Here is a 57,671-nt window from a genome sequence, read left to right on the forward strand (position 1 = left end):
GAGCTGATTTTGCTCGGTGGCCGTGAAGCCAATGACAGCGGTGGGATTGCACTCAAGAAAATCAGCGGCACGGCCATTCCTGCGGGGCTGGGCACTTTCGCCCTTGCCGGTGAGGCGTTCAAGGCATTGCCCGCGATGGCGTCTGCTGCCGTCATCAGCCCGTTGCTCGGTTTGGTGGCGATGTTCATGCCATCGAACCTGGGCGACAGCGCGCTCTATACCGAAGACCAGTTGCTCGCCCTCAAACAGGCCCGAACTCGCGTTCGCCTGCAAGTCGAACAGCAGGCGGATGGCAGCCTCAAGGGTTACGGCTTCTACACCGGCAAGAACCGCGATTGGGAGATGGTCGATGTCGTGCAGTTCGCTGCACGCGGTAACCGGTTTATTGCAGATCTTGGCGAAGGTGTTGAGCTGGTTTGGACGCCAGCTGTAGACGGGGCCGACATCCTCGGTATTCCGGCGCTGGAGGCTGCTCCGCAAGCGCCGCATATTTGGGTGTACCCGCCGACGAAAGCGGCGGACGGGATTCTGGTGAGTCCGGTTTATCCGCCGGAGTATCGGGATTTCATTTTGGTGTTTCCGGTGGGGTCGGGGGTAAAACCGTTATACGTTGTATTGAGCACAGCACGTAAAGGTTTGGCACCTGCAGGCCATAGCTACCATAAGCCGCCGACTACAGAGCAAATCACCGCATTTCCAGACCTGAAAAAAGCTAAAGACAAAAATCCGGTTCAGGGTGGAGGAGGACTTCGCAAGCGTTGGACAGATGCCAAAGGAAAGAAAATTTACGAATGGGACTCAAGGCATGGAGAGCTAGAAATGTACCGAAGCGATGGAACTCACCTGGGAGCCTTCGATCCCTTCACAGGTGAGCAACGCGAAGGGCCTATAAAAGAAAGAAGCATCAAAAAAAGATATCTGTGAGGAAGAGATGGGACTGGAACTGAGACTGGAGTGGTACGACACAGCAACCCTGGAATTCCAGGGCGAGGAGACGTCAGAAGATCTGGGGGATGATGAATCAGTATTGAATGCCTTAGGCATTCCAGTAGAGGGCAACATCAATAATGGCAGCTTCAACGTCGTCGAGAAGTGGGTCGTGACTATTCAGCCGTACTTTCAGCATCGGATCGCTCTGAGTACCAACGACTATCAAATTTCGTTTGATTACAGTTAGTACCGACAGACGGCTGATTGACAGTAAATGGGACACCCATTAGCTCGCTTCCCGCATTTTTGCCTGGGCGCGGCGTTCAACGGATTGTTTTCCATCGCCTGATCCGCTTCACTGTGGCTCTTTTGTCTGAGCGGAAATCAATCATGGAACGATGCGAAGCACTGGTCATCGGCCTCGGCGCCATGGGCGCGGCCACGGTGTATCAACTGGCGAAAGCCGGGGTCAACGTGGTCGGCATCGACCGCCACCATCCGCCGCACACGTTCGGCTCCAGCCATGGCGACACCCGCATCACCCGGCTGTCGGTGGGCGAGGGCGCGCAATACGTGCCCATCGTGCGCAACTCCCACCGCATCTGGCGCGAACTGGAAGCGCTGTCAGGCGAGTCGCTGTTCGAACAGTCCGGCCTGCTGGTGCTGACCTCCAGCCCCGACTTCGATCCCGCCGACGAAACCGACTTCACCCTGCGCACCATCGCCCTGGCACAGACCTACGGCATCGAACACGAAGTCCTCGACGCCGGCCAGATCCGCCAACGCTTTCCGCAGTTTGCCCAGGTGCGCGACGACGCCATTGGTTACTTCGAACCCGAAGGCGGTTTTGTGCGGCCCGAACGCTGCATCGACGTGCAACTCAGATTGGCCGAACAACACGGCGCCACGCTGTACAAGGGCGAGACCGTGACCCACATCAGCTCGGACGAACAGGGCGTCACCGTCACCACCGACCAGCGCACCGTGCGAGCGGAAAAACTGGTGGTCACCGCCGGCAACTGGGCGGGCGGCTTGCTCGGCGCACCGTTCGACAAACTGCTCAGCGTCTATCGGCAAAAACTGTTCTGGTTCGAAACCGAGCCCGACGCGGAACTGGTCGGCCACTCACCCACGTTCATCTTTACTCACGGCCCGGACGACGATTTCTATGGCTTTCCCTCGTTGCCGGGGGAGGGCAGTTTGAAGGTGGCGACGGCGCAGTATCACAGCACGTCCACGCCTGAGACTCTGGATCGCACAGTCTCGGCCGAGGAAGAACGCGAGATGTACGAGCAGCAGGTGAAGGGGCGCATTGCCGGGCTGACGGATCGGGTGGTGAAGTCAGCGGTTTGCGCCTACACCGTTACGCCGGATCGGCATTTCATTATTGATGAGCATCCACGGTTGCAGCACACGTTGGTGGTGTCGGCATGCTCCGGGCATGGGTTCAAACACTCGGCGGCGCTGGGGGAGGCGTTTGCGCAGTGGTGTTTGCGGGGGGAGAGTGAGCTGGATCTTTCGTTGTTTTCGGTGGGGCGGTTTGAGGCATAGTGCCAACATTCAAAAACAGATCCATTTCACGAAAACAGATTCGCTCCTCTCATGGAGAGCGAACCGAAACCCCGCAAGGAACGCACATGAATTTCTTCAAGAAGCTTCTCGTTTCATTGAAACGTCCTAAAACCGAAGACGTCCAGCCCACATCACAACCCCTTGAAGTCCATGAGCCGGATATCTACGACAGCATGACCGAGGCGGAAGCGGCAAATCTGGCTGCCCGAGAGGCCAGCGCAGCGTGCCTGGATCGTCATTGGGCATCAGTCGGCACAATCGAGCGCGATGTCCTTGCCTACATGATCAGTCCGAGCTTTTCGGGTGGCCCTTACTGGCCATCGACCCGTCAGGCCTACCGGGTAGTTCGCCGTAACGACACAATCATCATCGCCACGGAAGGTCTGTCAGACCCGTTCGATGACGCGGAAGAAACGGGCAATGGATTCGAGATGGAGTTGTTCGTAGAAACCGCCGATATACCCGAACACGCCCGTGGCCCGGTGGGTGACGTCGATCCTTTTCAGCGCAGCTGGGCATTCGAGCTGGTGGAGCACGTTGCCAAAACGGTTGCGGACGCTGGAGGCTACACTCGCGGACTCGACAAATACGGTGCGATGTCCATTGAAATTCCCGGGTTCAGCCTCTCGAACCACATGTGTGATCAATTCCCCAAACACTTCGTGACCGAAGATGACTCGACCGGCGTCCTGCTGGGCGCCCCGGAACCGGATTTCCCTACCCGGCTGGATGACATGCCCTTATCCCCGGTGAGATTGGTTCCGGTGGTACTGATCACCGCGTCGGAGCTTGAGTACATTCGTGCTGGCGGGCGGGCAGCACGCGATGACCTGTTGGTCCGATTGAAGGCTGCGGGTGTCGGGCATGTAAGCAGTTTGCAACGTGAAAGCGTTGTTTGACGCCGCAGGGTTCTCAGTCAATTTCGTTCATGATGACGGTGCAGCAATGCAAGCAGAATTAAAGCAACAAGATGGGCTGACCCTGACCGTCATGCCGTGCCCAAGTGGCCGGGCTGACTGTATCCGGGTTCGACTCACGGGTACTGACCTGCACGCAGAAATCACGTCGGAAAGTATCTCTTCTTCGGATAACCGGCATCGATTGGACGCGTTCTTCACCTCTATAGCGCCGAGTGAAGACGATTCGAAATACTGGCGTTCCGAAACCGAAGACCTGGCTTTCTCTGCCTGCCTGGATCCGTCCTTTTCGGGTTTCGTTTTTCTGCGTGTCTACTTGGGCTCTACTTCAGATGACGACTGCGATTGGCAGATAAATGGTTCGTTGCTGGTCACGCCTGCCCAAATCGAGATTTTCGCCAAAGACTTGTCCGCCTTTTAATGACGAGGGCAACCTCAAAGGTTTGAGCAGCAAATGAGCAAATTAGGTTGCAGATGTGGGCATGTGATTGTCGATCAGACTGACAGCTTGCCCTATAAGGCGAGCCTGCTTCGCGACGAAGTAGAAGATGCATTCTGGGAAGAGGTAAACCAAGAACTCAAGCCCGTGATGACTGCTGCCGAATCGGGAGACAAGGCCGTGATCGCGGAGGCGTTCGGTGAGTTTGCACCTTGGGTCAACGCGACCGACGAGTTGGTAAGCCGATTATCGAGCCTCCACATCCACCGGACGTTAGATGTTTATGAATGCACGAATTGTGGGCGTCTTTGGATGCAAAAGGGTGCGGGTAATCAGTTCGTTTCATATGTTCCGGAAGAGGGTGGATATCAGGCGATCTTGTCGGAGAAGTCGGGCGATTCCGAGAGCCGGGATTGAACGGGGCGTTGCAGAAAACTTCGTCTTTCCCCCACAGATCTTTAAGGTCATGCGATGAAGAGAAAAGAATTAATGGCGGCCCTTCTGGCCAGCGCGGCCGCCGAACCCCCTCGCGTGTTTGACCCTGATTGCATGACCCGGATACCCGATTGTCATTCGATCATAGAGGTCCTTCGCCTTATCAAGCATGGCGGACCGGAGTGGGCGAGTCGTTATGTCTCGATGTGGTTTGACGGTGCATCGAATGGCTGGGTTCTGGTGTATCCGCTGCAAGATACGGGCGAGCCATACTTCGACTTCATGTACACAGGTGAATTGGCGCCTCAGAAGGTTTTTGCCGCGCTGCTTGCGAAGTATCCGCAGTGCAGGGTCATGGATTGGGCTGTTGGGCGTATTGCTTGTGTCATTGTCGAGTGTGGGGAGGTTGAGATGCTGGGGGAGATTATTCGGTCGTTTACTGAAGCAGCCTGGGGGGAGGGCGTGGCGGTTGTTGATGTTTCGTATGAGGAGATGGGGAGGGCGTGATCAGAGTTTCAAAGGAGGCGCATGGAGGGCTGTGTATTTTCTGAAGAGCACAGTTCTTTCCTCGGATCGACATTTCCAGGTAGAGAATCACATGAGCACATTGTCGACATTGATCACGCAGGCGCGTGAAGGGTTATGCATCCAGCAGGGGATTCCTCAAGAAAAATGGGAGGCGATCGCCGCTCACTGCGGACCTGCAGAGATCGAAGACCGAATAGCCGCATTGAGGGCAGAGTTGAAAACCATCGAGGAGTGGGATGGTGAAACCATGGTCGATATAAACATCGCCATTTCCCGATTAACTCAGTTGTTGAAACTATCCAATGGCTCATCGTGAGCAGTTGACTTGTTCACCTATGGTCGAGAACCGCCGTTCGTGAGCGGCTGCTTTCGGCCAGAAGCAGACGCTTGATGTCTCCGCGATCAAAAGGGCGATTCATATTCTTCAATAGGTCGATAGCACATGAGCTTTAATGAATGCTGATGGATACTAAAAGCAGAGTTCTTAGGGATTTTTTTAAAGTTTTCGCAGTTAGGAGGCGTAGTGGACGAAGTAGTCAAATTCTCACTCCCTGTAGTACTGGCTATCCTTGCGTGGTGGCTGAAGCTAGCTCGGGAGCACAGTACTGTTGGTAGAGCCATTTACTCTGAGATCATGGCGCTCACGGAGATAACTAGGCATCGTCACTTCTTGCAGGATTTAAGACTGCGAGCCCACCTTTATCGCAATGACCCGTCGAAGCCGGCCGAGGAATACAGGATATCGGTGGCAGACCATTACTGTAGGGTTTATGCGGGAAACATTCAGAACATCGGTTGCCTAGACGCTGAGCAAGCGGCCCTCATTGTTAGGTTCTACCAGCTTGCGGATAGCGTGGTGAGAGATGTTTCGGAGGGCGGGCAATTATACCAAGGCACCAATGACCCATGTGCTTATGAAGAGAACGCATTGCTTCTTGAGCAAGCCATGCAGGTCGCAGAAGACCTTAAAAAACTGCGAGAGAGGCAGTCAAACGAGCGCTGGTATCGACGCTGTTGGAGAGCGATCACATGATCGTACGTTGCCTAGCTACGGCCAACCTTTCACTTGTTTTGCCGAAAGCGTCGGTGTTATCTGGATTGGATAGAAGTTTGTGGATCTGCGACGGACGCTTAACTGACCCTACTCAAGCACTTTGGTAAAGTGGAGATCATGTATGAGTGGGATTGTTTCCAGAATCAACCAAGGAAGATATGACTCCGAGCAGAGTCTGCTGAATCTTCGAGATAATGCTATTAGTAAAGATCGAATTGATGTTTTGGACTCGGTAAATCAACGTCTTAAAAAGTGCCATCCAAAAATTTATGAGCGACTCGTAGGGCCACTTCATGAGCGTAAAAGAGACAAAAAATTCAAATGTTATTGTAATAATCCTAAGAGTTTGCATGCGATCTATCAAGACATCATGAGTGACAACGTTCATTTTCATTCATTAATGTGTGATGCCTGTTGGCAGCAGGATATCGCCAAAACGTGGGGGTACTACGGGTGGACAAGCAAATTGATTCCAAAGAAAACATGGGATGTCTTGTGTGAAATACGTGCATATGAAAAATTCGTTGAGTAATTCACCTCCAGTTTATTAGATATTCTCTACGACAGCTAATCGCCGATCACTGCCTGTAATGAACGCTGAAATGATCCGAGAGCGAACGTTCGCGAGTTACCGTTAACGGTCAAAAGCGCACGTTTGAGATCGGCACCTTCCGGCCAGTAGCGGACGCTTACGAGCAACCGCTACTGGCTAGGCGACGACCTTTATGCGAACTATTTTCGACCTGCAACTCTAAACTTATTAATTAAAATATCTCAGTTCAGGAAGAGGGTCAGAAATTGCCTGGCCGATCCACATTCTAGCTACGGTTTTTATTTCGTTGCTATCGATGTGCTGTAGAGCCTTTGCCAATCTTAAGCATCCAAGTCTGAGCTCAGGAACGACCTCATCAGGTATCCCCGTACCATTTGGTCGATTGTCATATCTCAACTCCTCAAGCAACATATTTAAACCACTTGCAAGCATTATGTATGAGCTAATGTTTAGCCAGCGCGGGTGACGCACCACTAGGTCCGCCATTAGGTTCAAAACGCTGAAAAGAACAGGCATTCGCCGTGTTGAAATGATTGCAGTGATAGTTTCAACCAGTGCAGCGGGAGGGGAAAAATTTGAGGATTTAGGATGCTTTAGCCAATACCAAAGTACTGATAGAGACTTATTGGCACGAGAAACATAAGAGCAGAGTATACCCGATGTTAACTTCTTCTCCACTTCGAGCAACTCGTCATTTTTTTTCTGGCTAAAAACCTCGGCGATTCTAGTGCGCAAAAACTCGGCACCAACTAACGAAGACTCCTTACGTACATTGGACACCCATGAAAAAACTTCGGAATTGCAAAAAGCCTCATATCCATGCTCATCAATTAACCGAGCCACAATTATATCTAAATCATCAAGTCTCTCAAGCGTCATTTCTACGAGCTCATTAATTCGCTCTATATTCTGTCGAATCAAATTCCACTCATCATCCCACCATTCCTTAACGATAAGAATGCTCTTTATAAAATCTTTTCTAGACCACTTTGACCTTTCCAGTGAAGCTGCCATATTCACGAAAAAATCATCATTTACGCCTAGTCGCCATGAAATACGTTTGTCAGTGTGGCTTCTCTCATTATCTGAAAGTACTCGAAAAGGCTTGAGCTTTTGATTAAACAACCATTTTTTAAAGGTGCTATTCTGCGCTCTTATAGAGCCAGTCATCCAAAGCAAAGGCGCCCAATAATGGTGGCCCGGTATGATAGACTAACTTTCCTTGCTAACTAAAAGCGCATATATTTCTTGCGCCTGCAGCTCATTTATAAAGCCCCACTCCCTCATCCAAAACAGGCGCTGCCATATCCCAGCTAAATTTGAACGCGGACCAGTGTTGTTTTCTTCAGAATCTTTCAAAATAAAAATCAGTTCATCAATATCTTTTCTAATTTCGGCTGAGACAAAATCAACAGCAAGATCATCGGGCCGCTTTTCGATCTTATGAAACATCACCCAGCTATTCTGATAAAAGCTTCTAATTGATGCATCATGTGTCAAGGAAGGGATTGTTGCTATTGATCTTGCTAGTCTACCCCTATCAATTAAGTTTAGGTTTTCAAAACATCTAGCCAGGCAAACTGCCAAAGTTTTCCATATCTCACTATGACGACCGATAACCTTTCCATGATGCAATGCCACAATCCGTTCACCAAACGAATAAACCACTTCTGAGTCAGTTAGCCGAACAACAAGTCGCCCCACCAACTCAAGGTGAAACTCGGCAATCCTAGCAAGCTCATCATCGTCATGAGAACTTTCAAAAAAACGTTCAACCACACTCAAGGATCGGGTACAAATCGAGCTCGCAAGATTCTCTTTAACCCGAGCAACTTGATAGCGAGATAACCAGCCTGCTGAATGCATCAGTTGATTATTAGTTCTTGGTTCGAGCATTTTTTGTTCAAAGTGCGGATCATCACACTTAGCACTCGCTCCATTGAATCAACATACTGTACCCACCAAGCAGCTTGACTGAAAGTACTTATGTCGAAGGTCGTATTACCAACGCGCGGAACAAGGGAAACACGATCACTTAATGAAAGCCACGCGAATGCTGCATCAGTCTTTTTATCGAATGTGCTGGAATTTCCGATATGTCGCGTCGTTGAGTAGTTTCCCAATTCGAACAAAGGAATACGGCTTACAGGCTGTGACGGAGTGGCGTCTCCGCGTTGAGATCAGCCATTAGCAACTGAAGCTCCTGCATAACATCATGGTCAATAGCCGCCAAATCCGCTAATCGCTGGTTTAGTTCATCAGGGTGAAACTCATACTCCAAACCCCCTTCTTCTTCATGGAAACTCACTGACCACGCTAGGGATTTCTGTAAATAGCTTATTGTTAAACAAGCCCAGGCCTCTTGGGAGAGATAATATACCGAACTGGTTTTGGATCGTTGATTCTTTCTTATCTTCTTCAGCCCAACCAAACTGATTGCTAGCCCAAGCGAAACATCTCCAACCTCACCAAGCAACATCCCTTTTCGAACGTACATATATCCATCGGGAGATCGAATTTCCCAGTTCATCAGCATTGTTTTTGCCACATCACGATCGCCTTTATAAAGGGCCAAAAGCACATTTTCGTAAATAAGCTCATCCTTTATGTGCAAATCGTTGGCGAATTTGTTTACAATTTTCGCATGCAGACTTTCGTATTCGTCCGACCTTAACTCCTGCCTAGCCCAGCGAACTAAACTAATTGCCACCTCTTTCCACTTCTCATTGAAAGAGGATTGCGACTGTATGGAAAATTCACTTAGATATTCGTGCTCCGTTATTGCATCTTTAAATTTCAAATCCTCTGTTTCTGATAAAAGCCTGATGGAAAATTCAGCCAATCCATCATCAAAACATTGAAGTAAAATTTCATTGTGCCATGCATAATCCGCCATTATGGCCACGCCTACATGCGGCATAATTTGGATTATGTGATCTTGGAGTTCTGCAGAGTATAAATATGTGGAAATTCGCCTAACACTTGATGAGAATCTTTGCCGAACATCTCTCGGAGCAACCAACCATCCGGGATAACTTGCTCTTGCTTGCTGAAGATCTAGATAGCTCCTCAATACATAGTCTAGCTTTTCATCATTAGAGACTGTAGAGGTGTTAGGTAGCGCTATGTTGTTGGAAAATATCCCCCAAGAATTTTTATCCGCACATAATGGCTCCTTCAGTATTCTGAATAACTCGCTATATCTAGCAGCGTAATCTGACTCTTCTATTCCTTCCGCCATAGGCAGCACCACAGGTGTAACGCGGCGCGCTTCTAGCAATCGTTGCTGCCCAAGAGTCGGAGCGCTTCCTAAAAATAAATAAATAGGCAGAGCGTGTTGATCGAGCACATCTCTGACCCACCCAATCCAATGTAAAAAATTCGGATCATCGCCCGAGAAACCTATCAAACAAAAAATATTTTCTAGTATAGATTGTCGCACTAAATTAACGAACGGAGCAGATTGATCCGGGTAACGTCGATAATCCTCTTCGGTGAAGATAAAAGGACGCTGAGATGGAAATGAACCATGAAGCTTTACAATTCTTCTACGGTTCAACATTTTTGACTGAGGGATATCTTCCCTGCACGTGACTACATAATGGGCATGATCGACAATATTTTCGGACGCACGCTCAAGCAAGGTGTCATAATTAGTTGTAAATACTTCGCACCATTGAAGTGCCAGGAGTTTTTTGTGCAAAACTCCGGGACTTACTTTGTCATCTGGGATGAGTCGCTTTAGCAAATCCTCTAATGCTGGTTTAGAGAACACTCTCGCATATTGTTCACCCAGCTGGGTGACCATACTGGTGGAGAATTCTTTCAGCTCACCTTTATCGGGATTAAGCTCCCGCCATAGTTCTTGGGCTACTTCGTACCATGTTGCCAGATGATCACCATTCTCAGCATTCCTGCTGAATCCAGCTCCGACCATGATAGCCGCATTTCCGTTTTCCAACGCTCGCCGCACTGCGTCGTAATGCACTCTGCTTTCATCCATGCCGTTTACCCCTGACCAAACTGGTTATTTCGCAACCACAGTGATTTTTTTGCAGGGTATAACTTGCGTAGATTAGGAGCAAATGGTGCGTTACGTCTTTACCTACTGCACAAACGTAGATTTGAAGAACGCTTTGGCCAACGACTCAACTTGTCCGCTCGATGGGTTTGAATGGCCGCCTTTGGCCGATAGCTGCCATTTAATGTGGCAGCTTCGGCTAGCATCGTTTTCTCAAGCCCCCTACTAATCAGTCATGACAGAGGGGGTGGCTTTCAGGTCTTAACCTCAACATGATCCAACGCCTGATTCATCGCCAACTCACTCAACATCACCAACTGCGCAATTCCGATCGCAGTCTTGCGATGAGCCGGTTCCAGCGTGGCCGCGAAGTTGTTGAGCATCTCGCTGGCGGATCCCAATGATTCGCTGGCGTTGGCCAGGAGTGATTCGGTGTTGTAGGCCGGGTTGGCCATGTACATGGGGTCGTTTTTGTGATGGCTGCCCATGATCCGTTGCTGCGGAGTGAGGTAATGGTCGAGCGCGCGTTCGGCCGCTTCGTTGAGGGTTCGGGAATCGGGAAATTTGTAAGGAGAAACCGGATCGGTCTCCGGTGGGTTCGGTGTTGGCTTGAACATAGATGTAACTCCAGGGTGAGAAAGTGGAGCCATCAGCCTCGCTACCAAACGAGGGTGGTGGCCATACGGAGGTTGGTAGACCGGTCACCTGGATACCCGGCGCGTCCGAAGACGCCCTACGCATGGCCACCATAAAACAGAGGGCGAAAGAGTCCCTGCAATCTGGTGTTGCGATGCGACAGGTAATCCGGGCTACCAAACCCGATCACTGTTTTTCAGTGACCCGGAAACGATAAAACCCGCACCCCAGACGCACAAGCCGGCGGATTCTGGCGTAGTCGTAGGCAATGACGCAAGACGCTGTAGCCGTGGGGAAGTAATGCCGGGAGTTTCTAAACACCATTCATAAAACGCTTAAACACGCTGCCTTCGCCATGTCGAAATCAGACGCCCATGCCGCTCCTGAAAAAAGCGGACTCCAGTCTGCGGGCTAACACGTTCATATCGATTTCAATTTTCCTGTCCGTACCCATTCTTTCCTGGCACCTGCCAGCGGGCGTCACTTTTTAAGCTTGATGAAACGTTTCAGCAGGTTTATAAAAACCGCACAACTCCAAGAAAGGCCACTCCCATGACCCCGCTCAAACTCGTTGTTGCCCTCAGCGCACTGTCTGCTGCCTCCCACGCCATGGCCTGGGATTACGTTCTGCTCGACACCGACAAAGCCGCTCAGAACTTGCAGATCACCAGCCAGCAACTCGGCGTGAAAACCGACAAACCTTTCAGCGTCAGCCTGCGCACCTTGCATGGTGGTCGGCAGGAGGGCGTCAGCATTGTCGACATCGATAACGGCACGATGAAACTCTCGGTGGTGCCGACACGGGGAATGAACGTCTTGCAGGCCTCGGTCGGCGATGTGCGCATGGGCTGGGATTCGCCGGTCAAGGAAGTGGTCAATCCGTCCTTCATCGAACTCAATGGTCGCGGTGGTCTGGGCTGGCTCGAAGGTTTCAATGAACTGGTGACCCGCTGCGGATACGAATGGGTCGGCCACCCCGGCGTCGACAACGGCGAACTGCTGACCCTGCATGGTCGGGCCGCCAACATTCCGGCGAACAAAGTCACCCTGCACATCGATGAAACGCCACCGTACGCCATCACCCTGCGCGGTGAGCTGAAAGAGCAGGCGTTCAAGAAAGTCGACTTCTCAGTCGCCACCGAACTGGTCACCGAACCCGGCAGCGTAGTGTTCGCGCTCAACGACACCCTGACCAACAACGGCGACTATCCGAAGGAATATCAGGCGCTGTACCACAGCAACTTCAGCACCCCGTTCCTCGAGCAAGGCGCTCGTTTCGCTGCGCCGGTGAAACAGGTTTCGCCGTTCAACGACAAAGCCAAGGGCGATTTGGCTGAATGGCAAACCTACCGCGCTCCGACCAAGGACTACGACGAAACGGTCTACAACGTCGTGCCGTATGCCGATGTCAAGGGCGATACGTTGACCGTGTTGCATAACCAGGCCGGCAGCCTGGGCGTTTCGGTTGGCTTCAATACGCAGACATTGCCGGTGTTTTCCCTGTGGAAGAACACCGATACCCAAGGCCAGGGTTATGTCACCGGGCTGGAGCCGGGGACGAGTTTTTCCTACAACCGCCGTTATCAGCGGCCACTGAACCTGGTACCGACAATCGGGCCGAAGGAACACAAAAACTTCCGCATCAGCTACAGCTTGTTGGCGGATAAGGCGGCCGTGGACAAGGCCTTGAAGCAGGTGAGCGACATTCAGGGCGGGCGGGAGACCGAGGTGCGGCAGACACCGTTGGTTGATCTGACCAAGGGGTGAAAGCGGCGGTCGCTCAACTGTTCAGCGACATCGGCTTGTCGCCACCCGGAGGCAAGCCGAATACCTTGCGCACCCTGTTGAGAAATGCGCCGTAGGGTCGCCCCAGCGCCAGCATCATCAATGCCGCACCGAGCGTTCCGCGAATCAACTCACCTCCCGATGCCCCACTGGAGGCAATGATCGCTGCATAGAGGGGGACCTGGAAACTGACGAGGGCGAAGCTGTCCCACAGCAACCTGGAAACCCGACGCGGACTGGCTCGCTTCATCACCCAGTCCCGCCACAGGCCGTAAGGCCTTGCGACTGGCACCATCAATACGGCGCCCACAAGGCGCGCATGAAGAACCTGATCCCACGTCATGCCGGCAATGAATCGTTCATTGATGATGCCGGTGGTTGTGAAAAACAGGATCAGCGCCGTTGTGTCTGCGAGAAACGCAGTTCGACGCATTGACTGTTGCGGGCGTTGCAGCAAATCACATCTCCTGTGTGGGTTCAGGTAGGCGTCAGCGCATCCTCCTGATGTGACAGCGGCTGCACCGCCAGGTGCGGAGATTCGCCGAAGAACTCGATCAGCAGCTCGGTGAGCACGCGTATTTTCCGGGCAGGATGCGGACCCGGCGGGCGGAGAATGTAGGCGCCGGCCTGGGGTGGGGGATGGTTTGTCATGATCTGCATCAGTGCGCCCGATGCCAAGTGCTCGTGGGTGAGGCAGTCGGGCAGGTAGGCGACGCCGAGGCCTGCGATGGCAGCGGCGACGAGGGCGGTGCCGTTGTCGGCCTTGAAGCGTCCTTGTGGACGAACCGTGATGGTCTTGTCGCCGTCCATGAATTGCCAGGCTTCGGTGCCCTGCATGAGCGCCTGATGGTTGACCAGGTCGTCCGGTTTCTCAGGGGCGCCGTGGGCCTTGATGTAGTCCGCGCTCGCGACGAGCTTGGTGAAGACCGGGCCAATACGCCTTGCGATCAGATTGGAGTCCTTCAGATAACCCACTCGAATGGCGCAATCGTAGCCCTCGGTGATGAGGTCAACGAAGCGATCACTGTAGCAAGTCTGCATATGCAGCTGAGGGTGACGGCGCGCCATTTCCGCCAGCACCGGCGCGAAGTGAGTCGGGCCGAACGACAGCGGGACGGCCACGCGCAGTCGGCCGCGAAGCGCGCCGGCGGGCAGGATGGTTTCCTTGGCGACGTTGATTTCGGTGCAAACCCTGGCGGCGTAGTCCCGGAATATCGCACCGGCCTCCGTGAGTGCCGATCCGCGCGTTGAGCGTGCCAGCAGTTGCACACCCAGTTCGGTTTCAAGGCGGGCCAGGCGGCGACTGACGATCGACTTCGATACGCCAAGACGCAGTGCAGCCTGCGAAATGCCCTCGGCGTCAGCCACTTCCACGAAGGTCTGTAGTTCTTCGATATCCATGCTTGCGTTCCCCGTTGTGCGACACAGCACATCGCGTGATGCTACTACTGCCTCGAACATGGGAACAGCACAATGGATTTTCCAGGCACCTCAGGCTTTCGCCTTTCCTGGAATTGATTTTCCGCACGGGCTTCGGCCCTTTCACCAACGTGCGTCACCCATAAAAAGGATTTGCCCATGGCAAGCGAAACGCTCCGCAACGCCCAGACCGATCAGTTGCTGACCCCGGAAAACTCGGCGTTGATCATCATCGATTATCAGCCTGTTCAGGTTTCCTCGATCCGCTCGATGCCGCGTGACGAACTCGTCTTCAACATCACCAGCGTCGCCAGGGCGGCGGTCAACTACGACCTTCCGATCATCCACTCGACTGTCAATGTCGCGACCGGCCGCAACAAGCCGCCGATTCAGGAGCTGCAACAGGTGCTCGGTCACCTGCCGACCTATGACCGCACCTCGATCAACAGTTGGGAGGACACGGAATTCAAACAGGCGGTCAAGGCGCTTGGCCGCAAGAAACTCATCACGACTGCACTCTGGACCGAAGCCTGTCTGACTTTCCCGGTGCTCGACGCCATTCAGGAAGGTTATGAGGTGTATGTGCCGGTCGATGCGGTTGGCGGCACATCGCTCGCCGCACACGAGGCGGCGTTGCGCAGAATGGAGCAGGCGGGCGCAAGGCTCATCAGCCGCGTGCAGATGTACTGCGAACTGCAGCGCGACTGGGCGCGAGCAGTGACCGTGCCGGGCTTTATGGGCGTGTTCGAGAACTTCGACGGGTTCAATGCTGAAAAGGCTCTGGAAGAAGCAGGCAACAAGGCCTGATGAGCGGCAATTGATGAAGGTGGCACCTCGCGAAAGCGGGTGCTGCCTTTGTTTTTTGCGCGAGGTCGACTCATGTCGAAATCGGACTCGTCCATGCCGCTCCCAGGCTATTTGCGATCAACGCCGGGCACGTAAGGTGACGCATCATTTCATCGCCCTGCGTCGTCGTCCGACCGATTTGTAACGCTGCAGCGCTTGAGGTGCGTCGCTCTGGAGCAGGGCAAGAGGAAGAAATGATGATCGCCTGACACGTCGTCAGTACGCCCAAACGTCGATCACCAGAGAACAACAAAAACAATGAATAGCCTGAACTCGAAGGACTCGAACGGTCAGTTGGCGCAGGGCTTCAAGCCGCGTCACGTCACCATGCTTTCCATTGCCGGCATCATCGGTGCGGGGCTGTTTGTCGGCTCCGGCCACGCCATTGCCGCCGCCGGCCCGGCCGTCTTGCTCGCTTATCTCTTCTCCGGTCTGCTGGTCGTGCTGGTCATGCGCATGCTCGGTGAAATGGCTGTGGCCCACCCGGACACGGGATCGTTTTCCACCTACGCCGATCAGGCCATCGGCCGTTGGGCGGGGTTCACCATCGGGTGGTTGTATTGGTGGTTCTGGGTGCTGGTCATTCCGATTGAAGCGCTGGCCGCCGGGCATGTCTTGAATCAGTGGTTTCCCCAGGTCGATGCGTGGTTGTTCGCGTTGCTGTCGATCATTTTGCTGGTGGTGACCAACCTGTTCAGCGTGTCCAAGTACGGCGAGTTCGAGTTCTGGTTTGCGATGGCCAAAGTGGTGGCGATCATCGGGTTCATCGGGCTGGGTTTTGCGGTGTTGATGGGCTGGATTCCGGAGCGTGAGGCCAGCGGTTTGAGCCGCTTGATGGAAGAGCATGGCGGGTTTGCGCCCAATGGCTTGTCGGCGGTGGTCGGGGCCTTCATCACCATCATGTTCAGTTTTATCGGGACGGAGGCGGTAACCATCGCGGCAGCCGAATCGAGCAACCCGGCGCAAAACATCGCCAAGGCCACGCGTTCGGTGATCTGGCGCATCGGTGTGTTTTATCTGCTGTCGATATTCGTGGTGATTTCCGTGGTGCCGTGGAACGATCCGCTGCTGGCGTCCGTCGGCTCTTACCAGCGCGCGCTGGAGCTGATGAACATTCCCCACGCCAAATTCCTGGTCGATGTGGTCGTGCTGATCGCGGTGGCCAGTTGCATGAATTCCTCGATCTACATTTCTTCGCGGATGCTGTTCTCGCTGGGCCGACGCGGCGATGCTCCGCAACCGCTGAAAGTGACCTCCGCTGCGGGCGTGCCGAGGGCGGCGGTGATCGCCAGCACCGTGATCGGTGCCGGGGTGACGCTGTTCAGCTATTTCATGCCGGCCGGATTGTTCCAGTTTCTGCTCGCCAGCTCCGGCGCGATTGCGCTGTTGGTGTATCTGGTGATCGCGGTCTCGCAATTGCGCATGCGCCGGATGCTGCGTCGGCAGAACGTCGAGCTGACGTTTCGCATGTGGCTGTTTCCGTGGCTGACGTGGCTGGTCATCGCATTCATCTGCGCCGCGCTCGCGGTGATGATGGTGACGCCCGAGCATCGTCTGGAAGTGACGTCGACCATCGGCCTGGCGCTGGCGATTTCCTTTATCGGTCTGGTGACCACGCGCCAGCATGGACAGGCGAGGGTGGCGGTTTCAGCGGGCAAGGCCTAGGTGTTTCTGGTGCTTGAAAGGTGGGGCTGGCCGCGGCATGGACGCAGGGGATGTCCGATCACCGGGCTTCGGCTCGCAGCCAACGTCTGACTTCGCCCTGTATCGCGTAGGCCGGAGCCTCGACCGCATTGAAATCCTGCGTATACCGCTGAGCAAACCCTTCGATTCCCCATTGCTGAAACTGCTGCACGTGCTTCAGTTCGTGCGCCCAGAGCGCGACGTTGTGTTCTGCGGTTTCAGCATCGCGGAACAGGATGATGTCGATCAGCGTAACCGCTCCGACATCCGGGTTTTGCAGGATGGCCGTGGCGGCGTTGTATTGGCCGTCATCGGTGACTTTGTAGTGCACGGCATCGAGCACGCCGGGGTCATACCAGCGCAGCAGTTGCTCCCGGATGTGCGGGGGAATCGGTTTGATGTCGGTGCTGGCGGCTTCGGCGCGGGCCTGAGTCAATCCCAGCGCCAGAGCCGGTACCGCGATCCGGAACAGGTCTTCAGACAGACGCCCCGGGTCCGGCAGGCAAATGCAGCTGTCGAGACACACTTGTTTTTCGCCGGCAGGGCAGGTGTCAGCCTGGGCAGGCGTTACAAGGGCAAGCCAGGTGACAAAGCTGATGAGCGTGGATGGCATGGGCGCTATTTGATCGTAAGGCCGCACCAGAGAAAGGGTTCAGGCGCAACGCAACGAAAACTGCGTTGCACACCGACCCCGCTGCACCTCAACCGCGTTTCGGCAGCTTCCAGTTCGGACGAATGAAGTGGCAGGTGTAGCCATTCGGAATGCGCTCGAGGTAATCCTGATGCTCCGGTTCCGCTTCCCAGAACGGCCCCGCCGGTTCAATTTCGGTAACCACACCACCTGGCCACAGGCCTGACGCGTCGACATCGGCCGCAGTGTCTTCGGCGATATCGCGTTGCTGCTCGTTCAGGTAGTAGATCGCCGAACGATAGCTCGGACCGAGGTCGTTGCCCTGACGGTTGGGCGTGCTGGGGTCGTGGATCTGGAAGAAGAACTCGAGGATCTGCCGATAGCTGATCACGGCGGGGTCGAAGACGATTTCGATGGCTTCGGCGTGGTTGCCATGATTGCGGTAAGTGGCGTTCGGCACATCGCCACCGGTGTAACCGACCCGCGTCTGCAGCACGCCGGGGTAGCGGCGCAACAGATCCTGCATGCCCCAGAAGCAGCCGCCGGCGAGAATCGCAGTTTCGGTTTGAGTGGTCATGGCATGTCCTTCCTCTCGAATGGGTCGCAGATGTTCCTTGATATGAGGGAGTGTGGGCCGATTCCAAGGTTGAGTCGGTAAATAAATCATGAAGCGCGGGCTCGCTCAGCGATCCGTGCGCGGCATCGCCGCAATCGGCTGTATTTGCCGGGATGCCTGCGCCGAACACCAGCGATTCCGGCCCTGTTGCTTGGCCTGATAGAGGCAAGTGTCCGCCGACTTGAGCAAAGTGGCCGGGGTCACCGCATCGTCAACCGGATGACGCGTGGTGATTCCCGCACTCGCAGTGACATACCCCAGTGGATGCCCCGCATGTTCAAGCTCCAGTGAACGAATGGTCTGCAGAATGTCTTCAGCCACCTGAATCGCCCCGGCGTTGTCGGTGTTGGGCAACAGCACGGTGAACTCTTCGCCGCCGTAGCGCACGGCCAGATCCGAGGGGCGTTTGACCGCTTTGCGGATACCGTCGCCGACCGCGATCAGGCAGTCGTCGCCGGCAGCGTGACCGTACTGGTCGTTGTAGCGCTTGAAGTAGTCGACATCGAGCATGATCAACGACAGCGGCGAACCCTGACGCCTGGCCAGGCGAATCTCGTCCGTCAGCGCCGCGTCCAGCCGCCGACGGTTGCCGAGGCCTGTGAGGCTGTCGGTCAGCGCCATGTCGCGCATCGTTTTGTGCGCCGAGCGAATCTCCCGTTCCATCGCCATCCGCTGACGCAACTGGCTCAGAACGATGAGCCCGAAACAGGCCAGGACCAGAATCAGGAACACCAGCACGAAGCCATTTTTCAGCAGGTCCTGGCGCCACGGCGCGATGATGGAGTCACGGGACAAACCGGCTTCGACCACCAGCGGGTAGGTGGTCAGCGCGCGATAGCCATAAAGGCGCTCGGTGTCGTCGACCACCGCCCTGATCTGGACAATGCCCTGGTTGGCGTTGGGCAGGTAGGTCTTGAAGATCTCGCTGTTCGCCAGGCTTTTGCCGACTACGGAAGCAATGAACGGCCGGCGCACGAGGATCGTGCCGTCGCGCATCGCCAGCACCAGCGCGCCTTTGTCATCGATGCGGAAGTCACCGTAGTAATCGACAAAATAGCTGACCTTGACCGTCCCCAATAGCACACCGGCGAACGAGCCGTCGGGGTTGTTCAAACGCCGCGAGATCGGAATGATCAGGTCATGGGTGGAACGGCTTTCCACCACCTGACCGATGCGCACGTGCCGGTCTTCATGGGTGCGGTGGTACTGGAAATAATCGCGGTCGGCGTTGTTGGCGGTTTCGGGTGTGACCTCCTTGTCGGTCACGATCCATTGGCCGTCCGGGCCGTAGATGAACAGGCCATGCAGCTGCGGCATGATTTTCGACTGCTGGATGAGCAGCTTGTGAATCCGTGCCACATCCAGGTTCTGCAGACCGTCGCCTTCGACCCGCTCGGCCAGCCCGGCGGTCAGCACATCGACCTGGCGGATGGTGTCCTCGGCGTGTTGCGCCGTGGCGCGGGCGAGGTTGGTCACCGAATCGCGTGCGGAAGCAAACACCGAACGGTAATCGCGCCACGTCCTCCAGCTCTCGACGGTCAAAAAAGCCACGACCACCATCAGCATGAAACTGACGGTCAGGCGAAAGGTCGAGCCGGCCTTCACGCCTTGGCGAGGCGCGCGCGGTGTTTCATCTGGGGTGGGCGCTTGCGTGTTGCGTCCGGGCATCAACATTCCCTGGCTGTCGTTGTGAGCGAGTGAACAGTATGACAAGGATCGGGGGGAAGGTCGGGCTGGCTGTGTGATCTGCTCAGCAGTTTGAGCGAATTGTCCGTTTTGAGTTGACGGTGAAACGCTTTTCAGACGATTTATCGCTTTCAGGCGAGTCAGTAATCTATGCCCATCTTGAACGCAAACGCACTTCCACAACTAAAAAGGGATTCACACATGAGCACTCCAACCTACAACCGCCTGAACAAAGACGACGCCGTAGTACTGCTGGTTGACCACCAGACCGGCCTGATTTCTCTGGTTCAGGACTTCTCGCCAAACGAGTTCAAGAACAACGTGCTGGCGCTGGCCGATCTGGCCAAATTCTTCGAATTGCCGACCATCCTCACCACCAGTTTTGAACAAGGCCCGAACGGCCCGCTGGTGCCGGAACTCAAGGAAATGTTCCCGGACGCGCCATACATCGCCCGTCCAGGCCAGATCAACGCCTGGGACAACGAAGACTTCGTCAAGGCGATCAAGGCCACCGGCCGCAAGCAGATCATCATTGCCGGTGTCGTGACCGATGTGTGCGTAGCGTTCCCGACCCTGTCGGCGCTGGCGGAAGGGTTTGACGTGTTCGTGGTGACTGACGCCTCCGGCACCTTCAACACCACCGTGCAACAAGCCGCATGGAATCGCATGACCCAGGCCGGCGCGCAGATGATGAACTGGTTCTCCGTCGCCTGCGAACTGCACCGCGACTGGCGCAACGACATCGAAGGCCTGGGCAACCTGCTGTCCCAGCGCATTCCGAACTACCGCAACTTGATGAACGGCTATGCCGCACTGACGGCGCATCCGAAATAACCGGACGCCGGATAGACGAAAGCCTGCTTTTTTCAAAGCAGGCTTTCGTCGTTTCTACCGCAAACAGCAGAGCAGGGGGCTCGTCACCTCAAACCGTGACGACAATCTTCCCGACCTGTTGATTGGCCTCAAGAAAGCGATGCGCTTGCTGAATGTCATCCAGGACGAATGTCCTGGCAATGATCGGTTGCAGCGCACCTGACGCCAGCCCATCGCCGATGAAAGTCTTGGCGCGTGACAGGGTGGCCGGGTCGGAGACAATCTCCGAGTAGAGGTAACCCTTGAGGGTCAGGCATTTTCCCAGCACGGTGAACAGCGGGAACGGCGTCGGCTCAGGGCTCAATGCGCCGTACTCCAGCAGGATGCCGCCGCGCGCCATGCTTTGGGTCAGCGGTTCGAACGATGGGCCGCCCACCGGATCGAACACCACCCGCGCGCCTTTGCCGTCGGTCAGCGCCATGACCGCTGCAACCATGTCTTCTTCGTCGCTGACGATCACGTGCGCGGCGCCGGCGTCGAGCAGGGCCTGTTTCTTGGCGCGGGTGCGGGTGACGGCAATCGAAATGGCGCCGACCATTTTCGCGATCTGGAAGGCTGCCAGGCCGACGCTGCTGGAGGCGGCGGTGACGATCACGAAATCGTCCTTTTGCAATCTGGCCTGTTCGACTAGCGCACCCCACGCGGTGACGTATTGCATCCAGGACGCCGCCGCTTGTTCAAACGACAGGTTCTGCGGGTGTTTGACGGTGAGGTGGGCGGGCACGTTGGCCAGCTCGCCGTACGTACCCCAGCGCGCGATGTCCAGCGGCGGAATCACGCTGACGGCATCGCCGATCTTGAATTCGCTGACGTTGGCGCCAACCGCCACCACCACTCCGGCAGCCTCGTAGCCGAGTCGACTGGGAAACTCCGCTTCCTGCAGATAAGCGTGGTTGCGGAACATCACTTCGGCGCGATTCAGGCCAAAGGCTTTGACCTCGATCTGCACTTCGTCCGCAGCGGGCGCCGGGACGTCGACGTTTTCCAGTTTCAGGACGCTCGCGTCACCGTATTCATGAATCCTGACAATGCGTGCCATCTGTACTTCCTCGGTTATCCATGAAATTGCACCGACTTGATCCGGTGCCATGGACGCCAATTTAGGCTTTGGCCCGCTCCGGATAAAGGCCTAGGATGGCGCAACACTAGAAACAATGAGTTTCCAATGGATCGCCTCACACTCATGGCCACTTTCGTCAAAGCGGTGGAGCTGGGTTCCTTCAGCGCGGTGGCGGACGAACTCAACCTGTCCCCGCAAATGGTCGGCAAGCAAGTGAAAATGCTCGAGCAGCATCTGGGCGTTTCGCTGCTCAACCGCACCACCCGCAAGCAGAGCCTCACGGATTTCGGCCGCACGTTCTATCAGCGGGCGAAACTGATTCTGGCCGACATGGACGCCGCTGAAGAAATGGCCGCCGTGACCCGGGGCGTGCCCAGTGGCCGGTTGCGGATCAATGCGCCCGTCACGTTCGGCGTCAGTTCGCTGTCGCCGAAGCTGCTTGAGTACATGGTTCGTTATCCGCAAGTGTCGGTGGACCTGACGCTGTCGAATGAACTGGTCGATCTGGTGGACGGCGGATACGACGCGGTGTTCCGCATCGGCGAACTCGCCGACTGTGGCCTGAAGGCACTGCCCCTGATGCCCTATCAAATGGTGCTGTGCGCAGCGCCGTCCTACCTTGCACGCCGCCCACCCATCACCACGCCTTGGGATCTTCAGGAACATGAATGCCTGGCGTTCGCCTATTCCGACGGCCGCTCACACCTGCGATTCGAAGGTCCGGAAGGCTGTATCGACGTGCCGATTAAAAGCCGATTGACGATTAATCAGGGCGATCCGTTGCTGTCCGGGGCGGTGGCGGGGCTGGGGGTGGTGATGCTGCCGCTGGAACTGGTCAAGGATTCGCTGCGAAGCGGCACGCTGGTGAGTCTGCTGCCGCAGTACAAGGTGCCGGTTTCGCCGATGAATCTGTTGTATGCGCCGGATCGGCGGCTGACACCCAAACTGAGGAGCTTTATCGATTTTGTGCGCGTAGCGTTTGGATAAGCGCTGCATTGAGGGATGAAGGCTTAACGATCAGAGATTTGTCGCAACAAAATCCCTGAATCCGTGCTTCACATACTTTCGCGACTCATCGACAATGCGCGCTCTGTTCCGGGGTAGTTCAGCGGTAGAACACTCGGCTCCTAACCGGGTGGGCGCTGGTTCGAATCCAGCCCCCGGACCCACTACATAGTAGGTCACAAGGAAGTATGTCCAGGCCTGAGGATGAATCGGGTGCGCTCGGCGGAATAAACGCCGGTTATGCGCACTTTCAACTGTCTCGCGCGCTCACTGCACGTGACAACGACGCCAGTCCGAAAGCACTTGCCCGGATCGAACGCTGGCAAAAGGTTCTCGAAAACCTGATGCATGGCCGTGCACTGTATGGCTCGCGAACACCGTTTGCCGACCTGCCAGAATGGATCACGCTGGAAGTGGCCACTGGCGGCTTTGCAACGGGTAACCTTCTGGCCGGTGGCGAGCTGACCGCTCATGAGCGCCTGTTGGCGTCATCGATTCCCGGCATTCGAGCGGGTTACGAACGGCTCGATTTCAATAGGTGGCATCTTTCAGACGAAGGCGTCAGAACGCTGCAAGAGCGATTGACGAACGAAGACTATCGGATCGATGTACCGGAAGAGGCCGCGTTGCTGACAGTGGCCTGGTTTCTGGGGCAGCAACGCGTCGAAGAAGCCAGGACGTTGATCGAGCAGATCGCGCCTTTCTTCGAACGAGTGCGTTTCTTTCCCGCGGCAGCCAACGAGCGCCCGCTCTCGATGGCTGAAGTTGAAGTTTTCAATGCTGGCCAAATCAGCCTGCGCCTGTCCGTTCTCTCACCCCAGCCTCGTCTTGCCGTTCAAAAGCATGTTGTTGAACGCAGGTTGCCTCTCTACGACGCGGCGGTCTCGCTATTCCTGCTGACGTACAACGATGGTTGGCCTTGCCGGCATTACCCTGAAGGGTGGTTCGAGCGTGCTTCGGTGCTTGGTAAAGAGTTTGATAACGCCACTGAAGCTGATCCCCGTCGTACGGATAATTCCAGTGATCGAGTGACGGAGTTGCTGGCATTGCTCAAGCAATGCTCTATCGATCCTGCATCGCTAACGGGGCGCCAGGTTGGGCGAATTCGCAGAATCGTCGATGACTTTGTAGCCAAGCATGGACACCCTGAGTCCGAAGATCATTCCAGCAAGCGCGCACAGCAGCGTCATCACGTATCAGCTTCGGCACACCATCTGATTGCCAAGGCTGCTTCCGTGCGACTGGCGAGATATCCAGTCTCGGAAGGCATCTCTGATTTCGCCCCGTTACTGACGCCCATCACCGACGAAGAGGCTAAGGCTTACTCGTTGAAGGTGGGAGAGACCATTCCTCCTTCGATTCGTCAACGCCTCGAACGTTGCCGAAAGGGAACGGTTGCAGAGTTGATTGAACATAGGGTCATTACATCCGCAGATACAGTGGCGAAAGTGCTGCCGGCGATGACGGCGCAAATCTGTAGCGCCGGATATCGAGACGTAGCATTGCGGGCATTGTCTGTCGCTACCTATCGTGCGTTCAGGCGTCGACGCTCTCTATTGCTGCTGAACATGCAGCGTCAGGTGAAAATCGATGACTTGCCTTGGGTGAATGCCTTGGAGACCGAATACGAGGCGGGTGCTCTTGCGGTTGAAGGTGCCACGCAGACTTTGGTCGAAGCGTCCGCGTTGACCCTTACCGCATTTCCTCACGCCATTCTGCCTAACAAGTTGCTTCAGGAATTTTCTTCGCTTGCCGAATCGGCCAAGCTGGATCTTCCCTTCGTAGAGGAAATCGCGGCTGACATTTTCATGGGCGCTTTTTCCGGCAAGTTCGTGAAGGCTGCCAAGCGTTCAGTCCAGTTGATGGACGGGTCTCTTTACGCACGCTATTACGATATCGATATGGATCAGTTGGCTGCACTACCCAAGCAACGGAATTCACGAAGCAATAATGGTGTGCTGGCTGGTTTGTGCGCGCGGCGGGCGAATGCCGACATCGGTAGATGGAGTCCAGCGAACAACGGCACGATCATCGAACAGCAACAAATATTGACCACGCAAAATCTGGCAATCCTGTTTGATGATCTGGACCTGAAGACGCTGTTACATGATCGTTTGGGCTCAATGGCCGAAGCATGTTTCAAATGGATATGCAGTCGGCAGCAGATGCAGATCAAGCTCTACCACGCACGTCTGGTCATGTTGAAGAACACAGCGTATGCGTGGCGCCAGATGATGTTTTACCTGTCGATGCTGGATCAGTCTCGATTGGAGAGTGTGCTTGGAAACATTGAAGTGCACTTTGCCGCTCAACCCAGTGCATTTCAGGGGCGATTTCTTCCCGCCATGATCGGGTTGCGCATGGCGGTATCTGGATGTCGGTTGACTTTGGCTCACCAAGAGCGGGAGGGTTGTAAGGTTTTTCTCGGGTGGACCACTGAACGGCACTGGCTGATGCCTTCCTAGATATCGAAAAGCTCCAGGCGTAACGAAAAGCCTGCCTTCAAAAGCAGGCTTTTTGCATTCTCAGAGATGACTTCATTTCAACGCCGCCCAGTCCGCGTACTCACATCCACCCAGACAGCCAACACCAGAATGCTGCCCTTGACGATCATCTGCCAGTAACTGTCGACGTCGAGCATGGACATGCCGTTGTCCAGGCTGGTGATGACCAGGGCGCCGAGGAGGGCGCCGTAGACTGTGCCGGAACCGCCGCGCATCGAGGTGCCGCCGATGAAGCAGGCGGCGATGGCGTCGAGTTCGCCCATGCTGCCGGCCGAGGGTGAGCCGGCGGCCAGGCGCGCGGTATTGACCACGCCGGCGAGGGCGCACATCACGCCCATGATTCCGAAGATCCACAGCTTCACGGCCTGCACATTGATACCGGACAGGCGCGTCGCTTCCATGTTGCTGCCCACGGAATAGACGCGTCGGCCGAACACGGTCTGGCTGGTCACGTAACTGAATCCGCCCAGCAGGATCAGCAGAAGCAGGACCGGCACGGGAATGCCGTCATAGCTGTTGAGGGTCTGGACGAAACCGGCCAGCACCGCGCCGATCAGCAACACGCGTGCCACGTCACGCACCAATGAATGCGCTGCCAGACCGTGAAGGGCGCGATTGCGCCGTTGTTTCCAGGTCAGGAACAACGTCAGTGCGAACAGCAGGACGCCCAGACTTGCGCCAACCGCATGTGGCAGATAACCCTGGCCGATGTAGACGAGTTCCGGCGACACCGGCGCAATGGTCGTGCCGCCGGTTATTCCCAGCAAAATCCCCCGAAAAGCCAGCATGCCCCCCAGCCCCACGATGAACGACGGAATACGCAGGTAGGCCGCCATGTAGCCGTTGGCGAGGCCGATCAGCAATCCGCACACCACCACAAGACTGAGATTCGCCAGCAGCGGTATGTGATAGACAACATCGAGAATGGCTGCCACGCCACCGAGCAGGCCCAGCAATGAGCCGACCGACAGATCGATCTCGCCGCTGATGATCACCAGCACCATGCCGCAAGCGAGAATTCCGGTAATCGACATCTGGCGCAGCAAGTTGGAGAGGTTACGTGGTGTCAGGAATCCGCCCTCGGTCTGCCAGCTGAAGAACAGCCAGATCAACGCCACGGCAAACACCAGTGCGAGCATCTTGTAACGGGTGAAAAGTTGTTTGACCTGATTCATTTACGCGGATTTCCGATCTTTATTGTTATGGCTGTCAGGCTGGCTGAGTGCGGCGGCGAGCACCTGTTCCTGGGTGAGTTCATGGTTGATGAAGTCACCCCGCAGTTGACCTTCGCCGATTACCAGTACACGGTCGGAAACGCCGAGCACTTCGGCCAGTTCCGAAGACACCATGATGATCGACACGCCTTCGGCGGCCAGCATCCCCATCAATTTGTAGATCTCGTACTTGGCGCCGACGTCCACCCCTCGGGTCGGCTCGTCGAGAATCAGCACCCGGGGCCGGGTCAGCAGCATCTTCGCCAACACGGCTTTTTGTTGATTGCCCCCGGACAGGCTGGTGATCGGCAGGAACGGGCTCGCGGTTTTGAGGTGCAGGCGGGAAATTTCCCGATCGATGCTGCCCAGTTCGGCTTCGGCGTCGATGCGGGTCAGTTTCGAGAAACTGTCCAGCACGGCCAGGGTGATGTTCTGGCCGACACCCAGGTCGGGAATGATACCCTGACGCTTGCGGTCCTCGGGCACCAGGCACACGCCGGCGCGGATTGATTTGAGCGGCGTGCAGGTGTCGATGAGTTGGCCGTCCAGCCAGACTTCGCCTTCGTGGCGACCGGGGTAGGCGCCGAACAGCGCGGTCACCAGCTCCGTGCGGCCGGCACCGACCAGCCCGGCGATGCCGAGGATTTCCCCGCGTTTGAGGCTGAAGGAAACGTCGTCGACCCGTTTGCGTTTGGGGTTGTCGACGTCGTAGCAGGTGATGTGGCGCGCCTCGAAAATCACCTCGCCGATGTCGTGGGGGTCGGTGGGGTAGAGGTTGCTCATTTCCCGGCCGACCATCTGGGTGATGATCTGTGGAATATCCATGTTCTCCATGGCGGTCGTGGCGATGTGTTGACCGTCGCGGATCACCGAAATGGTGTCACACACGGCGGCCACTTCATCGAGCTTGTGCGAGATGTAAACGCAGGCGACGCCCTTGGCCTTGAGGTCGCGGATGATGTCCAGCAACACCTCGATTTCCGAACGTGTCAGGGCCGACGAAGGTTCATCGAGGATCAGCAGGCGCGCCTGTTTGTTCAGGGCCTTGGCGATTTCCACCAGTTGCTGATAACCGCCACCGTACTGCGAAACCGGCAGCGAAACGTTCATGTCCGGCACTTTCAGTTCACGCATCAGGGCTTCGGCGCGGTGGATCATCGCCGGGTAATTCATCCGCCCACCCGGCAGCGTCAGCTCATGGCCCATGAAAATGTTTTCGGCCACCGAGAGGTCGGGAACCAGCGTCAGCTCCTGGTGAATGATGACGATGCCGGCGGCTTCCGTTTCGCTGATCGATTGCGCCTTGAGCGGTTGACCGTCCCACAGGATTTCACCGTCCCAGGTGCCATGGGGATAAACCGCAGACAGGATTTTCATCAGCGTGGACTTGCCGGCGCCATTCTCGCCGCAAAGCCCGACGCACTCACCCGGCCGGACCTTGAGGTCGATGCCATTGAGCGCTTTGACACCGCCGAAGGTTTTGACGATGCCGTTCATTTGCAGCAGGTAGTCGGACATGGCAGAGGCTCATAAGCGGCAGATACGGGGCTCAACCCGCAGGAGCGGAACGCCTGCGGGGGCATCACTCAGTGAATGTTACTGTCCAGCGATCTGCGCCTTGGTGTAGAAGCCGTCCTGTTCCAGCAGGTCGATGTTGTCCTTGGTCAACGGGGTCGGGGTGAGCAGGATGGTGTCGACTTTTTTGCTGCCATTGTCGTACTGCGAGCTGTAGACAGGTTTCTCGTTACGCGCCAGTTGCACCGAGAGTTTGGCGGCTTCGGAGGCAATCAGTTTCAGCGGCTTGTACACCGTCATGGTTTGCGTGCCGGCGATGACCCGCTTGACCGCTGCCAGGTCCGCGTCCTGTCCGGAGATCGGCACCTTGCCGGCCAGTTGCTGAGCGGCCAGGGCCTGAATGGCGCCGCCCGCCGTGGCGTCGTTGGAGGCGACGATGCCGTCGATTTTGTTGTCGTTGCGGGTCAAGGCGTTTTCAACAATGCTCAGCGCCTCGGTCGGGTTCCATTCCTTCACCCATTGCTGGCCGACGATCTTGATATCGCCTTTGTCGATGGCCGGTTGCAGCACCTTCATCTGACCTTCGCGCAACACTTTCGCGTTGTTGTCGGTGGGCGCGCCACCCAGCAGGAAGTAATTGCCCTTGGGCGCTGCATGCAGCACGCCGCTGGCCTGCATCTCGCCGACCTTTTCGTTATCGAAGGAAATGTAGGCGTCGATATCGGCGTTGAGTATCAGACGGTCATAGGACACGACCTTGATCCCGGCTTTCTTCGCCTCGGCCACCGCATTGGTCAGCACGGTGGCGTTGAACGGCACGATGACGATGACATCGACACCACGGGAAATCAGGTTTTCGATTTGCGAAATCTGCTTCTGCTCGTTGGCATCGGCCGACTGCACGAAGACCTTGGCGTCCATTTTTTCTGCCGCAGCAACGAAGTAATCCCGATCGCGGGACCAGCGCTCCAGCCGCAGGTCATCGATGGAGAAGCCGATTTTCGGGTGGGCAGCATCGGCCATAACCGGTAGCGACAAAAGGGCCAGGGCGCTGGCCAGCAGCGTGCGTTTTACATTCTTCATGGTGGTGCGTCCTTTTATTTTTGTTTGAAAGACACGGCCTGACGATGAATATCGGGCTGGTGGAACTGTAGAGAATCAGCAGGCGAAACGGACTACAGATTTGTCGCGCAAATGTCACAGCGTCCGCAGTCCTCATTGGCGATCAGCGATAGATAAACCGGTTGACGACGTTCTCGAGCATTTCCTGCCGGCCGCTGACGGCCTGCGGGTTCAGTTCGTTGGCGAAGGCGTGCTCGGCCAGGGATTGAAGATTGAACTCACCCGCCAGCACCGACTGGCCGAAGGGCTGCTGCCAGCCGGCATAGCGTTGGTCCTTGAGCCGTTGCAGCTGGTCGTTCTGAACCATGGCGGCGGCCCGCTCGAGCGACAGGGCGAGGACGTCCATGGCGCCGACGTGACCGTGAAACAGATCGACCTCGTCGAGGCTCTGGCGGCGTACCTTGGAGTCGAAGTTGAACCCGCCATTGCCGAAGCCGCCGGCCTTGAGGATTTCATAGATGACCAGGGTCATCTCCTCGACGCTATTGGGGAATTGATCGGTGTCCCAGCCGTTTTGCGGATCGCCCCGGTTGGCGTCGATGCTGCCGAAAATCCCCAGCGAGACGGCCGTCGCCACCTCGTGATGAAAACTATGACCGGCCAGGGTCGCGTGGTTGGCTTCGATGTTGACCTTGATTTCCTTTTCCAGACCGAACTGCTGGAGAAAACCGAACACCGTGGCGCTGTCGTAATCGTACTGGTGCTTGGTCGGTTCCTGCGGTTTGGGCTCGATCAGCAGGTCACCTTTGAAGCCGATCTTGTACTTGTGCTCGACCACCATGCGCATGAAGCGGCCCAGTTGTTCGCGTTCGCGTTTCAAGTCGGTGTTGAGCAGGGTTTCGTAGCCTTCGCGACCGCCCCACAACACATAGTTGGAGCCCTTGAGGCGTTGAGTCGCGTTCATGGCGCTGAAGACCTGGGCCGCGGCGCAGGCGAACACTTCAGGATCCGGGTTGCTGGCGGCGCCGGCGGCGAAGCGCGGATTGCTGAAGCAGTTGGCGGTGCCCCACAGCAGCTTGATTCCGCTTTCTTCCTGATGGCGTTCCAGGTGATCGACCATTTGGGCGAAGTGGTTGCGGTACTCCTTCAGCGAGTGGCCTTCGGGGGCGACATCCGTGTCGTGAAAGCAGTAGTAGTCGATACCCAGCTTGGAGAAAAATTCGAACGCGGCCTGCGCCTTGCCAATGGCCAGCTCCATCGGGTCACCGGCGTGTTGCCACGGGCGTTTGAACGTCCCTGCGCCGAACACGTCGGAGCCCGGCCAGACAAAGGTGTGCCAATAACAGGCGGCCATGCGCAGGTGTTCGCGCATGGGCTTGCCGAGGATGATTTTGTCGGCGTCGTAGTGACGGAAGGCAAGGGGAGAATCGCTGGCAGGACCTTCGTAGCGAATCCGGTCGACATCGGGGAAGTACGGCATTGGCAATGTCCTTGTTGTTCTTGGTTGTTGTTCTTGGGCGTGTCCCGATACTAGCAACGGCCCTGTGCCTGCCGATTGCGAAAATCACCAACACGCAGTGCGATTTTGCGTATTGAGATTCGCCCTCTGCGCGCCTAGTCTGTGCAGACCGCCTCTACGGCAAGGGGCCCGGAACAAGCCTGAAAACAATGAAAACCGTACCGCCTGTTCACCGTATCGCCCTGTTGTTCAACGGGAGCAAGATCTATGACCGCGGCATCATCAGCGGCATCGGCAACTACCTGAGCAGCACGCGCGCGTCTTGGGATCTGTTCCTGGAGGAGGATTTTCTCTGCCGCTTGAAGGGCATCGAGCGCTGGCAGGGCGACGGCATCATTGCCGACTTCGACGACCCGTTGATCGGCGAGGCGCTGGCCGATATCAAGCTGCCCGTGGTGGCGGTGGGTGGTTCTTATCAGGATGAGCGGGCTTATCCGAAAGGAATCCCGTACGTCGCCACCGACAACAACGCACTGATCACACTGGCTTACGAACACTTGGTCGAGGCCGGGCTGCAACGGTTCGCCTGCTTCAGCCTGCCTGAGGCGCAGGCCAATCGTTGGGCTCAGGAGCGCGAAAAAGCCTTTCTACGATTGATGCAACGGGACGGCTTGCACGCCGAGGTCTATCGCGGCATGGGCACCAGTGCACCGCTGTGGGACAGCGCCGTCGAACAGTTGATCGCCTGGCTGCAAAGCCTGCCCAAACCCATTGGCATCATCGCGGTCAGTGACGCCCGCGCCCGGCAGTTGCTGCAAGCCTGCCTGACCGCCGGCATCGCCGTTCCGGAGCAGGTGGCGCTGATCGGCATCGACAATGACCCGCTGACCCGCAGCCTGACCCGGGTTCCCCTGAGTTCGGTGATCCAGGGCACCGAAACCATGGGCCGCACCGCCGCGCAACTGCTGCACCAGATGTTGCACGGCAAGCCGTCAACGGGCGCGCATGTCCTGATCCCGCCTGAAGCGATCAACGTCCAGGTGTCGAGCTTGCATCAACCGTTGGGCAACCCCTACGTGATGCAGGCGCTGCTGTTCATCCGCCAATATGCCTGCCAGGGCATCAAGACCGCGCAAGTGGCGGCTTATGTCGGCGTGTCGCGTTCCTCGCTGGAGTCGCATTTTCGTGCGGTGCGTGGTTGCAGCGTGCATGACGAGATTCTGCGTTTCAAACTGGCGGCGGCCACCCGCGGGCTGGAAAAAACCGACACGGCGATTGCGGACGTTGCCCGCACGTGCGGTTTCAAATCCGCTCAGTACCTGCACACGGTGTTTCGCCGAGAGTTCGGGTGTACGCCCCGTGAATACCAGCAGGGCGCCCGATAGACGGCCACTCAAAAGCGATCCAGTCTATAGGGCTCGCGCACCGGCAGAATGCGCGCCGTGTCCTGCGCCGATGGTGAAACCATCTCTTCAACCATCTCCGCCGTCACCGCCGCCTGCGTCAGCCCCAGATGCTGATGCCCGAACGCAAGCAATACCTTGCCGTCACACACCCGATCGATCACCGGCAGCGAATCCGGCAGCGACGGCCGAAACCCCATCCACGGTGTGGCTGCCTCGACACTCAAATCATCACGAAACAACCCCTTGCTCAACCGATGTAACTGCCAGGCGCGGGCCATGGTCGGTGGGGCTTCGAGGCCGGCGAATTCGACGGTGCCGGCCAGGCGCAGGCCGTCGGACATCGGGGTCATGATGAATTTGCGTTCCAGCGAGGTGACGGGGAAAGGCAGCCGGTTGTGTTCGTGGGGCAGCATCAGGTGATAGCCGCGCTCGGTGTCCAGCGGGACTTTTTTGCCAGTCAGTGCAGCGGTGAGTTTTGCCGAGTGGGCGCCACAGGCGATCAGTACCTGGCGAGCGGACAGGGCGCCGGTTCCGGTTATCAGATTGACGCCATGCTCATGCAGTTGCCCGCCCTGAACCGCCTGTTTCACAAACTGCACGCCGCTGGCTTTCGCCGCTTCCACCAACTCACGCACGACGCGGTAGGGGTCGATGAAATGCCCGGTGTTCGGGAAAAACAGTCCGCCCTGAATCTGTTCGCTGAGTTGCGGCACGGTCTCGCGTACCGCTCCGGCCTGCCACCAATCGACTGGCACTTGTTGCTGTTGCATGCGTCGCTGCAGTGCTTCGAGTGCCGGGCGTGAGCCGGGTCGTTCGAACACCAGCAGCGAGCCTTCCATCTTCAGCAGCTCGGGACGCTGAATGTCGTTGAGCAAGCGGTGCCAGGCGTCGAGCGAGCTTTCATTCAGCGCCCGCAACCCGGCAACGGTGCGCTGGAACGGTGCCGAGCGCAGGTTCAGCAACAACCGCGCAAACCAGGGCAGGGCGCGGGGCAGGTATTTCCAGTCCAGGCGCAGCGGCCCCATCGGGTCCATGAGCATGGCCGGCAGGCGTTTGAGGATCGAGCTGTCGGCAATCGGAAACACCTGCTCGGTCGCCAGGTGCCCGGCGTTGCCGAACGAGGCGCCGTGGCCCGGTTCCTGCGGGTCGATCACCACCACCCGCAAACCCTGACGGGCAAGGCGCAGGGCGCTCGCGACGCCGATGATACCGGCGCCGACCACGGCGATGTCGTGCGGGTTATTCGGCATTTTTCGCGGTTTCCCTTTGGCCATCGAGCAAGCGACGCAGCGACAGTGGATTGGCGTGTTTGAGCGCGATCGGCAGCAAGCTGTCGGGAAAATCCTGATAGCAGACCGGGCGCAGGAAACGCAGGATCGCCGCGGTGCCTACCGAGGTGGTGCGTGAATCGGAAGTCGCCGGGAACGGCCCGCCGTGCACCATCGCGTCGCAGACTTCAACGCCGGTCGGCCAGCCGTTGACCAGCAGGCGTCCGGCCTTGCGTTCGAGGGTCGGCAGCAAGGCGCGGGCCTGTTGCAGATCCTCGTCATCGAGATGCAACGTGGCGGTCAGTTGGCCTTCCAGCTGTTCGAGCACCTGACGGATTTCAGCGTCGCTGGCGCATTGCACGATCAAGGACGCGGCGCCGAAGGCTTCGGCCTGCAACGAATGATCGGCGAGGAAGTCGGCGGCATCGGTGATGAACACATGAGCCTGGCCCTGATTCGGTTCCGTCGCGCGCTGGCCGACGGCGGCAATACGCGCCTGGGCATTTTCCGCGAGGGCATTCACGCTGGATTCGTAGGCGTTGAAAATTCCCGGCGTCAGCATAGTCTGCGCGGGGCTGCGCTGGATCAGTTCGCTGGTGGCGCCAATGAAGGCGTCCAGCGCCGGCCCCTTGTGGGCGATCACCAAGCCGGGATTGGTGCAGAACTGACCGGCGCCCAGCGTCAGCGAAGCCACAAACCCTTGGGCCAACGCCTCGGCGCGATTCTGCAATGCTGCCGGAAACAGCAACACCGGGTTGATCGAACTCATTTCCGCGTACACCGGAATCGGCTCTGGCCGGGCTTGTGCCGCTTTAATCAGCGCGAGCCCGCCACTGCGCGAACCGGTGAAGCCGACCGCCTTGATCCGTGGATCGCTGAGCAGCGCAATCCCCACTTCACGGCCGGAGCCGTACAACAACGAGAACACACCTTCCGGCAAACCACAGGCCTTGACCGCCCGCGCAACGGCGCGGCCAACCAGTTCGCTGGTGCCGGGATGGGCGCCGTGAGCCTTGACGATCACCGGGCAACCGGCGGCCAGGGCCGAAGCGGTATCGCCACCCGCCACCGAGAACGCCAGTGGAAAGTTGCTCGCGCCAAACACCGCTACCGGACCCAATGGAATCTGCCGCTGACGCAGATCCGAACGCGGCATCGGCTGGCGCTGCGGTTGCGCGCTGTCGACTCGCACATCCAGCCATTCACCGGCCCGTACGGTGCGGGCAAACAAGCGCAGTTGCTGACAGGTGCGGCCCCGTTCACCCACAAGGCGCGGGCGCGGCAGGCCGGTTTCGGCCAGGGCGCGGTCGATCAGTTCGTCGCCCAGCGCTTCGATTTCGCTCGCAATGGTGTCAATGAATTCGGCCCGTGCCTCGAGCGATGTCTCGCGATAACGGTCGAGCGCCGCCCAGGCCAGTGCGCAGGCCTGCTCGACATGCTCGGCAGAGCCGCCGGCGTAGGCCGGTTGCAAAGGCGCGTTGGTGGCGGGGTTGATCCCGTGGATGACGTCGCGGTCGCCGGTGAGGGTTTGCTGACCGATCAGCAGTTGGCCCGTCAGGGGCATGGCGCATTCCTTATCAATAAAGCAGGTCACGAATAAGGCCCGCCGCCGTGGGTGGCGGCGGGCTTGAGCGCAGCGGCAGGTCAGGCGAAGTTCTGTTCCGCCGACCAGTTTTCGTACCAGTGACGGAACAGCGTGTACTGGGCTTCCGCGTAACGGCGTTGCGAGTCGCTCAAGGCATCGGTTTCATTGAAATGCAGGGTGTATTCCTTGTCGCCGTTGAGCACCATCAGGTGTTTGTAATACAGCACCAGATCCGTGCCTTCGTCGAAGGACGACAGCACCGCCAGTGCCGACTCCAGCTCGCGGGCCTGACGCCGGGCCTTGGCATCACCCTTGGCCGCCTGCTTGCTCAGGGCCACCAGTTGCAGCACTTCGCGGGGCAGGGCGTTGCCGATCCCGGTGATGGCGCCGGTGGCGTTGCAGTTGACGAAACCGTGCACGACTTGGGTGTCGACACCGACCATCAGGGTTACGTCATCGTCCTTGGAGGTGATGTTTTCAGCGGCGTAGCGCAGATCGGCGCCACCGCCGAATTCCTTGAAACCGATCAGGTTCGGGTATTCACGGCGCAGTTCGAAGAACAGATCGGCGCGGGTGGCGAAGCCGTAGTAAGGGCTGTTGTAGATCACCGCCGGCAGGTTCGGCGCGGCTTGCAGAATCGCCGCGAAATGGGCTTTTTGCGCCGCCGCCGAAGCGCCACGGGACAGCACCCGAGGAATCACCATCAAGCCCTGCGCGCCGACTTTCGCCGCGTGTGCAGCGTGGGACACTGCTTCACGGGTGTTGACCGCGCCGGTGCCGACGATGGTCGGAATCCCGGCGGCCACCAGCCGCGCCACGCCTTCCTGACGCTCGGCTTCGGTGAGCAGCGGCCAGTCGCCCATGGAGCCGCAGTACACGACCGCGCTCATGCCGATGTCGATCAGCTCGCGACCCTTGGCCACCAAGGCGTCGAAGTCTGGTTTGCGCGCGGCGGTGCACGGGGTCATCAGGGCGGGCATGCAGCCTGTGAAGATGTTGTCGCTCATTATTGTTCTCCTTGGAACGGTCATTCAGAGGGGTTTGAAGTGCAGCGCAGCGGCTCAGATGCCCCACGCGAACGGATCGGTTTCGTCGATCAGCAGCGTGCTGTCGGCGGTCATGTGGGCGCGGCCGGTGATGTAGGGGCGGATGCGATCGCCTTCCCATTCAAAGCGGCCTTCGAACTGGCTGCCGGTGATGCTCGCCTGCACCCAGCGCTCGCCGGGCGCGAGTTTTTCGTCGGCGGCCAGGCATGCCAGTTTGGCGCTGGTGCCGGTGCCGCAAGGGGAGCGGTCGTAGGCTTTGCCGGGGCACATGACGAAGTTGCGGCTGTCGGCTTCGGCGTCATCGGCGAACAGTTCGATGTGGTCGATGAGCGCGCCGTCCTCGCCATGGATGCCCTGGTCTTCGAGGGCCTTGAGCATTTTCCAGGTGAGGTCGGTCAGGGTGTCGACGTTGTCCATCGTCAGGGTCTGGCCGTGTTCGGAGACCAGGAAAAACCAGTTGCCGCCGTAGGCGACGTCACCGAGGAAGCGGCCGTATCCCGGCACTTCCACCGCCACCTGTTTGCGTGAGCGATAGGCGGGCACGTTGCCCAGGGTCACGGCGCCGTCTTCATGCAGCGTGGCGCTGACCGGGCCGACCGGCGTGTCGATCTTGTGCACCCCCGGTGCGATCAGCCCCAGGTGCTGCAACGATGCAACGAGGCCGATGGTGCCGTGGCCGCACATGCCGAGGTAACCGGCGTTGTTGAAGAAAATCACCCCGCAGGTGGCGTCCGGCGACACCGGCTCGCAATACAGCGCGCCCACCAGCACATCGTTGCCACGCGGTTCCAGTAGGCAGGCGCGGCGCCATTGATCATGCTGATTGCGCAGGGCGTCGCGTTTCTCGGCCATGGTGCGCCCGGGCAGATCGGGAAAACCTTTCATCACCAGACGCGTGGGTTCGCCGCCGGTGTGGGAATCAATGACGTGTACTCGTTTCATGGACAGATCCCATTAAGTGATTTCAGTAAGCGCCGGCAGCGCGAGGATTGGCGGCGGAGGCGGGTGACGGCGAAGCGACTTCGCTCTCATCCTCTTCGGACTCCAGGCGCAGCAGGTGTGCCGGTACGCCGGTGGCGGCGCCCCAGTAATAGATGCCCATCGCACAGGCTGCGACGACCAGGGTGTCGAACGGATGGGTGAGGATGCCCAGACCGCCGAAGGTGCCGAGTTTCGACAGGACGATGGTCACCGCGTAGAAAGCGATCAGCCACGCCGACGAGCGCACTTGCCGGGACAGACTGAGGTGGGCGGTCGGCACGAAGCGGCCGCAGAGCAGGTAGACGACGAACATCAGAATTTGCAGGCCGAGCAGCCAGGACACGGTGTTCCAGCCCGACCAGTAAACGATCAGCGCAGCGATGATGAACGACACCGGCCCCAGCACGCCCATGCACTTGACCCGGAACGGGCGCGGCATGTCGGGGGCATTGCGACGCAGCGCGGCGACGGTCACCGGGGCGACGGCATAGCTCAGCACCAGTGCGGCGGACACCACGTTGATCAGTGCTTCCCACGATGGGAACGGCAGGGTCCAGAACACCGACAGGGCGAAGGTCAGCCACAGCGCCGGACGCGGGATGCCGGACTTCGCGTCGATGTGGGTGAAGACCTTGAAGAACGTGCCGGTCTGCGCCCAGCCGTAGATCACCCGAGGGGTGGCGTTCATGTAAATGTTGCCGCAGCCGCTGGGGGAGATCACCGCGTCCGCGACGACCAGATACGCCAGCCAGCCCACGCCCAGTGCCAGGGCGATGTCGCGATACGGCAGGGCGAACTCCTTGGAAACCCCCGCCCAGCCATTGGCGAGCAGTTCGGTCGGGATGCCGCCGAGGAAGGCCGTTTGCAGTAATACGTAGATCGCGGTGGAAAGTAGCACCGACAGGATCAGCGCAATCGGGATGGTGCGTTGCGGGTTCTTCACTTCGCTGGCCACCGAAATGATCGGGGTCAGTCCCAGATAGGCGAAGATCACACCGCCGGCGGAGACGGCCATCTCGATACCCGAGAGTCCGAATGGGGCGAAGCCCTGAACCTGAAAGTTTTCCGGTTTGAAGAAGGTGAACAGCACGCCGATCACCAGCAGCGGCACGATGAACTTGAACACGCTGACCAGATTGTTGGCCTTGGCGAAGGTCTTCACGCTGCGGTAGTTGAGCAGGAAGAACACGCACAGCAGGCCGAACTGCACCAGCCAGCCGAGCAGGGTCGGATCACCGCTGCCGGCCTTGGTCAGGCTCGGAAACCAGGCCGCCGCGTATTGGCGCGAGGCAACCACTTCGATCGCCACCAGACTGGAAAACGCGATCAACGTGATGAAACCCATCAGGTAACCGAGCAGCGGCCCGTGGCTGTAAACCGGGTAGCGCACCACACCGCCAGCGCGGGGCAATGCCGCGCCCAGTTCGCAGTAGACGATGCCCAGCAGCAACACCGCGAACCCGCCCAGCAACCAGGAAAAAATCCCCGCCGGCCCGGCAATCGCCGACACGTGACTGGCCGCGAACAACCAGCCGGAACCGAAGATCGCCCCCAGCCCGATAAAGGTGAGGTCGATCAATGAAAGTTGTTTTTTGAACTTGCCTTGGCCTGACATGGCATCGCCTTCTTGTGAGTTATTGGATAGGCAGGTGTGAGTCACTGGAACGGCTAAACAGTGAACTCATCGGGCGTCGGGCGATTGATGTTTTGCGCAGCTCCGGATGACGAATTCGGCACAGTTGCGAAGAAAGCCAGCGGCGCTCGACACGCTTCGAACGTTGCTGCAATCTGCACGCGAACGCCTCAGCCCGATCCACTCACCGGGGAAAACCGTCACCATGCAGAACGCATTTGCGATCCTGAGCCAGGGCGATGCGCACAATCGTCCCTACACCCTCGAGGCGCTGCTGGCGGGGGTGGCGCCGCTGTTGCCGATGCTCGACGTGATTCCGAACGCGGCGATCTTCATCAAGGACATGCAGGCGCGGTACGTCCTGGCCAATCGCACGCTGGTGCAGCGCTGCGGCTTGAAAGACCTGAAACCGCTGCTCGGCAAAACCAGTGCGCAGGTGTTTCCGGCGCAACTGGGACCGGGTTATACCGAGCAGGACCGGCGGGTGCTGGAAGAGGGATTGGTGCTGGAGGATCAGCTGGAGTTGCATCTGTACGGCAGTCGCGAACCGGGCTGGTGCCTGACGCACAAGCGTCCGCTGTACAACCGCGACGGCGAGATCATCGGCCTCGCGGGGATTTCGGTAGACCTGCAATCGGCGAGCGAAACCCACCCGGCGTTTCAGCGCCTGGCGGCGGTCGACGAACACATCCGCGCGCATTTCAATCGGCGTGTCACCTTGGGCGAACTGACCCGGATCGCCGGTATTTCGGTGGCGCAACTGGAGCGCTACTGCAAACGGGTCTTTCACCTAACGCCGAGGCAGATGATTCAGAAAGTGCGGCTGGAACATGCCCATCGCTTGTTGCATACCGAACTGCCGATCACCGAGGTGGCGCTGCAATGCGGCTACACCGATCACAGCGCGTTCACCCGGCAGTTCAAGGCGTCAACCGGGTTCACCCCGCGGCAGTACCGGCAGGCGACAGAGCAATGAGCGGGTTTCGGTGGGCGATCAGCCCGCTCGTTTCAGCGTGTGTGCGACGTACAGTTTTGTGATCAGCCCGGCCATTGCCTTCGCTCCGAAACAACGGAAGTAAACGTAACCGTTGTCGGTCTCCAGACTGACGATCCGGGTAATAAATCCCCCCTCCAGAGTGACCTTGCGAATCGTGGCTATCGGGACTTCAACGTCCAGAACTCCGCCGGGCACCGCGCGGTTCATGGCATTGGCACTCATACGAATCCCGGACGGCGTGATCACCACTTTCCCACCCACCCAGAGTCCGCCGGGCACGAGAAAATTGGCCAGCCTGGACTTCAGCACTTCTTCAGCCACCTCAGACGCTCCCTTGTTTGATTGCTGTTGGAAAACCACAGGCCTGTTTACCTGACAAAAAACCAAATCGCCATGTGTTTCCTTCGTTCTTTCATGCGTCGCAGTTGTCACTGCCCGTTCCCGCCTGTCTGGAGTTCACCCGATGCCTTCGCTCAAAACCCTGCCCGCTGCCTTGCTGGGGCTGGCCCTTGTCTGTCCGGTCAAGGCGCAATCCCAGTGGCTGGAACTGGGGCAAGTGCTGATCGGGGCCGAGGATCAGAGCGGTGACGATCTGTCGGTGGAAGAGGCGAAGGCTCGTCTGGCCCAGGTGCCGGGTGGCAGCAACGTGGTCGATATGCGCCAGCCATTGCAGGGCCGGGTCGCGAGCAATCAGGATGTGTTGGCGTATCAGCCCGGTGTCTATGCCCAGTCCGCGGGCAACGAAGGGACGAAAATCTCGATCCGTGGCTCGGGCATCAATCGCGCTCCCGGCGCCCACGCCTCGGGGCTGTACACGATGCTCGACGGTTTGCCGCTGACCGGCCCGGGCGGCACGCCTTATGAACTGCTGGAGCCGCTGTGGCTGGATCATGTGGAAGTGCTACGCGGCGCCAACGGTTTTGATCGCGGTGCGCTGGCCCTCGGTGGCGCCGTCGATTACGTCAGCCACACAGGCTATAACGCGCCACTGCTGAATGTGCGTTACGTCATGGGCAGCCACGGTTACGCTCAGCGACAAGTCAGCTCCGGCCAGGTGCTGGGCGATTTCGATTACTACCTGTCGATGACCAACGCGCATTCCGACGGTTATCAGGATCACACCGCGAGCAAGAGCCAGGGTGTGATCGCCAACTTCGGCTATCGCTTCAATCCGAATCTGGAAACCCGCTTCTACATCCGTCACCGCGAGACCGACAACGACCTCGCCGGGCGGGTGACCAAACACTCCATCGAGCACGATCCACGCGCGGCCAACCCGGCCTACGTGACGCGCAACGACAGCCGCGATCAGCCCGGCAGCACCTTCATCGGCAACAAAACCACGTACTACATCGATGACGATTCGAGCATCCAGACCGGTCTGGTTTATCACGATTACCCGATGGACCTGCGCGAAGGCCCCAACCGCCTGAAGGTCGCTTACACCGATGTCAGCGGCACGTTTGACTACAAGCGCCGCGACACGCTCTGGGGGATGGAGAGCAACAGCACCGTGGGCCTGCGAGTCACCAAGCACCTGCCCAACGACGGTGCCAGCGAACGGGTGCGGATTCCCACCGGCAACACCGCCCGCTATGCGCCGGGCACGCACATGCGCAACTTCACTTATCAGGGGTCGGATTCTGTCCTGCACGTGGGCAACGACCTGGAAATCGCCGATGACCTGTGGCTGACCACCGGCCTCGCCGCGATCTACACCCGTCGCGAAAGCGCGGTGACCTACCCTGAGGGTGGCGGCAAGACCAGCCTCGGCGACTGGGATTACGCACCACGTCTGGGCCTGCGCTATCAGGTGACGCCGGACCTGCAACTGTTCGGCAACCTCAGCCGCTCGGTCGAAGCGCCGCATCCGTGGTCGCTGATCTATAGCTCCAACATACGCTTCCCGACCGGCAACGGCGCCGCCACCGGCACCCAGCGCGATCCGGTCAAACTGCAGAACCAGACCGCGACCACCCTGGAACTCGGCGGCCGCGGCGACAGCGCGCTCGGCGAGTGGAGTCTGGCCTGGTACTACGCTCAGGTGCGCCACGAATTGCTTTCGGTGTTGCCGGACGCCAACGCGACCACGCCATACGAACTCAACGCCAGCCCGACCGTGCACCAAGGCGTGGAAGCCAGTCTGCTCAGCAACCTGTGGTCAGCGAACGATGGCGGCAAGTTGAGCCTGCGTCAGGCCTACACCTTCAGCGACTTCCACTACCGCGACGACGACCGCTTCGGCGACAACCGCTTGCCGGGCCTGCCGATGCATTACTACCAGGGCGAACTGCGCTACGACTTTCCACAAGGTTTCTTCGCAGCGGTCAACACGCAACTGGTCTCGAAAACCGCAGTGGATTACGCCAACAGCTATTACGCCGATCCTTACGCCACCTTCGGCGCGACCCTCGGTTACAACGCCCCCAAGGGCGACTGGCAGACCTGGCTGGACATGCGCAACCTGACCGACAAGCACTACGCCGCTACCGTTACGCCGGGCTATGACGATAAAGGACTGGACGCCGCACGCTCCACACCGGGTGAGGGCATGGCGATGTATGTCGGGGTGTCGTGGAGCTTGCTCTGAGGATCCCCCCTCAAACAATGTCATCGATCAGAATATGGTGCTGCCCGCGACTGCATTGTTCGATCCGCGCCTCGACCTTGTAGACCGCGCGCAGCATCGGTTCGGTGATGACTTCATGGCTGGGCCCGCTGCCATGGGCCGTGCCACCCGCGATGACCAGCACCTGATCGGCAAAACGCAGCGCCTGATTCAGGTCGTGGATGGCGATGAACACGATCACTTCGCGACGGCGCGCGAGGGCTTTCATGAAGTTCAAAACCTGAACCTGCCGGTGCATGTCGAGTGCGCTGGTGGGTTCGTCCATCAGCAGGATTTCCGGTTCGCGCACCAGCGTCTGGGCGATTGACACCAATTGCTGCTGGCCGCCGCTCAGCTCACCGAGGTTGCGAAACGACAGTTCGGTGATCCCGAGCGCTTCGAGAATCTCGTCCACCAGTTTCAGTTCATCATCGTGAACCGCCCAGTTGGGCGTCAGTTGCTTGCGCGCCAGCAGCACCGATTCGTACACCGTGAGCCGGGCGCTGGCGTTCAGGCCCTGGGGCATGTAGCTGATGCCTTGAGTGCCTTTTTTCGAGCCTTCCAGAATCACTTCGCCCGGCCCGTCGATCAGCCCGGCCATGCGCTTGAACAGCGTCGATTTGCCTGCCGCGTTGGGGCCGACGACGGCCACGACCTGGCCGCCGGTAAACGTTGCGGTACTGACGCCGGAAATGATCTCGCGCTGACCGTAGCGGGCGCCGAGGTTGTCGAGCCGGATCTTCACCATGAGTTTTTCTTACCGTTGAGAATCAGAGAAATGAAGAACGGCACGCCAATCAGTGACGTGACCACACCGATGGGGAATATCGCACCCGGGATCAGGGTCTTGCTGACCACCGAACTGGCGGACAGGATCAGCGCACCGGTCAGCAACGAGGCCGGCAGGAAAAACCGCTGATCCTCGCCGATCAGCATCCGCGCGATGTGCGGCCCAACCAGCCCGATGAAGCCGATCGTGCCAACGAACGCCACCGGAAACGAAGCGAGCAGGCTGACCATGATCAGCGTCTGGAAACGCAGGCTGCGCACGTTGATGCCGAAACTCGCAGCCTTGTCGTCGCCCAGGCGCAGGGCCGTCATCGCCCACGCACGTTTGGCGAAGATCGGCAGGGTGATGAGGATCACCACGCAGATCACCCCGAGTTTCGGCCACGTGGCCTTGGTCAGGCTGCCCATGGTCCAGAACACCACGGCTGCCACGGCTTGTTCGGTGGCGAAAAACTGCACCAGCGCCAGTAACGCATTGAAGGTAAACACCAGCGCGATGCCGAGCAGCACGATGGTTTCGGCGGTCACGCCACGACGCATGCTCATGAAGTGAATCAACAGCGCCGAGAGCATCGCCATGATGAACGCGTTAAGCGGCACCATGTATTGCGCCGCCAGCGGAAACAGCGCCACGCCGAAGGCCAGCCCCAGCGCCGCGCCGAAACCGGCCGCCGCCGAAATACCGAGGGTGAACGGGCTGGCGAGCGGGTTGTTGAGGATGGTCTGCATCTGCGCCCCGGCGAGCGAAAGCGCCGCGCCGACAGCGACCGCCATCAACGCCACCGGCAGGCGGATGTCCCACATGACCACCCGCACTTGTGCCGATGCGGTTTCCGGCGAGAACAAAGCACCGAGCACTTCGCTGAGGCTGTAACGGGCCGGGCCCAGTGCCAGATCGAGCAACACGCTGAAGATCAGCAGCACGGCCAGCCCTAGCAGAATCAGCCGTTTACGCAGCACCAGCCGCCGGTAGGTGACGCTCTGCACAATCGGTGCTTCGCCCAGCGAACTCATGGCTTGTCCTCGGTTTTTTGCAGGCTGACGAAATAGCCCGGTTCATACGGCACCGGCAGGAAGCGCTCGTGCATCTCGCGAAATTCCGCATCGGGATCAAGATCGGCGAACAGTTCCGGGTGGAACCATTTGGCCAATTGCTGAATGGCCACGAACTGGTAAGGGCTGTTGTAAAACTGGTGCCAGATCGCATGAAACGCCTGAGTGTTCTGCGCCTTGATGCCGGCGTAGGCCGGGCGCTGGGTGTACCAGGCCAGTTTGCGTCGGGCTTCGGTGAGATCCGCGCCCGGGCCGACACCGACCCAATGGCCCCCCGGCGCAAAGGCTTCCCAGTCGGCGCTGGTAACCACCACATGGTCGGGATTGGCGACGATCACTTGCTCAGGGTTCAGTTGCCCAAAGGTGCTCGGAATGATCCGACGGGCGATGTTATTGCCACCGGCCATGTCGACGAACTGACCAAAGTTCTCGTTGCCGAAACTCAGGCAGCAATCATCGGTATAGCCACCGATGCGCTCGATGAACACGTTGGGACGGGCAGGATGGTATTTCTCGATCACGTCGGTGACGCGGTGGATCTGCTGGTTACGAAAATCGATGAACGCTTCGGCGCGCTCTTCCTTGCCGAACAACTTGCCGAACAGACGCATGGTCGGCTCGGTGTTCTGCATGGGGTTGTTGCGAAAGTCGACGTACACCACCGGGATGCCCAGGGCATCGAGTTTCTCGATGTAGCGGGCATCCTCGGTTGCGTGCTGCGCTTCGATGTTGAGGATGATCACGTCAGGCTTCTGCGAGATCGCCTGCTCGATGTCGAAGGTGCCGCTCTCGAAACCGCCGAAGGTCGGGATTTTCGCGATGTCGGGGAATTTGCGCAGGTAGGCGTTATAGGTGTCCGGGTCGGACTGGATCAGGTCCTTGCGCCAGCCGACGATGCGTTCGATAGGGTTCTGCGTATCCAGCGCGGCCACCAGATACAACTGGCGACCTTCACCCAGAATGACCCGGCGCACCGGCAGGTGAACCTTGACCGTGCGGCCCTGCAAGTCAGTCACGGTGCCCAGTGCCGGATCCGCTTCGCCAGCCTGTACGCGGCTTGGCATCAAGGAAGAAATCGACAAACCCAGCAGCCCGGCGAACAGCAGGGCGGCGAAGGTCTGGCGGCGGCGAAAAACATTAACCATGGTGTATGCCTTTGCAAAAGCCGGATCGGACCACGACGCCAGGCGCCGCTCCGGGCCGGACGTTTCAGAAATCGACAGTGGCCGAGAGCAATAAGGTTCGAGGCGCGCCCTGGGAGAACGCGCCATAGGAGGCGACGCCCGACCAGTATTTACGGTCAAACACGTTCTGCACGGTGGCCCGCAAAGTGGTCGGCCGTTCGGCGATGCGAGTGGCGTAGCGCGCGCCGACATCGAAGCGGGTCCAGGCGTCCAGTTGTTGGGTGTTGGCCTGATTGACGTACTGGCTGCCGGTGTAGATCGCGCCGCTGGTCAATGTCAGGCCTTCGACTTGCGGCACGTCCCATTCGGCCCAGAGGTTGGCTTGCACTTCGGGAACCCCGACCGGTTTGTTGCCACGGTTGGCAGCGACACCGGTTCGGGTCAGTTCGCCGTCGAGCAGCGTCACGCCCCCGATCAGGCGTGTGCCTGTTGCAATCTCGCCCGCCATGTTCAGTTCGACGCCCCGGTTGCGCTGTTCGCCATTGACCGAGAACACCCCGGATGCCAGTTCACCGCTGGGCTTTTCAAGCTGGAACAGGGCGATGGTGGACATGAAACGGCCGTAGTCGAGCTTGACCCCGACTTCCTGCTGGCGCGACACATAAGGGGAAAAGATCTCGCCCGCGTTGGCAGCGGCGGACGGCGCGATGTCACCCTTGCTCAGGCCTTCGACGTAGTTGTAGTAGAACGAGACATGGTCCCAGGGCTTGGCGACGATCCCGAACAGCGGCGTGGATTTGCTTTTGTCGTAGGACGTGGTGATTGAGCCGGCCGTGTTGTAGTTATCCGACTTGATGTTCTGCTGGCGCACGCCGAGCGTGACCTGGAGGCGTTCATCGAGCACCGACAGGGTGTCGGCGAGGGCCACGCCCGACAGCTCGCTTTCGGAAACCTTCGGGGTATCCGGCTTGGCGATCGCGGGTTTCGGGCGATCGAGCGGGTGATAGATGTTCGACAGGATCGCCGGGCCGGAAATAATCCCCCGGGACAGGTTATCGCGGTAGCGGGTGACTTGTAGCGCCGTGCTATGACTGATCGGCCCGGTGTCGAACCGCAGCCGCGCACCGGCATCGACGGTGTAGCGCTGGACTTCGAATTTGTAATAGCCGGGGATCGACGAGGTGTCGCCCGCTTCGTTGATGATGGTCGGCGTCTGGTCGGACATGCGCGCGACATCCGATCGGCCACCGCCGGCGTGGGCGAACACTGTCAGGTTGTCGTTGAGGTCGTATTCGCCGCCGAGCAACGCCGATTTGTCGCGGGTTTCCGACCAGCCCCATTCCTGGCTGACGCTGGTGCGGCCGTTGGCTGCGGACGGAATCTCCACGCCGGAGGCAATCAGGAAGGGGCGGGATGCGGCGTCGAAACTCTCTTTCTGATTGATCAGGTCCAGGGTGGTACGCAGGCGTTCGCCCTGGTAGTCGAGGGACATCGCGCCGATACCGACCTCTCGGGATTGCTTGTCGATAGCCGTATCGCCTTGCTGGACGCTGCTGTTGATCCGCACGCCGAAGCGGCGTTCTTCACCGAAGCGTCGGCTGACATCGAGGTGGCCGCCGAGCTGGGTATTCAAGGCGTAACTGGTGGTGAAACGAGTCAGGTCTTCGTCCAGTGAACGCTTGGGTACCACGTTGATCACGCCGCCGACACCGCTGTTGGGCGACATGCCGTAGAGCAGGGCGCCGGGGCCTTTGACCAGTTCGATCCGTTCGGCGTACTCGGTGAACACCCGGTAGTTGGAGGCCACGCCGTACACGCCGTCGAACGCCAGTTCACCGAGGTTGCCTTCGCCGACCGGAAAACCACGGATGAAGAACGAGTCGACAATCCCCCCTGTCTGCCCTGTGGAACGCACCGATGAGTCGCGCTCCAGCAAGTCGCCGACGGTGACAGCCTGCTGGTCCTTGATCAGTGTCGAGGTGTAGCTGCTGACACTGAACGGAGCGTCCATCGCATCGCGGTTGCCCAGAATGCCAAGGCGTCCGCCGCGGGCGACCTGACCGCCCGCAAGCACCGGCGGCAAGCTGTCGGTGCGCGTGTCGATGCCTTCGACCGTGGTGTCCGCCAACGTGACCCGGCGCACTACCAGCGTCCAGGTCCCGTCGCTGCGAGCGACCATCTCCAGGCCACTGCCTTCGAGCAGTCGAGACACCGCTTCCTGCACCGAGTAGCTGCCGGACAATCCAGGGCTGACGAGGCCTTCGGTGATCGACGGCTGAAACGACAAGGCGATACCGGCGTCCACGGCAAAGCTCGAGAGGGTCACGCCAAGCGGGCCGGGCCCGATGTTGTAGGCTCGCACAGTGACCGCGTCCAGCTGCTCCGGCCTGGCTGCCTCGGCGAGGGCGCTGCTGGCCAGGCCCAGCACAACGCTGAGCAACACGCCGCGCATAACGGGCTTTAGCAGACGATCCGCAAGCAAGGGTCGTGCAACGAGCATGAAGGGATGACCCTATGGACGAGGTGGAATGGTTGTTCCTTTCATAGCCAGCCGAGATCAAAAAAAGTATCACCCGTGCGGTGATTTTTTTGCTCAGGCGGGTGAGAGCGTCACCCAGTAACCACTCAAGTGCCCGGAGACGCGCACGGGATAGGTCTGCGCCAGCATGTTCAGCGAGCGTTGGGTATCACTGATGGGAAAGGCCCCGGAAATGCGCAGGTCGGCAATGGCTGGATCGCACCGCACAAAGCCTCGGCGATAGCGCGCCAGTTCGACAACGAAATCCGCCAGCCGCATCTTGTCGGCCATCAGCATGCCCTCGGTCCAGGCGCCAACGTTGCGGTCGGTCGGGTTCAGCGAGCCAAAGGCCTGTGATGAAAAGTCGGTACGTTGCCCGGCGTTGACGATGATCGGCGCGCTCTGTGGGCTGTCGGCCAGCTCGACTTGCACAGCGCCTTCGAGCACTGCGAGTTGGGTGTGCGGCTGCCATTCACGAACGGTGAAGCGCGTGCCCAGCGCCTGCATCCGGCCCTGACGGGTGCTGACCAGAAAAGGTCGAGGCTGCGCGGCGTTGTCCGGCGCAGTCTGCACCAGGATTTCGCCTTCGCGTAAATGGATCAGCCGCTGTCGGGTGTCGAACAGAACGTCGATGGCCGTGTCGGTGTTCAGGGTGAGTTGCGAGCCGTCGGCCAGGGTCAGTTCGCGGCGCTGCCCGACGGCGGTGTGGTAATCGGCGGACCATTGCTGCGACTGCGCCAGTTTCCAGCTGCCCCAACCGGCGGGTATCGCCGCCAGCAGCAAGGCCAGTTTGCCCAGGGCTGCGCGGCGTTCCGGGTTACTCGGGCGATCCAGCGCCGACATCGCCAGCGACGGCGGCAGGCCGCCGAACTTGCTTTGCAGCAACTGCGCGCGGGCCCACGCCCGGTTGCGCTCGGGGCTGCTGACTTTCCAGTACTCCCACTCCGCACGCTCGGTTTCGCTGAGGTCGTTTTCGCTCAGACGCATCAGCCACTCGGCGGCTTCTTCGAGTATTTTCGGATCGAGCGGCGGTTCACTGCGGCGCGTAAGCATTCATTCCACCAGCATCAGGCACTGCACGAAAGCCTGTTTCATGTAGCGCTTGACGGTGATCAGCGAGACGTCCAGCTGCTCGGCAATGTCGGCGTATTTCAAGCCGCCGATCTGCGACAGCAGGAACGCGCGTTTGACCAGTGGCGGCAGGGTGTCGAGCATCGCGTCGATTTCGTGCAGGGTTTCCAGCACCACGAAGCGCAACTCGGGGGAGGGCACTTCCGGTGCGGGCAAATGCGCAAGGGCATCAAGGTAGGCGCGTTCCAGAGCCTTGCGCTGATACCAGTTGATGAGGATGCCTTTCGCCACGCAACTCAGGTAGGCCCGGGGCTGCTCGATGGTCGTGACCTGAGAAGCGAGGATCCGAGTGAAAGTATCCTGCGCCAGATCTGCCGCATCCATGGCGTTACCCAGTTTTTTCTTCAGCGTGGCGTACAGCCAGCCGTGATGGCCGCTGTACAGCGCTTCGATCACGCGCAGATGATTGTCGTTGTTCGCGGGAAGGGTTTCGCTCATGGCTGCAGTGTTTTGCAATTGAGAAGTATTCCCAATGCTAGTTTACAAAGAGCCTGCGACGCAAGCGCGATTCGTATCCGTTTTCAGGCGCGTGGCATTCTCATCAACGCGTCCGCCATGGCATCGATTTCCGCCTCGCTGTTGTAGGCGTGCAGTGATGCCCGGCTGACTTCCAGCAGGTCCCGCTGCTGCATGTCGAGCAGCGTCGAGCGGAAAGTCGAGGTGGTGACATTGACGCGTTTTTCCTGCTGCGCCAGCCATGTCTGGACTTGCGCCGCGCTGGTGCCCTGGCAGGTGAAGGTGACGATGCCTGACTTGACCGCCCCTCGATCCTGCGGTGTCACCCCGGGCAGGTCGGTCAGGCGATTGCGCAAGTGTGCCGACAATCGTTGAATGCGCTGCCACATCGGTTCGATGCCTTGCGCCAGGGCGTAACGGGCCGCCGCCCCCATGCCCAGTTTCGCGGCAACGTTGCATTCCCAGTTTTCAAATCGTCGGGCATCGCCTCGGATCTTGAAGGTATCCGGGGTCAGCAATGAGGCCGCGTGCAGGTCGAGAAACGTCGGTTCGAGGTTTTCGCACAAGGTTTTTTCGACGTAGAGAAACCCCATGCCCCGAGGGCCACGAAGGTATTTGCGGCTGGTGGCCGCCAGCATATGACAGCCGATTTTCTGCACATCGATCGGCATCTGCCCGACGCCCTGGCAGGCATCCAGCAGAAACAGAACCCCGGCCGCGCGGGCGAGGGCGCCGATCTGCTCGATAGGCTGCACGGGGCCGCCGTTGGTGGCGATCACCGGCAGCGACACCAGGGCGACCCGATCATCGCCGAGCATGTCCCGCAGCGCCGGCACTGACACCTGACCCTGTTCGTCGTTAGGAATCACCCTGATCTCGATGCCGCGCTGCTGCTTGAGTTGCAGGTAGGGAATGTAGTTGCCGGCGTATTCGGTGGTCGATGTCAGCACCACATCGCCAGGCCGCAGCGGCAATGAATAGAAGGCCATGTCCCAGGCGCGGGTCGCGTTTTCAATTACCGCGATTTCTTCGGGACGCGCGTTGATCAGTTGGCCGATGGCGTCGTAAACGTCTTCCACTTCCCGGGCCTGTTGCCCGGCGGCTTCGTAACCGCCGATCCGGGTTTCAAGTTGCAAGTGACGGGTCACCGCTTCGATGACTGGATTGGGCATCAGCGCCGCGCCCGCATTGTTGAAGTGAATCAGTTGCTCGACACCAGGGGTGTCGGCGCGCAGTTGTTCAATGTTCAACGAAAACTCCTTGGTCAGTCGCCCGGCGGCATCTGGCTCGGTTGCATGACCATCGGCCGGTAGCGCAAGGCAACGATGGGCATCAGCGCGAGCATGTAGGCGAGGCAGACAAACAGGTAGGTGTACTGCAAACCATAGACCTGGCTGAGTAACCCACCGGCCGAAATGCCGGCGATGGACGCGAATTGCGCAGTGCTTTGGGCAATGCCCAGCACGTAGCCCTGGCGCGAGCTGTCGGCGGTTTTGGAAATCAGGGCCATCAGCACCGGCGTGGTGGCCCCCAGCAATACGCCCCAGATGAAATAGGTACCGACGAACACGATCGGGTTGCGCGTGTAGCCGGCAAGGGCCGTCAGCGCAATACAGCCGAGGACGACATAAGTGATGCGTTGCAGGGTGTCCTGCTGGGTACGGTGCTCGAAGTAACGCGACCACGCGGTTGCCGACAGAATGAAACCCAGCGCCAGCAAGCCATAACACAGCCCGACCACCGAGTTGCTGACCTCGAACACCGAGCTGACGTACAGCGAGAACGACGTCTGCGGCAGCATCCGCGCCAGCAGCAGGATGCCCATGACACCCAGCAGCGACAGCAGGGGCGTGCCTTGCCAGACGCTGGTGTTATGGCTGGCAGGCGCCGCTTTATCAGCGATCGGCGCTTTCTTCACTGGCGGTACATCCGGCAACGTCACGGCTGCGACCACGGTGCAGATGGCGCATAACACAGCGGCGATCATGTTGATCCAGAAGAATGTCGCGTAATCGAGGATCAGTCCGCCGACCACTGCGCCGAGCAACGAGCCGACGTTGGTGGAGATCTGCAGGATCGCGAACAGCCGTGCCCGCCGCGAAGGTGCTTCAATGCTCACGCCGTACGCCTGGGCCGGGGCGATGTAGCCGGCGAAGGCGCCTTGCAGGAAGCGCAGGATCAGGATCACCCAGATGTCACTGCACAGGGCCAGCCCAAGCTGGGTCAATGACAGGCCGGCGAGGGCGCGGATCATCATCAACTTGTGGCCGTAGCGGTCGCCGATACGGCCCCAGAATGCACTGGTCAGAATAATGCCCAGCATCGGCCCGACGTACACGGCGATGCTGGCGAAGCTGAAAAGCGAGTCTGACGAGGTCAGCCCGCGCAGGTGGACAGGCCAGAACGGCCCGCTCATTTCCATCGCGCCCATCGAAATGAGCTGGATCGCGAACAGAAGATAAATCAGGACTCTTACGCGCGAACCCGCGATGGCACCTGCTTGGGTCATGAGTCAGCCTCGGTTATTGAACGACATTGAGCGGGTTGGTCAGCGTGTGCTGAATCCGGTAGTTGGAGTACTGCATCATGTGCATGCGCAGCAACGAACGGGTCGGCCATGGATCATTGAGGAAGGCCTTGCGTTCGACTTCCCATAGATCCGGCGCGACACGCTCGCGCACCGCTGCGAACGCCTGCTCGGTTTCTTCACGCAGAATGTCCCACATCCGGTTGTTGTCCAGCGCGTACTCCTTGGTCAGCCACAGGGCCATTTCATGCAGGTGCGTGAGGAACGCTGCGTCGAGCACGAACATGCGTACCGGCTCGATATCGCCCTCGAACACTGTCGGCAGAATGCCTGGCTGCACGTGCGGTTGCAGGGTGTAGCCACGTCCCTCCAGCAATGGGGCGTAGGTCCTGCCATCGCCGAAATCGCGGATCAGCAGACTACGTGCTTTGCCATCCGGGGAAAACAGCACCATCGTGTTCTGCTGATGCGCCTCAAGCCCGATCCCGTACATCAGGTAGATCGCCACTACCGGATGAGTGACCACTTTGGCGTACTGACGGAACCAGTCTTCCACCTGAGCGGCATTGGCCCGAACGCCGTCGCGCTCGATCAGCTCGGTGAACAGTGGTCGACCGTTGCCCGGCAAGCGAGTGAACAGAGAAGCCACGGTGATCGGCAGACAATCGTCGTTACGCTCAAACGCTTGCTGGCTGGCACGGAACACCACCGACAGATGCCGGCCGGGATGGTCGTCCTGCGTGATCGCGTTCTTGTAGCGCACACCGATCTCTTCCGGGAAGATTTCCAGGCGCTGCCCGAAACCGTTTTCGACCTGGAGGATTTTGCTGATGACGGTGCTGATGCGCGGCCCCATGTGGATCGACTTGGCTTGCAGGCTGCGCAGCTCGCTGGTCATCCACACGGCAATCGGTAACTTGATCAGCGGCGCGCTCTCCTTGAGCACCGGCATCATCGTGCGGTAGGACATGGTCGGCAGGGTCTGGATGTCCGGACCGTCGATGATGAGAATGCCTTCTGCAATTTCCGCCGCAAAGTTTTTCAGCACGTAAGCCTGCAAATGCCATGAGTGAATCGGTAGCGGCAACCACTGGGATTCGTCCAGGCCCTTGTCGTTCAGCGACGCCTTCCATTGCGCCCATTGCGTTGGGAAGTTACTGGCGAACCAGCTGTGGTAATCGCTGACGTGAGGCATGCTTTCGCTTTTCGCCATGTCGGCCCGCAGCGCGGCAATGCGCAGCGGCACCTGGGCGTTGAACTCCGGTGACAGTTGCTCGACTTCCTCATCGCTGAGGCCCGGGCGGGCTTTCCAGGTTGGATAGTAGGGGTGACCTTCCAGCGAGCCCCACTGGTCGAGAAGGATCGCGGCGTCCTTGGTGCTGGCGTGCTGGCGCAGGTAATCGGTCAGGCTGTCGAGGCCCTGTTCCCGGGCGGCGGCGGCCAGTCGAGCGTTCCATTGCTGGCGATGCTGACGCGCGTGGGCGTCGTTCATCAGGCTGTTTTCCATGTCCGACTTGAGCCCGGCGATGCCTTCATCGGTGGGTTCGAAATCGAAGCTGTCGCGCAGCACATCCAGCAGGTCATGATGGGTGTAGATCACCTGGCGTACGCCTTCATCGGTCATCAGGATCACGTCGCCGTCATTGACTACGGTATCGGCCGGGCCCTTGGCGATGTTGGAAAAGAACACATGGGAACGACCGTCTTTCAGCGCGTACGTGGCCTCGTTACCGGCCTCAGAGAAGCGCAGGCCCGCGCGATCCAGAATGTTTTCGGCAAACAGGCAACGGATCATCCGTCGCAGGGCGTTCTTGCGGGAGTAGGCGATGAGTGTTTTGAAGTCATCCATATCAGCTATCTGCTCGTCGAGAAATTAATGAAAAGTTGAACCCGCTCACGCCGTGCGCGGCCAATGGCGGGGGAAGTAGTCGAGCGCCGAGTCGCGCAGGCCCTGCATATAGGAAACGCTCCATTGCAGGACTTCTTCGATGTAGGGGACTTTCAGTTCGAAGCGCCGGGCCATTTCCACCAGCAGCACGAGGCCGTAGGCAACGTCTTCGTTGAAGGCGCGGCTTTCGCGCTCGATCACGTAGCCGGCGCGGTTGTCGTCGGCCGGAATCATTGGCGCGAGGATGTCGTTGTAGGCCTGGTTGGTGCGCAGGATCGACAGCATGCTGCTCTGATCGCGGATCTGCTCGCCATAGGCCTCGACGATTTCCTGCTTGAGGGATTTGACCGATGACAGGTCGATGCCCATGCGCTGGCTGATCACGCTGCACAGTTCCTGACTTTCCTGATCCATGCGCTCCAGAAAATAGGCGCCCAGCTCGGGGCATTCGGTCCACCAGCACATTCGTTGCGGGAAGATCTTGCGATGCCATTGGCCGTAAGGACCGATCAAACCGTAGATCACCGAGCTGTGCATGATCGGGTTGCCCGGTGTCAGGGTGATTTCCAGGTAGTGGTCGAGCATCGTCACGCAGGGGCCATAAAGCGTGATGAGGATTTTTTCCAGGTGCAGCCGTGATTGCGCTGATTCCCGGTCGTGCAACGCGACATACAACTGGCTCTTGCCGCCGCCCATCTTGACCGACACGCCCGGCTTCAGATCGAACGCGGTATGCGGCACATCCTTCATGCCCCAGATCACCACGTTCGAGTGTTCGCCCAGCGAAGCTTCCGCCAGCCAGTCGAAGCCGCAGAAACCCGGGATTGCGCCGACGTACACCGGTTTGCCTGAACTCAAATGCGGTGCGATGGCTTGCAGGGTTTGCGGTCGTGCGTGGGCCGGAACCGTAATGATCACGATGTCAGCGTCGGCAACTACAACACTCGCATCGCTGCTGACCTGGTCCGGTCGCGCGCTCAGCGTCGAGCCGTCCGGCATCAGCGCCAGCATCGGCAGATTGGCGAGGTGACGATCAACCACCTCTTGATTATTGGTGAGTATCGAAACGTGAACATTGGGCAACTGTTTAAACAGGATGGCATTCAGATGCCCGGTCCGGCCTGCGCCGCAAATGGTGACTTTCAGCGGTTTCATACAGAGACTTTCCTGTGTGGGAGACGCGTCAGGCGACGCTCAATTGCAAGGGAGTAGCGTCGGATTCCAGCCAGCGGGTCTTGCCCAGCCAGCGATCCAGTTGCGGTGCGACGTCCGGGTCCAGCAGATCCCGCTCTTGCAGCCATTTGTCGTCGAACACGGTGTGCAAGTACTTCTCGCCGCCGTCGGCAATCGGCACCACAACGTTGCCGGTCAACGTGCCTTTGTGAATCAGCTCCAGCGCCTTGAAGATCGCTCCGCCGGTCGAACCGCCGACCAGCAGGGCCAGATTGCGTGCGATGTAGCGGGCGGTTTCGAAGGCCTGGGAATCGGTGACCTGCAAGCCCAGGTCGATGCAGCTGTAGTCGAGCACCAGGCCAACGGTGTCGCCGGCAGGCGTGCCGGTTCCCGATTGGTAATAGGGATAGCCGGGATGGCCGAAGACGATGGAACCGGCCGGTTCGACGGCGACGGTAACGATGTCCGGGTTGTGCAGTTTCAGGCCACGGGCAATGCCGGTCATCGAGCCGCCGGTGCCGACGCAACCGACGTAGGCGCCAATGTGGCCACCGGCCTGGGCGATGGTTTCACGCACGAAGTCGCTGTAGCCGCCAGCGTTGGCCGCGTTGTCGGACTGGTTCATGAACACCGCGCCGGGGATCTGCGAAGCCAGTTCGGCCGCCAACCGTTGACGCTCGACCACGGCCACTTCGTCTTCGCGGTAAGTGCCGGCGACAAAACGGATTTCGGCGCCCAGAGCCTTCATCACCGCGATCTTGTCCTGCGCCGCATGGTGATCGACCACCGCAATGAAATGCAGGTCGAACTCCACGGCTGCCATCGCCAGGCCGATGCCGGTATTGCCGGAGGACGATTCCACGACCACACCACCGGGTTTCAACTTTCCGGACTTGAGCGCCGCCAATACCATGTTGCGCGCCATACGGTCTTTAATGCTGCCGCCGGGGTTGTTCTTCTCTATCTTGAGCAAAAGTCGAGCGTTGCTATCCGGAACATCAATGCCCAACATTGGTGTATTGCCAATAAGATCCGAAACTTTATTCAGTATCATCTGGACGTCTTCCCTTAATAGTCAGGTGTGAATGCGTAGTTACCTTCCGTACAACAAGTCGCCATCAGTCGCCGTGGCAACGGGTGGCGATGAAATTCGTTTTCCAGCAAGTCCATCTGATAACCGGCGGTATTGGCGTAGATCAATAAATCGCCGGTTTGCGGTGTTGTTTCGAAGTTGATCAATCGATGAGTAATCACATCATCGTCCAGGCAACTATGCCCGGCGATGTAGGCTTGCATCGGAACGTGTCTCGATTCTTTCGAAGTGATCAGGATTGGATCGACAAGGTATTCAGATGAAAACCAGGTTTCGCACGCGCTGAAACTGCTGCCTTCGGCGAATATCACAACTTTGTTGTCGGCCAATTGTTTGGTGCGCGTTACGCGAAAGACGGTGACCGCTGCTTGATCCACCAGACTTCGGCCGGGCTCCAGTGCCAGTTTTATATTCTGACTCTTCAAGTAACCGGCAATTGTTTTTTCCGGGGAATGCTCCGACGCCAGGAATAAGTCCAACCACTGGCAAGCCGTCAGACTGCTGCCATAAGGATAAAAAGAGTTGGGTACTCGACGATTCTGATAATGACCAGGGTTGTTGTCGTTCTGCAAAAAACTGTCGTACTCCTGCGGGTCGACATAGCGCATCGGCAGGCCACCACCGATGTCGATCATGACCGGGTCGAGGCCCATTTCCCTGGCGGCATCGAAAAAACCGGTCACTTCACGGAAAGCCTGCACCCGGGTTTCGTAGCCGTATCCGCCGAGGTGGAAATGGAACCCTTCGAAGTGCAACGACTCACGATGTTCCGTCAGCCATTGCAGGCACTGAAACACGTCATCGGCGCCCATGCCGAAGCGGCTCGCCGGGCAACTTGTCGGCCTGTAACGCAGTAGAACTCGGGCTTTGGCCGGTGCCGGCGTAGTGTCAAGCAGCGCTTTTAGCTGGCTGAACTCTTCCCGTGAGTCCACACAAATCAGCGAACCGCCTTGCACCAGCGCTTGATGAAACGCGGTCGTCTTCGCCGGCCCGGTTGCGCACAGATGTTCCGCTTCGGTCCCGGCGCGCAGCGCAGCTTGCAGTTCAAACAGGCTCGATACGTCAGTGCCGATGCCTGACGACGCAGCCGCAGCCAGCAGGCACTGGGACTTGTTGGCTTTGGCGCCGTAGAAAATCGCGTAGTCGACGTCATGCTTTTTCAGCACCGATTGCAGCGCCTGGGCATTGGCCTCAAAGGCATGTGGCCACACGAGATTCAGCGGCGATCCGTGTTGTTTAACAAGCTCAACAAGTTTCCCAGGTGAATGTTGAAGAAAGTTTTCGATAACAGGATCAAGTAACGGTTTCAGCACTTTTGTGTACTGAGCTACAGTTGTTTCTTTAATGGGCGGCGCAATTAATTCAGGCATAGAAAACCTCTGGCGTAAATAATCGCCATATGTATGTTGCGTGTTCTTGCTGCTCGTCAGATACGAATGTTTAAAAAGGTGGAGGCGGATGACAGATCCGCTCTGGAATTAAACAAGGGGCATGTTCTTTCATAAAATTTTCACAAATCTGTTTCATGAGAACCCCACTCCTTAAGGCTCAGGCAGGCAAGGAGAAGGCCAATAAAATATGGCCTTGTCGCTTTTGAAGTGCCATTGCCTGACATGTAAGTGACATCATTGCGCCGAACTTTCCGTGAACAAAATCGCAGGTCTTGATTTGAGTCTCGACCCTGTCAGCGGCTCGAACAATATTGCGAACGGGAACGATTATCAAGTAAGGTTTTCAAATATTTTTGAATGAACACACACAACAGGGGAGTGCGAAGCCGCTTATTCGCATGCTCAAGTAAGCGCTCGCGTATTGATTAAAAATTCTCTTAACGCCTTGTTATTCAAGGTGTTGACGATTGATTCAATGCGCCTGAAATCAACCCGGTTTTTCCCCTGTAACAGGTGTTCGAATTTTTTTTAAACCCACGACTGAAGCACGCTCAGGAGAGT

Annotated in this window: 50 protein-coding genes and 1 tRNA gene (1 of these 51 running past the window's edge); 19 read left to right on the plus strand and 32 right to left on the minus strand. The window is 58.5% G+C overall.

The window, feature by feature from the left end; genetic code table 11:
* The 9 genes from PDR5_RS12125 to PDR5_RS29265 form a co-directional block, all read left to right on the plus strand.
* Positions 1-924 carry the 3' portion of a colicin E3/pyocin S6 family cytotoxin gene (locus PDR5_RS12125; RefSeq protein WP_064595683.1) on the plus strand. It extends 300 nt beyond the left edge of the window, so 924 of the gene's 1,224 nt are visible here — the last part of the coding sequence; its start codon lies off the left edge, out of view; it ends in the stop codon at positions 922-924.
* Positions 925-931: 7 nt separating this feature from the next.
* Positions 932-1,177, plus strand: a complete 246-nt coding sequence (locus PDR5_RS12130) for a colicin E3-like toxin immunity protein (RefSeq protein WP_064595685.1) — start codon at positions 932-934, stop codon at positions 1,175-1,177.
* A gap of 143 nt (positions 1,178-1,320) precedes the next feature.
* Positions 1,321-2,481, plus strand: a complete 1,161-nt coding sequence (solA, locus tag PDR5_RS12135) for an N-methyl-L-tryptophan oxidase (protein ID WP_172829479.1) — start codon at positions 1,321-1,323, stop codon at positions 2,479-2,481.
* An 86-nt stretch (positions 2,482-2,567) separates the two neighbouring features.
* Entirely contained in the window at positions 2,568-3,401 is an 834-nt protein-coding gene (locus tag PDR5_RS12140; RefSeq protein ID WP_064595687.1) for a suppressor of fused domain protein, read from the plus strand.
* Positions 3,385-3,840 carry a DUF6228 family protein gene (locus PDR5_RS12145; protein ID WP_237233831.1) on the plus strand — a complete coding sequence of 152 codons (456 nt, stop codon included), beginning with the start codon at positions 3,385-3,387 and terminating at the stop codon, positions 3,838-3,840. Before PDR5_RS12140 ends, PDR5_RS12145 begins: the two co-directional genes overlap by 17 nt.
* 33 nt (positions 3,841-3,873) lie before the next feature.
* Positions 3,874-4,275, plus strand: coding sequence for a hypothetical protein (locus PDR5_RS12150; protein ID WP_064595691.1), 402 nt, complete (start codon positions 3,874-3,876; stop codon positions 4,273-4,275).
* A 54-nt stretch (positions 4,276-4,329) separates the two neighbouring features.
* On the plus strand, positions 4,330-4,800 hold the full coding sequence (locus tag PDR5_RS12155) for a hypothetical protein (protein WP_064595693.1): 471 nt from the start codon (positions 4,330-4,332) through the stop codon (positions 4,798-4,800).
* Between the two features lie 91 nt (positions 4,801-4,891).
* Positions 4,892-5,137 carry a hypothetical protein gene (locus PDR5_RS12160; protein WP_064600777.1) on the plus strand — a complete coding sequence of 82 codons (246 nt, stop codon included), beginning with the start codon at positions 4,892-4,894 and terminating at the stop codon, positions 5,135-5,137.
* An 859-nt stretch (positions 5,138-5,996) separates the two neighbouring features.
* Positions 5,997-6,407: a hypothetical protein gene (locus PDR5_RS29265; protein ID WP_082934393.1), complete on the plus strand. Its 411-nt coding sequence runs from the start codon at positions 5,997-5,999 to the stop codon at positions 6,405-6,407.
* A 228-nt stretch (positions 6,408-6,635) separates the two neighbouring features.
* Here PDR5_RS29265 and PDR5_RS12175 read toward each other — a convergent pair whose 3' ends face one another.
* The 4 genes from PDR5_RS12175 to PDR5_RS12190 all read right to left on the minus strand — a co-directional run bounded on the left by PDR5_RS12175 (position 6,636) and on the right by PDR5_RS12190 (position 11,066).
* On the minus strand, positions 6,636-7,598 hold the full coding sequence (locus tag PDR5_RS12175; protein ID WP_156669323.1) for a hypothetical protein: 963 nt from the start codon (positions 7,596-7,598) through the stop codon (positions 6,636-6,638).
* Between the two features lie 42 nt (positions 7,599-7,640).
* Positions 7,641-8,324, minus strand: a complete 684-nt coding sequence (locus PDR5_RS29670) for a hypothetical protein (protein WP_156669324.1) — start codon at positions 8,322-8,324, stop codon at positions 7,641-7,643.
* A gap of 247 nt (positions 8,325-8,571) precedes the next feature.
* Positions 8,572-10,431, minus strand: coding sequence for an SIR2 family NAD-dependent protein deacylase (locus PDR5_RS29270; protein WP_082934394.1), 1,860 nt, complete (start codon positions 10,429-10,431; stop codon positions 8,572-8,574).
* A 272-nt stretch (positions 10,432-10,703) separates the two neighbouring features.
* Positions 10,704-11,066 (minus strand): DUF6124 family protein, encoded by a 363-nt coding sequence (locus tag PDR5_RS12190; RefSeq protein ID WP_064595706.1) that lies wholly within the window; start codon positions 11,064-11,066, stop codon positions 10,704-10,706.
* A gap of 571 nt (positions 11,067-11,637) precedes the next feature.
* Between PDR5_RS12190 and PDR5_RS12195 the strand changes: the two genes are divergently transcribed.
* Positions 11,638-12,852: an aldose 1-epimerase family protein gene (locus tag PDR5_RS12195; RefSeq protein WP_064595708.1), complete on the plus strand. Its 1,215-nt coding sequence runs from the start codon at positions 11,638-11,640 to the stop codon at positions 12,850-12,852.
* Positions 12,853-12,865: 13 nt separating this feature from the next.
* Here the strand turns inward: PDR5_RS12195 and alaE are convergent, their stop codons facing one another.
* Both alaE and PDR5_RS12205 read right to left on the minus strand, forming a co-directional pair.
* Positions 12,866-13,327 (minus strand): L-alanine exporter AlaE, encoded by a 462-nt coding sequence (gene alaE / locus PDR5_RS12200; RefSeq protein WP_064595710.1) that lies wholly within the window; start codon positions 13,325-13,327, stop codon positions 12,866-12,868.
* A 20-nt stretch (positions 13,328-13,347) separates the two neighbouring features.
* Positions 13,348-14,271, minus strand: a complete 924-nt coding sequence (locus tag PDR5_RS12205; RefSeq protein WP_064595712.1) for a LysR family transcriptional regulator — start codon at positions 14,269-14,271, stop codon at positions 13,348-13,350.
* 177 nt (positions 14,272-14,448) lie between these two features.
* Between PDR5_RS12205 and PDR5_RS12210 the strand changes: the two genes are divergently transcribed.
* Both PDR5_RS12210 and gabP read left to right on the plus strand, forming a co-directional pair.
* Positions 14,449-15,096 carry a hydrolase gene (locus PDR5_RS12210; RefSeq protein ID WP_064595714.1) on the plus strand — a complete coding sequence of 216 codons (648 nt, stop codon included), beginning with the start codon at positions 14,449-14,451 and terminating at the stop codon, positions 15,094-15,096.
* A 297-nt stretch (positions 15,097-15,393) separates the two neighbouring features.
* Positions 15,394-16,800 (plus strand): GABA permease, encoded by a 1,407-nt coding sequence (gene gabP, locus PDR5_RS12215; RefSeq protein WP_064595716.1) that lies wholly within the window; start codon positions 15,394-15,396, stop codon positions 16,798-16,800.
* 58 nt (positions 16,801-16,858) lie between these two features.
* On the opposite strand, the gene PDR5_RS12220 is transcribed toward gabP, so the two are convergent.
* The 3 genes from PDR5_RS12220 to PDR5_RS12230 form a co-directional block, all read right to left on the minus strand.
* Complete coding sequence (locus tag PDR5_RS12220) at positions 16,859-17,431, minus strand: eCIS core domain-containing protein (protein WP_156669325.1); 573 nt, start codon at positions 17,429-17,431, stop codon at positions 16,859-16,861.
* An 88-nt stretch (positions 17,432-17,519) separates the two neighbouring features.
* The gene (gene msrA, locus PDR5_RS12225; protein WP_064595718.1) at positions 17,520-18,026 is read right to left on the minus strand and encodes a peptide-methionine (S)-S-oxide reductase MsrA; all 507 of its coding nucleotides are present in this window, start codon (positions 18,024-18,026) and stop codon (positions 17,520-17,522) included.
* 105 nt (positions 18,027-18,131) lie between these two features.
* On the minus strand, positions 18,132-19,733 hold the full coding sequence (locus tag PDR5_RS12230; protein WP_064595722.1) for a sensor domain-containing diguanylate cyclase: 1,602 nt from the start codon (positions 19,731-19,733) through the stop codon (positions 18,132-18,134).
* A 219-nt stretch (positions 19,734-19,952) separates the two neighbouring features.
* On the opposite strand from PDR5_RS12230, the gene ycaC reads away from it, so the two are divergent.
* Positions 19,953-20,585 carry an isochorismate family cysteine hydrolase YcaC gene (ycaC, locus tag PDR5_RS12235; RefSeq protein ID WP_064595724.1) on the plus strand — a complete coding sequence of 211 codons (633 nt, stop codon included), beginning with the start codon at positions 19,953-19,955 and terminating at the stop codon, positions 20,583-20,585.
* Between the two features lie 88 nt (positions 20,586-20,673).
* Here the strand turns inward: ycaC and PDR5_RS12240 are convergent, their stop codons facing one another.
* Complete coding sequence (locus tag PDR5_RS12240) at positions 20,674-21,663, minus strand: zinc-dependent alcohol dehydrogenase family protein (protein ID WP_064595726.1); 990 nt, start codon at positions 21,661-21,663, stop codon at positions 20,674-20,676.
* 126 nt (positions 21,664-21,789) lie between these two features.
* Between PDR5_RS12240 and PDR5_RS12245 the strand changes: the two genes are divergently transcribed.
* From PDR5_RS12245 to PDR5_RS12255, 3 genes are all read left to right on the plus strand, one after another.
* Positions 21,790-22,671: a LysR family transcriptional regulator gene (locus PDR5_RS12245; RefSeq protein ID WP_064595728.1), complete on the plus strand. Its 882-nt coding sequence runs from the start codon at positions 21,790-21,792 to the stop codon at positions 22,669-22,671.
* A gap of 107 nt (positions 22,672-22,778) precedes the next feature.
* Positions 22,779-22,853, plus strand: a tRNA-Arg gene (locus PDR5_RS12250).
* 24 nt (positions 22,854-22,877) lie between these two features.
* Positions 22,878-25,154, plus strand: coding sequence for a hypothetical protein (locus PDR5_RS12255; protein WP_064595731.1), 2,277 nt, complete (start codon positions 22,878-22,880; stop codon positions 25,152-25,154).
* 77 nt (positions 25,155-25,231) lie between these two features.
* Here the strand turns inward: PDR5_RS12255 and PDR5_RS12260 are convergent, their stop codons facing one another.
* The 4 genes from PDR5_RS12260 to xylA all read right to left on the minus strand — a co-directional run bounded on the left by PDR5_RS12260 (position 25,232) and on the right by xylA (position 30,464).
* Positions 25,232-26,368, minus strand: a complete 1,137-nt coding sequence (locus PDR5_RS12260) for a sugar ABC transporter permease (protein WP_064595733.1) — start codon at positions 26,366-26,368, stop codon at positions 25,232-25,234.
* Positions 26,369-27,925, minus strand: coding sequence for a D-xylose ABC transporter ATP-binding protein (xylG, locus tag PDR5_RS12265; protein ID WP_064595734.1), 1,557 nt, complete (start codon positions 27,923-27,925; stop codon positions 26,369-26,371).
* Between the two features lie 78 nt (positions 27,926-28,003).
* The gene (gene xylF, locus PDR5_RS12270) at positions 28,004-29,005 is read right to left on the minus strand and encodes a D-xylose ABC transporter substrate-binding protein (RefSeq protein ID WP_064595737.1); all 1,002 of its coding nucleotides are present in this window, start codon (positions 29,003-29,005) and stop codon (positions 28,004-28,006) included.
* A 142-nt stretch (positions 29,006-29,147) separates the two neighbouring features.
* On the minus strand, positions 29,148-30,464 hold the full coding sequence (gene xylA / locus PDR5_RS12275; RefSeq protein ID WP_064595739.1) for a xylose isomerase: 1,317 nt from the start codon (positions 30,462-30,464) through the stop codon (positions 29,148-29,150).
* Between the two features lie 188 nt (positions 30,465-30,652).
* On the opposite strand from xylA, the gene PDR5_RS12280 reads away from it, so the two are divergent.
* Positions 30,653-31,828, plus strand: a complete 1,176-nt coding sequence (locus PDR5_RS12280; RefSeq protein WP_064595742.1) for a XylR family transcriptional regulator — start codon at positions 30,653-30,655, stop codon at positions 31,826-31,828.
* 8 nt (positions 31,829-31,836) lie between these two features.
* On the opposite strand, the gene PDR5_RS12285 is transcribed toward PDR5_RS12280, so the two are convergent.
* From PDR5_RS12285 to PDR5_RS12305, 5 genes are all read right to left on the minus strand, one after another.
* Complete coding sequence (locus PDR5_RS12285) at positions 31,837-33,099, minus strand: NAD(P)/FAD-dependent oxidoreductase (RefSeq protein ID WP_064595744.1); 1,263 nt, start codon at positions 33,097-33,099, stop codon at positions 31,837-31,839.
* Entirely contained in the window at positions 33,089-34,681 is a 1,593-nt protein-coding gene (locus tag PDR5_RS12290) for an aldehyde dehydrogenase (NADP(+)) (RefSeq protein WP_064595747.1), read from the minus strand. The genes PDR5_RS12285 and PDR5_RS12290 overlap by 11 nt, the downstream gene beginning before the upstream one ends.
* 80 nt (positions 34,682-34,761) lie before the next feature.
* Positions 34,762-35,709, minus strand: coding sequence for a dihydrodipicolinate synthase family protein (locus PDR5_RS12295; protein ID WP_064595748.1), 948 nt, complete (start codon positions 35,707-35,709; stop codon positions 34,762-34,764).
* A 54-nt stretch (positions 35,710-35,763) separates the two neighbouring features.
* Entirely contained in the window at positions 35,764-36,690 is a 927-nt protein-coding gene (locus tag PDR5_RS12300) for a 4-hydroxyproline epimerase (protein ID WP_064595750.1), read from the minus strand.
* Positions 36,691-36,712: 22 nt separating this feature from the next.
* A complete protein-coding gene (locus tag PDR5_RS12305; RefSeq protein WP_064595752.1) occupies positions 36,713-38,344 on the minus strand; it encodes an APC family permease in 1,632 nt (543 codons plus the stop codon).
* 223 nt (positions 38,345-38,567) lie between these two features.
* On the opposite strand from PDR5_RS12305, the gene PDR5_RS12310 reads away from it, so the two are divergent.
* Positions 38,568-39,338 carry an AraC family transcriptional regulator gene (locus PDR5_RS12310; protein WP_064595754.1) on the plus strand — a complete coding sequence of 257 codons (771 nt, stop codon included), beginning with the start codon at positions 38,568-38,570 and terminating at the stop codon, positions 39,336-39,338.
* A gap of 18 nt (positions 39,339-39,356) precedes the next feature.
* Here PDR5_RS12310 and PDR5_RS12315 read toward each other — a convergent pair whose 3' ends face one another.
* On the minus strand, positions 39,357-39,680 hold the full coding sequence (locus PDR5_RS12315; RefSeq protein ID WP_082934460.1) for a hypothetical protein: 324 nt from the start codon (positions 39,678-39,680) through the stop codon (positions 39,357-39,359).
* Positions 39,681-39,822: 142 nt separating this feature from the next.
* Between PDR5_RS12315 and PDR5_RS12320 the strand changes: the two genes are divergently transcribed.
* Complete coding sequence (locus PDR5_RS12320) at positions 39,823-41,949, plus strand: TonB-dependent receptor family protein (RefSeq protein WP_064595755.1); 2,127 nt, start codon at positions 39,823-39,825, stop codon at positions 41,947-41,949.
* A gap of 10 nt (positions 41,950-41,959) precedes the next feature.
* Here the strand turns inward: PDR5_RS12320 and PDR5_RS12325 are convergent, their stop codons facing one another.
* From PDR5_RS12325 to PDR5_RS12380, 12 genes are all read right to left on the minus strand, one after another.
* Complete coding sequence (locus tag PDR5_RS12325) at positions 41,960-42,715, minus strand: ABC transporter ATP-binding protein (protein ID WP_039771128.1); 756 nt, start codon at positions 42,713-42,715, stop codon at positions 41,960-41,962.
* Positions 42,709-43,770 carry a FecCD family ABC transporter permease gene (locus PDR5_RS12330; RefSeq protein ID WP_064595757.1) on the minus strand — a complete coding sequence of 354 codons (1,062 nt, stop codon included), beginning with the start codon at positions 43,768-43,770 and terminating at the stop codon, positions 42,709-42,711. Before PDR5_RS12330 ends, PDR5_RS12325 begins: the two co-directional genes overlap by 7 nt.
* Complete coding sequence (locus tag PDR5_RS12335) at positions 43,767-44,954, minus strand: ABC transporter substrate-binding protein (RefSeq protein WP_064595759.1); 1,188 nt, start codon at positions 44,952-44,954, stop codon at positions 43,767-43,769. The genes PDR5_RS12330 and PDR5_RS12335 overlap by 4 nt, the downstream gene beginning before the upstream one ends.
* A gap of 64 nt (positions 44,955-45,018) precedes the next feature.
* Positions 45,019-47,433 carry a TonB-dependent receptor gene (locus PDR5_RS12340; RefSeq protein WP_064595761.1) on the minus strand — a complete coding sequence of 805 codons (2,415 nt, stop codon included), beginning with the start codon at positions 47,431-47,433 and terminating at the stop codon, positions 45,019-45,021.
* A 93-nt stretch (positions 47,434-47,526) separates the two neighbouring features.
* On the minus strand, positions 47,527-48,504 hold the full coding sequence (locus PDR5_RS12345) for a FecR domain-containing protein (RefSeq protein ID WP_064595763.1): 978 nt from the start codon (positions 48,502-48,504) through the stop codon (positions 47,527-47,529).
* Positions 48,505-49,020 (minus strand): sigma-70 family RNA polymerase sigma factor, encoded by a 516-nt coding sequence (locus PDR5_RS12350; RefSeq protein WP_039771138.1) that lies wholly within the window; start codon positions 49,018-49,020, stop codon positions 48,505-48,507.
* Positions 49,021-49,103: 83 nt separating this feature from the next.
* Positions 49,104-50,288: an aminotransferase class V-fold PLP-dependent enzyme gene (locus PDR5_RS12355; RefSeq protein ID WP_082934395.1), complete on the minus strand. Its 1,185-nt coding sequence runs from the start codon at positions 50,286-50,288 to the stop codon at positions 49,104-49,106.
* A 14-nt stretch (positions 50,289-50,302) separates the two neighbouring features.
* Positions 50,303-51,547, minus strand: coding sequence for an MFS transporter (locus PDR5_RS12360; RefSeq protein WP_064595765.1), 1,245 nt, complete (start codon positions 51,545-51,547; stop codon positions 50,303-50,305).
* Positions 51,548-51,560: 13 nt separating this feature from the next.
* Positions 51,561-53,414: an IucA/IucC family protein gene (locus PDR5_RS12365; RefSeq protein ID WP_064595767.1), complete on the minus strand. Its 1,854-nt coding sequence runs from the start codon at positions 53,412-53,414 to the stop codon at positions 51,561-51,563.
* A 45-nt stretch (positions 53,415-53,459) separates the two neighbouring features.
* The gene (locus PDR5_RS12370) at positions 53,460-54,608 is read right to left on the minus strand and encodes an NAD/NADP-dependent octopine/nopaline dehydrogenase family protein (RefSeq protein ID WP_064595769.1); all 1,149 of its coding nucleotides are present in this window, start codon (positions 54,606-54,608) and stop codon (positions 53,460-53,462) included.
* Positions 54,609-54,636: 28 nt separating this feature from the next.
* Complete coding sequence (locus PDR5_RS12375) at positions 54,637-55,680, minus strand: PLP-dependent cysteine synthase family protein (protein ID WP_064595772.1); 1,044 nt, start codon at positions 55,678-55,680, stop codon at positions 54,637-54,639.
* 14 nt (positions 55,681-55,694) lie between these two features.
* Positions 55,695-57,089 (minus strand): Y4yA family PLP-dependent enzyme, encoded by a 1,395-nt coding sequence (locus PDR5_RS12380; RefSeq protein WP_064595774.1) that lies wholly within the window; start codon positions 57,087-57,089, stop codon positions 55,695-55,697.
* Between the last annotated feature and the right edge of the window lie 582 nt (positions 57,090-57,671).

This window comes from Pseudomonas sp. DR 5-09, assembly GCF_001655595.1.
Classification (GTDB): domain Bacteria; phylum Pseudomonadota; class Gammaproteobacteria; order Pseudomonadales; family Pseudomonadaceae; genus Aquipseudomonas; species Aquipseudomonas pharyngis.

Coding starts and splice junctions, on each gene's coding strand:
- PDR5_RS12130 (WP_064595685.1), top strand. CDS start 932: ATGGGACTGGAACTGAGACTGGAGTGGTACGACACAGCAACCCTGGAA.
- solA (WP_172829479.1), top strand. CDS start 1,321: ATGGAACGATGCGAAGCACTGGTCATCGGCCTCGGCGCCATGGGCGCG.
- PDR5_RS12140 (WP_064595687.1), top strand. CDS start 2,568: ATGAATTTCTTCAAGAAGCTTCTCGTTTCATTGAAACGTCCTAAAACC.
- PDR5_RS12150 (WP_064595691.1), top strand. CDS start 3,874: ATGAGCAAATTAGGTTGCAGATGTGGGCATGTGATTGTCGATCAGACT.
- PDR5_RS12155 (WP_064595693.1), top strand. CDS start 4,330: ATGAAGAGAAAAGAATTAATGGCGGCCCTTCTGGCCAGCGCGGCCGCC.
- PDR5_RS12160 (WP_064600777.1), top strand. CDS start 4,892: ATGAGCACATTGTCGACATTGATCACGCAGGCGCGTGAAGGGTTATGC.
- PDR5_RS29265 (WP_082934393.1), top strand. CDS start 5,997: ATGAGTGGGATTGTTTCCAGAATCAACCAAGGAAGATATGACTCCGAG.
- PDR5_RS12175 (WP_156669323.1), bottom strand. CDS start 7,598: ATGACTGGCTCTATAAGAGCGCAGAATAGCACCTTTAAAAAATGGTTG.
- PDR5_RS29670 (WP_156669324.1), bottom strand. CDS start 8,324: ATGCTCGAACCAAGAACTAATAATCAACTGATGCATTCAGCAGGCTGG.
- PDR5_RS29270 (WP_082934394.1), bottom strand. CDS start 10,431: ATGGATGAAAGCAGAGTGCATTACGACGCAGTGCGGCGAGCGTTGGAA.
- PDR5_RS12190 (WP_064595706.1), bottom strand. CDS start 11,066: ATGTTCAAGCCAACACCGAACCCACCGGAGACCGATCCGGTTTCTCCT.
- PDR5_RS12195 (WP_064595708.1), top strand. CDS start 11,638: ATGACCCCGCTCAAACTCGTTGTTGCCCTCAGCGCACTGTCTGCTGCC.
- PDR5_RS12205 (WP_064595712.1), bottom strand. CDS start 14,271: ATGGATATCGAAGAACTACAGACCTTCGTGGAAGTGGCTGACGCCGAG.
- PDR5_RS12210 (WP_064595714.1), top strand. CDS start 14,449: ATGGCAAGCGAAACGCTCCGCAACGCCCAGACCGATCAGTTGCTGACC.
- gabP (WP_064595716.1), top strand. CDS start 15,394: ATGAATAGCCTGAACTCGAAGGACTCGAACGGTCAGTTGGCGCAGGGC.
- PDR5_RS12220 (WP_156669325.1), bottom strand. CDS start 17,431: ATGCCATCCACGCTCATCAGCTTTGTCACCTGGCTTGCCCTTGTAACG.
- msrA (WP_064595718.1), bottom strand. CDS start 18,026: ATGACCACTCAAACCGAAACTGCGATTCTCGCCGGCGGCTGCTTCTGG.
- PDR5_RS12230 (WP_064595722.1), bottom strand. CDS start 19,733: ATGCCCGGACGCAACACGCAAGCGCCCACCCCAGATGAAACACCGCGC.
- ycaC (WP_064595724.1), top strand. CDS start 19,953: ATGAGCACTCCAACCTACAACCGCCTGAACAAAGACGACGCCGTAGTA.
- PDR5_RS12240 (WP_064595726.1), bottom strand. CDS start 21,663: ATGGCACGCATTGTCAGGATTCATGAATACGGTGACGCGAGCGTCCTG.
- PDR5_RS12245 (WP_064595728.1), top strand. CDS start 21,790: ATGGATCGCCTCACACTCATGGCCACTTTCGTCAAAGCGGTGGAGCTG.
- PDR5_RS12255 (WP_064595731.1), top strand. CDS start 22,878: ATGTCCAGGCCTGAGGATGAATCGGGTGCGCTCGGCGGAATAAACGCC.
- PDR5_RS12260 (WP_064595733.1), bottom strand. CDS start 26,368: ATGAATCAGGTCAAACAACTTTTCACCCGTTACAAGATGCTCGCACTG.
- xylG (WP_064595734.1), bottom strand. CDS start 27,925: ATGTCCGACTACCTGCTGCAAATGAACGGCATCGTCAAAACCTTCGGC.
- xylF (WP_064595737.1), bottom strand. CDS start 29,005: ATGAAGAATGTAAAACGCACGCTGCTGGCCAGCGCCCTGGCCCTTTTG.
- xylA (WP_064595739.1), bottom strand. CDS start 30,464: ATGCCGTACTTCCCCGATGTCGACCGGATTCGCTACGAAGGTCCTGCC.
- PDR5_RS12280 (WP_064595742.1), top strand. CDS start 30,653: ATGAAAACCGTACCGCCTGTTCACCGTATCGCCCTGTTGTTCAACGGG.
- PDR5_RS12285 (WP_064595744.1), bottom strand. CDS start 33,099: ATGCCGAATAACCCGCACGACATCGCCGTGGTCGGCGCCGGTATCATC.
- PDR5_RS12290 (WP_064595747.1), bottom strand. CDS start 34,681: ATGCCCCTGACGGGCCAACTGCTGATCGGTCAGCAAACCCTCACCGGC.
- PDR5_RS12295 (WP_064595748.1), bottom strand. CDS start 35,709: ATGAGCGACAACATCTTCACAGGCTGCATGCCCGCCCTGATGACCCCG.
- PDR5_RS12300 (WP_064595750.1), bottom strand. CDS start 36,690: ATGAAACGAGTACACGTCATTGATTCCCACACCGGCGGCGAACCCACG.
- PDR5_RS12305 (WP_064595752.1), bottom strand. CDS start 38,344: ATGTCAGGCCAAGGCAAGTTCAAAAAACAACTTTCATTGATCGACCTC.
- PDR5_RS12310 (WP_064595754.1), top strand. CDS start 38,568: ATGCAGAACGCATTTGCGATCCTGAGCCAGGGCGATGCGCACAATCGT.
- PDR5_RS12320 (WP_064595755.1), top strand. CDS start 39,823: ATGCCTTCGCTCAAAACCCTGCCCGCTGCCTTGCTGGGGCTGGCCCTT.
- PDR5_RS12325 (WP_039771128.1), bottom strand. CDS start 42,715: ATGGTGAAGATCCGGCTCGACAACCTCGGCGCCCGCTACGGTCAGCGC.
- PDR5_RS12330 (WP_064595757.1), bottom strand. CDS start 43,770: ATGAGTTCGCTGGGCGAAGCACCGATTGTGCAGAGCGTCACCTACCGG.
- PDR5_RS12335 (WP_064595759.1), bottom strand. CDS start 44,954: ATGGTTAATGTTTTTCGCCGCCGCCAGACCTTCGCCGCCCTGCTGTTC.
- PDR5_RS12340 (WP_064595761.1), bottom strand. CDS start 47,433: ATGCTCGTTGCACGACCCTTGCTTGCGGATCGTCTGCTAAAGCCCGTT.
- PDR5_RS12345 (WP_064595763.1), bottom strand. CDS start 48,504: ATGCTTACGCGCCGCAGTGAACCGCCGCTCGATCCGAAAATACTCGAA.
- PDR5_RS12350 (WP_039771138.1), bottom strand. CDS start 49,020: ATGAGCGAAACCCTTCCCGCGAACAACGACAATCATCTGCGCGTGATC.
- PDR5_RS12360 (WP_064595765.1), bottom strand. CDS start 51,547: ATGACCCAAGCAGGTGCCATCGCGGGTTCGCGCGTAAGAGTCCTGATT.
- PDR5_RS12365 (WP_064595767.1), bottom strand. CDS start 53,414: ATGGATGACTTCAAAACACTCATCGCCTACTCCCGCAAGAACGCCCTG.
- PDR5_RS12370 (WP_064595769.1), bottom strand. CDS start 54,608: ATGAAACCGCTGAAAGTCACCATTTGCGGCGCAGGCCGGACCGGGCAT.
- PDR5_RS12375 (WP_064595772.1), bottom strand. CDS start 55,680: ATGATACTGAATAAAGTTTCGGATCTTATTGGCAATACACCAATGTTG.
- PDR5_RS12380 (WP_064595774.1), bottom strand. CDS start 57,089: ATGCCTGAATTAATTGCGCCGCCCATTAAAGAAACAACTGTAGCTCAG.